Origin of the sequence: Luteitalea sp. (assembly GCA_009377605.1) — a bacterium.
In the GTDB taxonomy this organism is placed as follows: domain Bacteria; phylum Acidobacteriota; class Vicinamibacteria; order Vicinamibacterales; family Vicinamibacteraceae; genus WHTT01.
In genome coordinates, this window is sequence record WHTT01000003.1 from 1 (window position 1) to 57,671 (window position 57,671).

The 57,671-nt window shown below is 64.7% G+C and carries 39 protein-coding genes; 20 read left to right on the forward strand and 19 right to left on the reverse strand.

The window, feature by feature from the left end; all coding sequences use genetic code 11:
- The 4 genes from GEV06_01535 to GEV06_01550 all read left to right on the forward strand — a co-directional run.
- Nucleotides 1-1,263, forward strand: a 1,263-nt coding sequence (locus GEV06_01535) for a sulfatase-like hydrolase/transferase (protein ID MPZ16585.1), incomplete at its 5' end; no start/stop codon positions are given.
- Between the two features lie 500 nt (nucleotides 1,264-1,763).
- Nucleotides 1,764-2,105 (forward strand): PadR family transcriptional regulator, encoded by a 342-nt coding sequence (locus GEV06_01540; GenBank protein MPZ16586.1) that lies wholly within the window; start codon nucleotides 1,764-1,766, stop codon nucleotides 2,103-2,105.
- 4 nt (nucleotides 2,106-2,109) lie between these two features.
- Entirely contained in the window at nucleotides 2,110-4,836 is a 2,727-nt protein-coding gene (locus GEV06_01545; protein MPZ16587.1) for an FtsX-like permease family protein, read from the forward strand.
- The gene (locus GEV06_01550; protein ID MPZ16588.1) at nucleotides 4,836-7,619 is read left to right on the forward strand and encodes an FtsX-like permease family protein; all 2,784 of its coding nucleotides are present in this window, start codon (nucleotides 4,836-4,838) and stop codon (nucleotides 7,617-7,619) included. The genes GEV06_01545 and GEV06_01550 overlap by 1 nt, the downstream gene beginning before the upstream one ends.
- Nucleotides 7,620-7,681: 62 nt before the next feature.
- Here GEV06_01550 and GEV06_01555 read toward each other — a convergent pair whose 3' ends face one another.
- Both GEV06_01555 and GEV06_01560 read right to left on the reverse strand, forming a co-directional pair.
- A complete protein-coding gene (locus GEV06_01555) occupies nucleotides 7,682-8,038 on the reverse strand; it encodes a PadR family transcriptional regulator (GenBank protein ID MPZ16589.1) in 357 nt (118 codons plus the stop codon).
- Between the two features lie 39 nt (nucleotides 8,039-8,077).
- Nucleotides 8,078-8,962, reverse strand: a complete 885-nt coding sequence (locus GEV06_01560; GenBank protein MPZ16590.1) for a hypothetical protein — start codon at nucleotides 8,960-8,962, stop codon at nucleotides 8,078-8,080.
- A 129-nt stretch (nucleotides 8,963-9,091) separates the two neighbouring features.
- Between GEV06_01560 and polA the strand changes: the two genes are divergently transcribed.
- The gene (gene polA, locus GEV06_01565; GenBank protein ID MPZ16591.1) at nucleotides 9,092-11,785 is read left to right on the forward strand and encodes a DNA polymerase I; all 2,694 of its coding nucleotides are present in this window, start codon (nucleotides 9,092-9,094) and stop codon (nucleotides 11,783-11,785) included.
- A 10-nt stretch (nucleotides 11,786-11,795) separates the two neighbouring features.
- A complete protein-coding gene (locus GEV06_01570) occupies nucleotides 11,796-12,212 on the forward strand; it encodes a YjbQ family protein (protein ID MPZ16592.1) in 417 nt (138 codons plus the stop codon).
- A gap of 50 nt (nucleotides 12,213-12,262) precedes the next feature.
- Here the strand turns inward: GEV06_01570 and GEV06_01575 are convergent, their stop codons facing one another.
- Complete coding sequence (locus GEV06_01575) at nucleotides 12,263-13,111, reverse strand: hypothetical protein (GenBank protein MPZ16593.1); 849 nt, start codon at nucleotides 13,109-13,111, stop codon at nucleotides 12,263-12,265.
- Between the two features lie 54 nt (nucleotides 13,112-13,165).
- Between GEV06_01575 and pcnB the strand changes: the two genes are divergently transcribed.
- Entirely contained in the window at nucleotides 13,166-14,503 is a 1,338-nt protein-coding gene (gene pcnB, locus GEV06_01580) for a polynucleotide adenylyltransferase PcnB (protein ID MPZ16594.1), read from the forward strand.
- 174 nt (nucleotides 14,504-14,677) lie between these two features.
- Here pcnB and serC read toward each other — a convergent pair whose 3' ends face one another.
- From serC to GEV06_01600, 4 genes are all read right to left on the reverse strand, one after another.
- Nucleotides 14,678-15,778, reverse strand: coding sequence for a 3-phosphoserine/phosphohydroxythreonine transaminase (gene serC / locus GEV06_01585; GenBank protein MPZ16595.1), 1,101 nt, complete (start codon nucleotides 15,776-15,778; stop codon nucleotides 14,678-14,680).
- Between the two features lie 117 nt (nucleotides 15,779-15,895).
- A complete protein-coding gene (locus tag GEV06_01590) occupies nucleotides 15,896-17,146 on the reverse strand; it encodes an ACT domain-containing protein (protein MPZ16596.1) in 1,251 nt (416 codons plus the stop codon).
- 43 nt (nucleotides 17,147-17,189) lie between these two features.
- The gene (locus GEV06_01595) at nucleotides 17,190-18,407 is read right to left on the reverse strand and encodes a DUF1015 family protein (protein MPZ16597.1); all 1,218 of its coding nucleotides are present in this window, start codon (nucleotides 18,405-18,407) and stop codon (nucleotides 17,190-17,192) included.
- A 320-nt stretch (nucleotides 18,408-18,727) separates the two neighbouring features.
- A complete protein-coding gene (locus GEV06_01600; protein ID MPZ16598.1) occupies nucleotides 18,728-20,023 on the reverse strand; it encodes a peptidoglycan DD-metalloendopeptidase family protein in 1,296 nt (431 codons plus the stop codon).
- A gap of 155 nt (nucleotides 20,024-20,178) precedes the next feature.
- Between GEV06_01600 and GEV06_01605 the strand changes: the two genes are divergently transcribed.
- Nucleotides 20,179-21,843 carry a M20/M25/M40 family metallo-hydrolase gene (locus GEV06_01605; GenBank protein MPZ16599.1) on the forward strand — a complete coding sequence of 555 codons (1,665 nt, stop codon included), beginning with the start codon at nucleotides 20,179-20,181 and terminating at the stop codon, nucleotides 21,841-21,843.
- A gap of 237 nt (nucleotides 21,844-22,080) precedes the next feature.
- On the opposite strand, the gene GEV06_01610 is transcribed toward GEV06_01605, so the two are convergent.
- Entirely contained in the window at nucleotides 22,081-23,313 is a 1,233-nt protein-coding gene (locus GEV06_01610) for a DUF1343 domain-containing protein (GenBank protein MPZ16600.1), read from the reverse strand.
- Nucleotides 23,249-24,331: a branched-chain amino acid aminotransferase gene (locus GEV06_01615; protein ID MPZ16601.1), complete on the reverse strand. Its 1,083-nt coding sequence runs from the start codon at nucleotides 24,329-24,331 to the stop codon at nucleotides 23,249-23,251. Before GEV06_01615 ends, GEV06_01610 begins: the two co-directional genes overlap by 65 nt.
- Before the next feature lie 195 nt (nucleotides 24,332-24,526).
- On the opposite strand from GEV06_01615, the gene GEV06_01620 reads away from it, so the two are divergent.
- The 5 genes from GEV06_01620 to GEV06_01640 all read left to right on the forward strand — a co-directional run bounded on the left by GEV06_01620 (nucleotide 24,527) and on the right by GEV06_01640 (nucleotide 30,720).
- Nucleotides 24,527-25,555, forward strand: coding sequence for an RluA family pseudouridine synthase (locus GEV06_01620; protein MPZ16602.1), 1,029 nt, complete (start codon nucleotides 24,527-24,529; stop codon nucleotides 25,553-25,555).
- Between the two features lie 132 nt (nucleotides 25,556-25,687).
- Nucleotides 25,688-27,019: a twin-arginine translocation signal domain-containing protein gene (locus GEV06_01625; GenBank protein MPZ16603.1), complete on the forward strand. Its 1,332-nt coding sequence runs from the start codon at nucleotides 25,688-25,690 to the stop codon at nucleotides 27,017-27,019.
- A 28-nt stretch (nucleotides 27,020-27,047) separates the two neighbouring features.
- Nucleotides 27,048-27,533: a hypothetical protein gene (locus GEV06_01630; GenBank protein MPZ16604.1), complete on the forward strand. Its 486-nt coding sequence runs from the start codon at nucleotides 27,048-27,050 to the stop codon at nucleotides 27,531-27,533.
- Between the two features lie 60 nt (nucleotides 27,534-27,593).
- A complete protein-coding gene (locus GEV06_01635; GenBank protein ID MPZ16605.1) occupies nucleotides 27,594-29,312 on the forward strand; it encodes a hypothetical protein in 1,719 nt (572 codons plus the stop codon).
- Between the two features lie 190 nt (nucleotides 29,313-29,502).
- Nucleotides 29,503-30,720: a hypothetical protein gene (locus GEV06_01640; protein MPZ16606.1), complete on the forward strand. Its 1,218-nt coding sequence runs from the start codon at nucleotides 29,503-29,505 to the stop codon at nucleotides 30,718-30,720.
- A 14-nt stretch (nucleotides 30,721-30,734) separates the two neighbouring features.
- Here the strand turns inward: GEV06_01640 and GEV06_01645 are convergent, their stop codons facing one another.
- Complete coding sequence (locus GEV06_01645; protein ID MPZ16607.1) at nucleotides 30,735-31,193, reverse strand: NUDIX domain-containing protein; 459 nt, start codon at nucleotides 31,191-31,193, stop codon at nucleotides 30,735-30,737.
- A gap of 202 nt (nucleotides 31,194-31,395) precedes the next feature.
- Here GEV06_01645 and GEV06_01650 point away from each other — a divergent pair, with 202 nt between their 5' ends.
- Together GEV06_01650 and GEV06_01655 are read left to right on the forward strand one after the other, a co-directional pair.
- On the forward strand, nucleotides 31,396-31,878 hold the full coding sequence (locus GEV06_01650) for a redoxin family protein (protein ID MPZ16608.1): 483 nt from the start codon (nucleotides 31,396-31,398) through the stop codon (nucleotides 31,876-31,878).
- 16 nt (nucleotides 31,879-31,894) lie between these two features.
- Entirely contained in the window at nucleotides 31,895-32,575 is a 681-nt protein-coding gene (locus GEV06_01655; protein MPZ16609.1) for an SAM-dependent methyltransferase, read from the forward strand.
- Here the strand turns inward: GEV06_01655 and GEV06_01660 are convergent.
- The 5 genes from GEV06_01660 to GEV06_01680 all read right to left on the reverse strand — a co-directional run bounded on the left by GEV06_01660 (nucleotide 32,560) and on the right by GEV06_01680 (nucleotide 40,935).
- Complete coding sequence (locus tag GEV06_01660; GenBank protein ID MPZ16610.1) at nucleotides 32,560-33,795, reverse strand: lytic murein transglycosylase; 1,236 nt, start codon at nucleotides 33,793-33,795, stop codon at nucleotides 32,560-32,562. The two genes, GEV06_01655 and GEV06_01660, sit on opposite strands and share 16 nt — an antisense overlap.
- On the reverse strand, nucleotides 33,722-34,591 hold the full coding sequence (locus tag GEV06_01665; GenBank protein MPZ16611.1) for an NAD-binding protein: 870 nt from the start codon (nucleotides 34,589-34,591) through the stop codon (nucleotides 33,722-33,724). Before GEV06_01665 ends, GEV06_01660 begins: the two co-directional genes overlap by 74 nt.
- Nucleotides 34,592-34,768: 177 nt before the next feature.
- Nucleotides 34,769-39,055: a hypothetical protein gene (locus GEV06_01670; GenBank protein MPZ16612.1), complete on the reverse strand. Its 4,287-nt coding sequence runs from the start codon at nucleotides 39,053-39,055 to the stop codon at nucleotides 34,769-34,771.
- 190 nt (nucleotides 39,056-39,245) lie between these two features.
- Nucleotides 39,246-40,652, reverse strand: coding sequence for an NAD synthetase (locus GEV06_01675; protein ID MPZ16613.1), 1,407 nt, complete (start codon nucleotides 40,650-40,652; stop codon nucleotides 39,246-39,248).
- Nucleotides 40,653-40,656: 4 nt separating this feature from the next.
- A complete protein-coding gene (locus tag GEV06_01680) occupies nucleotides 40,657-40,935 on the reverse strand; it encodes an NAD(P) transhydrogenase subunit alpha (protein MPZ16614.1) in 279 nt (92 codons plus the stop codon).
- A gap of 136 nt (nucleotides 40,936-41,071) precedes the next feature.
- Between GEV06_01680 and GEV06_01685 the strand changes: the two genes are divergently transcribed.
- From GEV06_01685 to GEV06_01695, 3 genes are all read left to right on the forward strand, one after another.
- Nucleotides 41,072-43,924 carry a DUF1080 domain-containing protein gene (locus tag GEV06_01685; GenBank protein MPZ16615.1) on the forward strand — a complete coding sequence of 951 codons (2,853 nt, stop codon included), beginning with the start codon at nucleotides 41,072-41,074 and terminating at the stop codon, nucleotides 43,922-43,924.
- Between the two features lie 64 nt (nucleotides 43,925-43,988).
- Nucleotides 43,989-45,638: an amidohydrolase family protein gene (locus tag GEV06_01690; GenBank protein MPZ16616.1), complete on the forward strand. Its 1,650-nt coding sequence runs from the start codon at nucleotides 43,989-43,991 to the stop codon at nucleotides 45,636-45,638.
- A gap of 234 nt (nucleotides 45,639-45,872) precedes the next feature.
- The gene (locus tag GEV06_01695) at nucleotides 45,873-49,031 is read left to right on the forward strand and encodes a hypothetical protein (protein ID MPZ16617.1); all 3,159 of its coding nucleotides are present in this window, start codon (nucleotides 45,873-45,875) and stop codon (nucleotides 49,029-49,031) included.
- Nucleotides 49,032-49,567: 536 nt separating this feature from the next.
- On the opposite strand, the gene GEV06_01700 is transcribed toward GEV06_01695, so the two are convergent.
- The 3 genes from GEV06_01700 to GEV06_01710 all read right to left on the reverse strand — a co-directional run bounded on the left by GEV06_01700 (nucleotide 49,568) and on the right by GEV06_01710 (nucleotide 53,118).
- Nucleotides 49,568-52,219, reverse strand: a complete 2,652-nt coding sequence (locus GEV06_01700; GenBank protein MPZ16618.1) for an FtsX-like permease family protein — start codon at nucleotides 52,217-52,219, stop codon at nucleotides 49,568-49,570.
- A 9-nt stretch (nucleotides 52,220-52,228) separates the two neighbouring features.
- Nucleotides 52,229-52,570: a PadR family transcriptional regulator gene (locus tag GEV06_01705; GenBank protein ID MPZ16619.1), complete on the reverse strand. Its 342-nt coding sequence runs from the start codon at nucleotides 52,568-52,570 to the stop codon at nucleotides 52,229-52,231.
- A 65-nt stretch (nucleotides 52,571-52,635) separates the two neighbouring features.
- A complete protein-coding gene (locus GEV06_01710) occupies nucleotides 52,636-53,118 on the reverse strand; it encodes a hypothetical protein (GenBank protein ID MPZ16620.1) in 483 nt (160 codons plus the stop codon).
- A 284-nt stretch (nucleotides 53,119-53,402) separates the two neighbouring features.
- Here GEV06_01710 and GEV06_01715 point away from each other — a divergent pair, with 284 nt between their 5' ends.
- Nucleotides 53,403-54,473 (forward strand): hypothetical protein, encoded by a 1,071-nt coding sequence (locus GEV06_01715; protein ID MPZ16621.1) that lies wholly within the window; start codon nucleotides 53,403-53,405, stop codon nucleotides 54,471-54,473.
- A 104-nt stretch (nucleotides 54,474-54,577) separates the two neighbouring features.
- A complete protein-coding gene (locus tag GEV06_01720) occupies nucleotides 54,578-55,858 on the forward strand; it encodes an MFS transporter (GenBank protein MPZ16622.1) in 1,281 nt (426 codons plus the stop codon).
- Between the two features lie 63 nt (nucleotides 55,859-55,921).
- On the opposite strand, the gene GEV06_01725 is transcribed toward GEV06_01720, so the two are convergent.
- The gene (locus GEV06_01725; GenBank protein MPZ16623.1) at nucleotides 55,922-57,508 is read right to left on the reverse strand and encodes an aldehyde dehydrogenase family protein; all 1,587 of its coding nucleotides are present in this window, start codon (nucleotides 57,506-57,508) and stop codon (nucleotides 55,922-55,924) included.
- Nucleotides 57,509-57,671: the final 163 nt, after the last annotated feature.

A 57,671-nucleotide genomic window follows, 5' to 3' on the forward strand; every position in this document is an offset into this window, starting at 1 on the left:
TTCGAAACGCCCAACATCGATCGCCTGGCCAAAGAGGGCACGCGCTTCACGCAGTATTACGCGGGCAGCACCGTGTGCGCCCCGTCGCGCTACAGTCTGATGACGGGCTTCCACACCGGGCACGCGTGGGTGCGCGGCAACGGTGAGATTCCGCTGCGCCCGGAGGACGTGACGATTGCCGAGGTCTTGCGAGAGCGCGGCTACCGCACGGCGGTCATTGGCAAGTGGGGACTCGGCCGGACCGGCACACCTGGCCTGCCCCCACTTCAAGGCTTCGACGAATCCTTTGGCTATCTCGACCATCGTCATGCCCACCGGCAATATACGGACTATCTCTACCGGGACGGCAAGCGGATCGACGTGGACCCGTCGAAGTATGCCAATGACCTGGTGACCGAGGAGGCACAGTCGTTCATCAGCCGGACCGCGGAACGCGACCAGCCGTTCTTCTTGTATTTGAACTACTCGATGCCCCACGCCGAGCTGCTCGTCCCCAAGGATTCGATGGCGCCGTTTGCTGGACGCTTTCCTGAAACGCCGTTTGAAAACAAGAAGGCGGATGCGAATCCATCGCCGAAACCGGGTCCCTCGGGTGGCTATCGGTCGCAGCCGACCCCGTATGCCGCGTTCGCGGGCATGGTGACGCGCATCGATCGCTACGTCGGCGAGCTGGTGTCGCTGCTCGAGCGGGAGGGACTAGACGATTCGACCCTGGTGCTCTTCACGAGCGACAACGGCCCGCACAAAGAGGGCGGGGCGAATCCGGAGTTCTTCCGTAGTGCTGGTCCGCTCCGTGGCATCAAGCGGGACTTGTACGAAGGCGGGATACGGGTACCGATGATCGCGCGGTGGCCTGGCACGGTGCCCGCTGGGCGCGTCAGCGATCATCCCTGGGCGCACTGGGATCTGATGCCGACATTCGCGGAGCTTGCGGGCGCAGACACACCGGACAGCATCGATGGGATGTCCATGGCTCGCGCGCTGCGCGGCGAGCCCCAGCCCACACACGAGTTCTTCTACTGGGAGTTCCACGAGCGCGGCTTCGACCAGGCGGTGCGGCACGGCAACTGGAAGGCGGTGCGCCATGGCCTGGACCAGACGCTGGAGCTCTACGATCTCGCGAGCGACGTCGGCGAGGAACGCGATGTTGCCGCGAAGCATCCAGAGGTCGTCAAAGAAATTGAAGAATATCTGCACGGCGCCCGGACCGAATCCGAGCGCTGGCCTGTCAAAGACAAGCCCAAGACGGCAAGCGACAGGTAGGGTCTACGATCCGGACACGCGCGCACTGGGTTATGTATGAACGCGGGGCACAATCCACCGTTTCTCATACGCAGCGCAGCGGGCCAGGCACCTACCCACGTGCGCCTCGAAGCAGGTGAACCAGTCATCGGCCTCTTGCCCAACGTGTCATACATGACTCTATTGATTATGAAGCTCGATTGACGCTAGCGGCCAGACGCGGGCACAGCTCCTGTGCGCAACATCGATGCCGAACTGTCCCCGGGGCGAGCCCGGCGCGAGACTTGTGCCAATCAATCAAGCAAATACCAATCGCCGTTAACCATGAATGTCATCGATCGACAACAAATATAGATGTCATCGATCGGCGACATGGCCGGCAAGGTGTGCCGACACCATCTCATTCCTGCCATAGAACGCCTCCGGGAGGCGACCATTCCCGACCTCGATTCCTCGTCATTCTCTCCTTGACAGCTTAGGAAAGAAGCGACATCATCCTCCTAACACACTTAGGAGACGCCATGCCACCACGCGCCGATTTGCTGCCAGGAACACTCGACCTGTTGATCCTGAAGTCGGTTTCCCTTGGCACGCTGCACGGCTACGGTGTGCTGCTTCGCATCGAACAGATCACGGGCGGCGCGCTGCTGGTTGAGCAAGGTGCGCTCTATCCCGCGCTGTTCCGTCTCGAGCACCGGGGCCTCCTCCAGAGCGAGTGGGGAGTGTCGGAGAACAACCGGCGCGCGAAGTATTACCGGCTCACAGCGGCGGGGCGCCGGGCGCTCCGTGCCGAGACGGAGAGCTGGAATCGTCTGACGGCAGCCATGGCGGCCGCCCTTCGGACGCGCACGGGAGAGGTGTAACGCGATGTGGGTGCGACTTCGCTCGTTCGTTGGCGGTCTGGCGCGACGCGCACGGGTCGAGCGCGACCTGGCGGACGAAATCGAGTTCCACGTGCGGGCGCGGGCGGAACATTGGGAGCGGCAGGGACTCTTGCCACCGGAGGCTGCACGCAAGGCACGGCTCGAGTTCGGCGCAGTGGAAGGCTACAAAGAGAGGTGCCGCGAGGCACGGGGTCTGAGACTGATCGACGAGCTGCGCGGCGACCTGGGCTACGGGCTGCGGCAGATGCGCGCAGCGCCGATGTTCACCGCTATCGCCGTGGGGATCCTTGCCATCGCCGTCGGCGCGAATACCGCCGTCTTCAGCGTGATCGAGGCCGCGCTATGGCGCATGCTGCCGGTGGAGCGCCCCGAGGAGCTGCGAGAGCTCGCGTGGACCGCGCGCCAGGACGGCTTCTCGGGATGGTACAACGGCTCGATGCGCCCGTATCCGGGAGGGGGCTTGATTGCCACGTCCTTTGCCTATCCGGTCTACGCGCACGTACGCGACAACTCGACAGCCTTTGCCGATCTCTTCCTGTTCGACAGAAACGACCGGATCAATATCGGCGTGGCTGGACAGGCACATGTGGTGCCCGGGCTCCTCGTCTCTGGCAGCTTCTTCCGCGGCCTCGGCGTCGAGATGGCGATCGGCCGGCCGATCGTACCGGAGGACGATCGCGCGGGCACACCCCCGGTGGCCGTCCTGAGCTACCGCTGCTGGCAGCGGCTGTTTGGAGGCAATCCGAGCGCACTCGGCCAGACCATCACCGTCAACAGCGCGCCGGCCGTCGTCATAGGTGTGACGCCACCCGGGTTCTACGGCGTCGAGCCGGGCCGGCCGATCGATCTCGTGGTGCCGATCACCGCGATCCTGCCCGCCTTTTACGACGACATGCCTGACATTCTCAGGAGCTCGCGTCACTGGGGCTTCCGCGTCATGGGCCGACTGAAGCCGGGCGTCACAGACGAGGAGGCGCAGACGGAGACGGAGGCGCTCGTGCGACAAGCGCTTCCTGTCAATCCGGGTCAGGACGAGCGCTACGATCTGACAGATGTTCTCGTCAATGCGGGCGGGCAGGGGCTCGACGCGTTGCGGCGGAATTATGCGCGTCCGCTCTGGCTGTTGATGGGAATCGCTGGCGCCATTCTCCTCATTGCCTGTGCCAACATTGCTGGCTTGCTCCTGACGCGAGCGACGTCGCGCCAGCGTGAAATCTCGATTCGTCTTGCGGTCGGTGCCGGACGCGCACGGCTCGTGCGGCAGCTCCTCACCGAAAGCTTCCTGCTTGCCTGCGTCGGCGGAGGGCTCGGGATTGGCCTGGCGTTCGTCGTTCGAGATCGGCTCCTTCCTTTACTGAATCTAGTGCAGGAACCGCTCGAGGTCACCCTCGGGCTGAACCTTTGGCTGCTGGCCTTCTCGATCGGTCTGTGCCTTGCGGTCGGCGTCCTGTGCGGGATTCTGCCCGCACTGCGGGCAACGCGGGCGAATGTTGCTCCAATGCTTGCCCGGGCCATGCCTAGTGGCTCTGCCAGCGGATCACGCCTCTTCGCCGGAAAGACCTTGATTGCCCTCCAGGTAGCGCTCTCAGTCGTATTGCTCGTTGGCGCAGGCCTGTTCGTGGGGACGCTCGTCAACCTCCGGTCGGAGGCGCTCGGCTTCCGGCCCGAGCATGTACTCCTGTTCGACATGGATGCCGCGTTGAGCGGATACGAGGGTACGCGGCTCCACGACTTCTACGAGCGAGCGCTGGAACGGGTGTCCGCGGCACCTGGTGTCCGTGCTGCATCGATGTCGCAGTATGGCCTCCTGGAAGGCGGTGGGAGGACTGAGGACATCGTCGTGTCGGGCGCACCTCGAGGGCGGGCGAAGATGCACGTCCACGTGCTCTTCGTCGCACCGCGCTTCTTCGAGACGATGGGCATTCCGCTGCTGGTGGGCCGGGACTTCACATCAAGCGATCGGGAAGCGGCGCCGCGTGTCGCGCTGGGAAACCAAACGTTAGCGCGACGGCTCCCTGGCGGCCGCTCACCGGTAGGGCGTCGTATCCGCTACGGCGAGCCACCGGACGGCGACACTGAGATCATCGGAATGGTGGCGGATGCGAGGTTTGCCACGTTACGCGAACCGTCACCGCCAATCTTGTATTTGCCCTACCGCCAGCATCAGCATCACCGCATGACCTTCGCTATGCGGGCGGCGGGTGCGCCGGCGGCGCTTGCGTCAGCGATCCGTCAGACGCTCGCCGAGCTCGACCCCAACGTTCCCCTGCTCAACGTCATGACGCAGAACGAACAGATCAACCGATCCGTCCAACAGGAGCGAACCTTTGCCCAGCTCGTGTCAGGCTTTGCCGCGCTCGCCGTCTTGCTTGCATGCTTGGGCATCTACGGGACGCTCGCATATTCGGTCGCACGGCGGACATCCGAGATCGGTCTCCGCATGGCGCTCGGCGCACGCCCGTGGAACATCGTCCAGCTGGTGCTGCGAGAGTCGCTCATCCCCGTTGTGATGGGGGCCGTGCTCGGCCTAGCCGGCGCCATCGCGAGCACGCGGCTCGTCGAGAGCATGCTCTTCGGCCTGACGCCGCACGACGCCCCAACATTTCTCATCGCCACGCTTGCGCTCGTGGGCAGTGCGCTCCTTGCAGCCTGGCTGCCCTCGCGCCGCGCCGCGCGTGTCGACCCGATGTCCGCGCTCCGCTGCGAGTGATGGAGCAGGGAGAGGTAAACACGATGTGGGCTCGATTTCGTTCCTTCGCTCGTGGCCTGGTCCGGCGCACACGGGTTGAAGGCGCCCTGGCGGAGGAGCTCGATTTCCATCTGCAGGCTCGAGCGGAGCACTGGAGGCACCAGGGGCTGCCACCCGCTGAAGCCGTGCGCCGCGCCCGGCTGGAGTTCGGTGCCGTCGAAGGCTACAAGGAACGCTGCCGCGAGGCGCGTGGCCTGCGATTTGTCGACGAGCTCCGGTCGGACGTCTGGTACGCGATACGACAGTTGAGACGAGCCCCGACCTTCACGCTCGTGGCCACTGGGACGCTGGCCATTGGGATTGGAGCCAACGCGGCGATCTTCAGCCTCATCAACGCCGTGCTACTGAAGACGTTGCCTGTCGAACGGCCGCACGAGCTGCGGCTGCTCGAGTGGACCGCGCGCCGCGCGGGCTTCTCGACTTGGTACACCTGGGCACCCAGCATTGACGGCATAAATACGAGGGCGGGATCAGCGGCAGCGCAACGAAACGCGGCTGGCGAGGACTTTGGAACCTCGTTCGCCTACCCGGTGTACACACACGTGCGGGACCACGCTGCCAGCTTCGCCGAGCTCTTCGCCTTCGGACAGCCAAAACGGGTGAACGTCATCGTTGGCGATCGGGCCGAGCTCGCCGCGGGACTACTCGTGTCTGGGAACTTCTTCCGCGGCCTCGGCGTCCCGGCGCTGATTGGGCGCGCTATCGAGGCCACCGATGACCAGGCAGGATCGCCGGCGGTGGCGGTCCTGGGCTACCGGTTCTGGCAGCGCGTCTTCCGCAGCGATGAGCGCGTCGTCGGCCAGACGATCGGCGTGAACGGCACACCGGTCGTCATTGTCGGCATCGCGCCGCCGACGTTCGATGGCGTCAGTCCGGGCCGCCGCACGGATGTCATGGTGCCCATCACCACGATGCTGCCGGCCATTCACGACATCCCCGACATGCTCCAGAGCGCGCGTCATTGGGCGTTCAACGTGATGGGCCGCGTGAAGGGAGAGGTCACCGAGGAACAGGCGCGCGCAGAAGCTGAGTCGCTCGTGCAGCGGGCTATCCTGGACAACCCGCCTGCAGGCGAAGAGTACGACTTGCCACGGGTGGCGCTCAATCCCGGCGGTCGGGGGTTGGACATGTTGCGGCGAGAGGTCTCGAGTGCCCTTCGTATTCTCATGGCCATTGTGGGCACGGTGCTGCTCATTGCGTGCGCCAACATCGCCGGTCTGCTGTTGATGCGCGGTGCGGCGCGTCGGCGCGAGATCGGGACGCGGCTATCGCTGGGCGCACCACGCGGGCGCGTGGTGCGCCAGCTCCTGACCGAGAGCCTCTTGCTCGCCGGTCTCGGCGGATCCGTGGGGATCGTCTTGGCGTTCGCGCTGCGTGGCCTGCTACCCCACCTTCTGAATTGGCAGGGACGAGAGACGATCGCGATCGACATGGCGCCGGACGTTGGGATGCTGGCGTTCGCTCTGGCGACCTGTCTCGTGACAGGGCTCGTGTGCGGGCTCGCCCCAGCGTTGCGTGCAACCCGCGTCGACTTGGTTCCTGCGTTGGCACGCGCAGTTCCCGGCGCGGCGGATCGCTCGTCGCGGTTATGGGCAGGCAAAACGCTCGTGATCACCCAAGTGGCGCTATCGTTTCTGCTTCTCGTGGGAGCTGGCCTGTTCGTCCGAACCCTCGTCAGCTTACAGTCCGAGGCGCTCGGATTCCGGCCCGAGCAGCTTCTCCTGTTTAAGCTGAACGCAGGACTAAGCGGCTACGAGGACTCGCGGCTCAGCGACTTCTTCGAACGGGTGACGAAGCGGGCAGCCGCTATTCCGGGCGTGCGCGCGGTCTCGCTTTCGCGATATGGGCTCATTGGTGACGGGAGAAACAGGGGCGACATCGCCGTGCCGGCCGGCAAGGGCCAGGCACTCGTCCATAAGCACTACGTGGGGCCACGCTATTTCGAGACCATGGGCATCCCCCTGCTCCGGGGCCGCGACATTGCCTGGACCGATCGCGAAGGGACGCCGGTTGTCGCCATCGTGAACCAAGCGCTCGCAAAGCAGCTCCCCAATGGCGTTGCTCCCATCGGTGAGCGAATAGGCTACGACTCCGAGGCAACCGACCTGGCCGAGATCATCGGGGTCGCTGCGGACGCAAGGTTCGACAGCCTGCGCGAGGCTGCACCGCCAACCCTCTACCTCCCTTACCGCCAGCATCCACAGTCCTCGATGACGTTCGCGGTCCGCCTCGCGGGATCGCCGGACGCAGTCCGTGGCTCGATTCGCCGAGCCGTCGAGGAGATCGACCCGAATGTGCCCATGTTCGGCATTCGGACGCAGGAGGCGCAAATCAGCGTCGCGATGGGGCCGGAACGCCTGTTGGCGCAGCTCGTGTCAGGGTTTGCGCTGCTCGCGCTTCTACTGGCCTGCCTGGGCATTTATGGAACCCTCGCCTATTCCGTGGCACGGCGGACGTCGGAGATCGGTCTCCGCATGGCGCTCGGCGCAGACCGATGGGATGTCGTCCGAATGGTGCTGCGCGAATCAGTCGTTCCGGTCGTGCTAGGAGTGGCCCTTGGTCTCGGGGCCGCCGCGGTAGCCACGCGAGTCATCGAGAGCATGTTGTTCGGCGTGACACCGCACGATGCGCCAACGCTCCTCGCCGCCGCGCTCATACTCACGGGTAGCGCCCTGCTCGCAGCCTGGTTGCCCTCGCGCCGCGCCGCCCGGGTCGACCCTATGTCGGCACTACGTTGCGAATAATGGCGGCCAGTCGTTTCACATACTTTGTGTTCCGCATAATGAGGCTGCTCGAGAGTCGGGCGTCAGGCCCCTGCTTCTTCGGGACCGAGCAGCCGCCCGATCGCGCCGACGAGCCTTCGCCATTGGCTGACCTCCCGCGCCAACTGCTTGCGGCCAGCCTTCGTGAGTGTGTAGAAGCGCGCCTTGCGGTTGTTCTCGGAGGTACCCCACTCGGCGGTAATCCAACCCCGGGATTCGAGCCGCTGCAATGCTGGGTACAGCGATCCGTGATCGACGAGCAGGACTTTGTCGGTCTGGGTCTGGATGGCCCGGGCGATGCCCTGACCGTGCTGGCGGCCGAACACCAGCGTCCTCAAGATCAGCAGGTCGAGTGTGCCCTGGAGCAGCGCGATGCGATCCTTCTCGTCTTTGGTTGACATTCGACCCAAGTATGACCTGCGCTCAGGTCGGGTGTCAACCTAAGCGCGGGGCCCAGTCGCGTTGTCGGCGTCACGGTAGGGCGGCCCTTTCGGGCCACCGCGCTCGACGGCGCTAGAGCGACCGGCAGGGCTGCCTTCGACTTCGCTCAGGCCAGGAAGGCCCCGCCCTACCTCGCCACGAGCAGCCTCCCGCAGACGTTGTCCCTTCCGCCTCATCCACCACACGAGCCACACCATCAGCGCGACCGCAGTGGCGAGCGCAACCCCGAAGATGATGAGCGTGCGGTAGAGAATCGTCTGGGGGTGGAGCCGGATCTCGATGTCGACAGGGTCGCCGGCAAAGCGCGCCGCGAGCGGCTGCTCCCACGTGACGATGTTGCCGCGCTCGACTTCTCGTGTTGGTGAGTTGTGGAACAGCACCTTGCTCGGCAGGTGCAAACGGAACGCAACCAGCTCGTCGCCGGTCCAGGAGCCCGCGCCAGACGGTTTGGCGATCGGCGCACCCACGCGCTGACGGTACACATGCTCGGCGCCACGGCGCGTCAACCCGTAGCGCGACCAGCGAAACGGGGCGGCGTCGCTCAGGCGCTCGATGTTGGGGGTCTGAAGCTCCACCCTGACATACGCCCGGCCATACCGGCGCCACGGCCGCGAGACGTAGACATCCCGTGTCACCGCAGACTCGAACAACTTGCCAATGGCCTCGCGATCGATCGGCGCGGCAGGATCGGTCGGAACATCGAAGCCATGCAGCGCCCGCAGCGCCGGGAGCGAGCTGCTGACGACGATTCTCGCCGATCCATCGAGGTTGACGAACGTCTCTTCGTCGTACTCGTATTCGCGAAACCACCCGCCGCCGCCACAGGCACCTACGCCCAGCAGGGCAACGAGCACCGCCCAGCTCACCAGTCGACCGACACGCATACGGAGTGATCATACTGAATAGGCCGTCGTAGCGCAGGCCTTTAGGCCTGCCCGCGCCCGGACGGCGTGACATCCCAGTTGGCAGGCCTAAAGGCCTGCGCTACAGGCAAGGTATCCTTATGAGTACGTATGGCTGAACGTCCCGTTTTGTTTCTGATCGACGGCAGCTCGCAGATGTATCGCGCCTACCACGCCATTCGCGGGCTTTCCGGCCCGGACGGGCGATCGACGAACGCCGTGTACGGCTTCGTCACGATGCTTCGCAAGCTGATGCAAGACCATGCGCCGACGTTCATTGCGGCGGCCTTCGATCTCGCCGGCCCGACCTTTCGCTCCGACCTGGCCGCCGACTACAAGGCCAACCGGGCACCCATGCCATCCGATCTCGCTGACCAAGTCCCCTGGGTCCACGAAGCGTGCGCGGCGCTCGGCGTGCCGATCATCACCTATGAGCGTTACGAAGCGGACGATGTGATGGGAACGCTGGCCAGACACGCCGTCGATCAGGGCTTCGACGTCGCATTGGTGACCGGTGACAAGGATTTCTTTCAGCTCGTCGATGAGCATGTCCGGGTGTTCAATCCGCGGGACGAGGGTACCTGGTACAACCGAGGTGCGGTTATCGAGAAGTTTGGCGTGCCTCCGGAGCGCGTGGTCGACGTAGTGGCGCTCATGGGAGATGCCATCGACAACATCAAAGGGGTCCCCGGGATCGGCGAGAAAGGCGCACGAGACCTCATTGCGCAGCACGGATCGCTCGACGAGTTGCTCTCACGCGCCAGCGAAGTGTCGCAGAAGCGGTATCGGCAGGCACTCGAAACGCATCGCGAGCAGGCCCTCCAGAGCCGAGAGCTGGCGCGCATTCATACAGATGTGCCGGTGGACGTCGACCTCGACGGCATGCGCTATCGCGGTCCGTCGCAGCCCGCGGCGTTCGATCTGTTCTCACGTCTCGGTTTCCGATCGCTCGTCTTCGAGTACGCGCCATCGGCCACCGACATCGAGCGTGATTACCGCGCCTTGACGTCGCTCGACGAGGTGCGCGCGTTGGCGGCGGACCTCGAGCGCGCTGACCGCTTCGCCGTGTACGTGGCGAGCGACGGGTTGGCGCCCATGCTCGGCACGATGGTGGGCATGGCCATTGCCACTGGGCCGCGCTGGGCCCGCTATTTGCCCTTCGGTCACACGACGTTGGACGCAACGAGCAATCTCAGTGCCGCCGCCCTGGAGATCCTGAAGCCGGTTCTCGAAGATCCGAAGAGGAGCAAGGTCGCGCACGACTTGAAGACCACCGCCGTGCTCCTCGCGCGGTACGGCATCGTGCTGCAGGGTCTCGAAGGGGACGCGATGCTCGCGAGCTATGTGCTCGACGCGACCCAGTCCAGCCACGCCATAGAGCCGCTGGCGCTGGAGCGGCTCGGCTACCGCGCCACGAGCGTGGAAGAGGTCTGCGGCCGCGGCGCCAAGGCGGTTCCCTTGGCGCGTGTGCCTGTCGATGCGGCGGTCGTCTTCGCGGGGGAGCGTGCCGACCTCGCGCTACAGCTGCGCGATGCCCTCACACCGGCACTCGAGCGGGAGGGCCTGGTCTCCGTGTATCGCGAGCTGGAGCTGCCGCTCGTGCCGGTGCTGGTGGACATGGAGCGCGCCGGTGTGCGGCTTGACATCGCGGTCCTCCGTGGATTGTCAGGCCAGATGGAGACGGAGCTGCAGCACCGCAGCAAGCGCATCTACGAGCTCGCGGGGATGGCGTTCAACATCAACTCACCCCGCCAGCTCGCGGAGGTGCTCTTCGACAAGCTGCAGCTCCCGACACTGAAGCGCACGGGGAAGACGCGTGCGGCGTCCACGGCGGTCGAAGTGCTGGAGGAGTTGGCGCTCGCGCACGAGCTGCCCCGGGAGATTCTCGAGTGGCGCGCGGTGCAAAAGCTCAAGAGCACGTACGTCGACGCGCTGCCGCAGCTCATCAACCGTGACACCGGGCGGGTCCACACGTCGTTCAACCAGGCCGTGGCAGCAACCGGGCGCCTGAGCAGCTCTGAGCCGAACCTTCAGAACATCCCAATCCGCACCGAGCTCGGCCGCGAGATTCGAGGCGCGTTCATCGCCGAGCCTGGCAATGTGATCATCTCGGCCGACTACTCGCAAATCGAGCTCCGCGTCCTGGCACACCTCGCTGGCGAAGAGGCGCTCATCGAGGCGTTCCGGCGTGGCGAGGATATTCACGATCGAACGGCGCTGCAGGTGTTTGGCGCCAACAGCGGCCTGAGCAAGCACGAGCTGCGGCGGCGAGCGAAGATCATCAACTACGCGCTGCTCTACGGCAAGACGGCATTCACCCTCGCCCGTGACATCGGTGTGACCCAACAGGCCGCACAGGAGTTCATCGACGCATACTTTCGCGGCTTCCCCGCTGTGCGGCGGTTCATCGACGACACGCTGGCGCGAACACGTGAGACGGGCGTGGTGACGACAATGTGTGGACGACGGCGGCTGGTGCCGGAGATCACGAATCGGAACGGCCAGATTCGTGCCGCCGCTGAGCGCGTGACGGTCAATCTCCCCATTCAGGGCAGCGCAGCCGACATCCTCAAACGCGCGATGATCAACCTGCACGCCGCGCTCATCGAGCTCACTGCACGCGGCGGACGCCGGCCGCTCATGATTCTCACCGTGCACGACGAGCTCCTCTTCGAAGCACCGCGTGAGGAAGCGGACGAGACGGCAGCACTCGTGCGCCATCACATGGAAGACGCGGCCGCGCTGACCGTACCGCTCACCGTCGACGTGGGCGTCGGCGAGAACTGGAAAGAAGCGAAAGGATGAGCGCGGGACGATGGTTCTGACCACGAGGCTGATCATCGACACGAAAGGACAGGGAGACGTGCGTGACGTCACGGCGGAGGTGAGGGAAGTCATTGCTGACGCGCCGCTGGAGTCTGGCACCGCCACCGTCTTCGTCGTTGGCTCCACGGCCGGCGTGACCACGCTGGAGTTCGAGCCGGGCGTGGTCGCCGATCTGGACCGCGCGTTCGAACAGATCGCACCACGCCAGGCGGCATACGAGCATCATCGCCGCTGGGGCGACGACAACGGATCGAGCCACGTCAGGGCCGCGATGCTCGGTCCTTCTCTGACCATCCCCTTCGAGCATCGTCGCCTCCTGCTCGGCACCTGGCAGCAGATCGTTGTCGCCGAGTTCGACACGGGCCCCCGCCGCCGCGAGATCGTCGTGCAGATCGCCGGCGAGTAGTCCATGTTCCTACTGCGGTTTCCCGAATCCTGATTCCTGAATCCTGATTCCTACTTCGTCCACTTCTGTTTGGTCAATTCCCACTCCGCCAGCATGCCTGCTCGCGCTGCGTCGACATCACTTATGTTGGCGAGTCGCTCGAGTCGCTGCGGGATGATGCCACTGATGACCAAGCGGTCGAGATCGCCGCGGAGATTACTCGCGTGATTGGGCTGAGCGAGCGAGGACTGCACCCATCCGGCGACCGCCAAGTCCCAAGCGAGATCGACTTCGCTGCGCGCAAGGGCGGCGGCTGCGCGCCAGTAGGCCGCTGTGGCGGAACCGGGCGTGCGCCTCAACTCGGTGACCATTCGCTCGCTGATGGCGGCATAAATGCGCGGGCGCTCGTCTCCTTCGCGCGTCTGCGCGAAACGATCCAAGGCGGTGGCCCACCAATCGAGAACCTGATCGCGATCTCGCGACGCGAGATTCGCACCATCGCCCAGCGCGGCATCGAAAAGCTCCGCAGCCGCTCGATACGAGGCGTCCAGGTAGAGCGCTTCTCCCAACCCCAGGATGAGCTCTGTTCGACTGCGGGCCGAAAGCCGTTCAGAATCGACCGCCCGCAGTGCTTCACGAGCCCTCATCAGGTCGGAAGGCTCGGCAGTCTCACGGAACTGTTCCAACGTCGCACGCCCAATCAGGAGCAACGCCTCACTCTGTCTGTCTGCAAGCTGGAGCGCCGGGGAGGCCGCGGCGATGGCGGCCGCCCAATCACCGCGGTTGTAAGAAGCACGGGCTTCGATCACTGGGTCGACCGTTTGTGCTCCCGCCACAACGCCAAGGAGGGCCCACACGGCGAGCGTGAGCCACAGGTCGAAGGCGCGCGTCACCCGCGCAGCGTGATCACGATAAGTCATTGATGATTAATACTTTGTATCGATCTCGCACCGCAATTTGCTATAATCGCGGCGATGGGGGAGCCGACTATCCTGCCTCGCAGCGAGCACGGGCTCTCGCGGCGAGACATCGATCCTGACGCCCTCAAGGTGCTGTATCGGCTCCATCGTCATGGCTTTACGGCGTACTTGGTCGGCGGAAGCGTCCGTGACCCGCTCCTTGGTCGCCGGCCGAAGGACTTCGACATCGGCACCTCAGCTCATCCTTATCAGGTCAAGCGACTCTTCCGCAACTGCTGGGTCATCGGCCGGCGCTTTCGCCTGGCGCACGTGCGCTTCGGGAACAAGACGATTGAGGTTGCTACCTTCCGGCGAACGCTGCCGGCCGGCACCGAGACGGAACCGCCGCTCGTGAGCCCGCATGCGGGGACGGCCGGCAGTGACAAGCCCGCGACAGCGGCTCCGAGACCGTCCGCGGCGCGCGATCTGGATCCGGCAAGCCGCATCGTCCGGCGCGACAACACGTTTGGCACGCCCGAGGAAGACGCCTTCCGACGTGACTTCACGATCAACGGTCTCTTCTACGACATCGCCACCTTCTCCATCATCGATTACGTTGGCGGTCTTCGTGACCTGGAAGCGCGCGCGGTTCGCTCGATCGGCAGTCCTGACGAGCGATTCCAGGAAGATCCCGTGCGTATGCTGCGCGCGGTCGTGCTGGCCTCGCGGCTCGACTTTATCCTCGATCCCGCAATTCCGGAAGCCATCCGCCGGCACGCACCACTCATCGCGCAGAGCGCGCCGGCACGCCTGCTCGATGAGTACTACAAGATCCTGCGCAGCGGTGCCGCACGGCTTTCCTTTGCGCGCTTGGCGGACAGCGGCTTGCTCTACCACCTCACGCCAGAGCTCTTGACGGGCGACCTCGCGAGCCTGGAGCGGTCGCTCGAAGTGCTGGACAGCTACCGAGCACGGTTTGCGCAAGCACCGGACACGCTCACGAACACAATCCTCATGGGCACGCTGCTCGTACCGCTCGGCCTGCTCGGAGCACGCAGCCGGAGCCCAGGTGATGCGGAGACATCGCCTCTCCGAACGCTGGGACTGCTGCCGGTGTCGCGCCGCGATCTCGAGCGGCTCGTTCAGGCCCTCGACTTGCAGGCGCGATTACTCCAAACGGACCGGCCGGTGCGAGCGCAGCGGGGCGTCCTGCACCGCAGCGCGCTCGGAGACGCGGTGACGTGGCTCGAGCTTCACGACAACCGCCCTGACGTGGTGGCGTATTGGCGCGACCTGCTGGCACAGCGCGGCCGCGCGCGGCCGGTCGATGGCTCTGACCCGGATGATCAGGACTTGCGCTCTCGCCGCCGACGCCGGCGCCGCCGCGGCGGTCGCCGTTCGCGACCAGGCTAGTGTCCTGTCTCAGTGATTCGCGACATAATTCCCGGGCGGGGCATCCCACCTGGCGTCGTTGCTCGTCGGTCACATACGGCCTGTATGCTCCCTCCTCGCGCCTCGCCAGCCGGGCGCCGCGCTCCGGGACTTATGCCACGAATCACTGAGACAGGACACTAGACACGGAAGTAATCAACCGTGCTTGCGCTCGAACTCTCGCATGAAGGCGGTGAGGGCATCGACGCCTTCCTCGGGAAACGCGTTGTAAATCGACGCGCGGATGCCGCCGACGGACCGGTGCCCCTTCAACCCGTCGAGACCGTTCGCCGTCGCGTCGGCGACAAACGCTTTCTCGAGCTCCTCGCTGGGAAGTCGGAACGTGACGTTCATGAGCGAACGGCTGTCGGGCTGGGCATGGCCCCGATAGAAGTCCGTGCGATCGATCGCGGCGTAGAGCTTCGCGGCCTTCCGCTCGTTTTGTGTGCCGACGGCTTGGAGGCCGCCTTCGGCACGCAGCCACTTGGCCACGAGGCCAACCATGTAGATGGCAAACACCGGCGGGGTGTTGTAGAGGGATCCGTTGTCGACATGCGTCGCGTAGCTCAGCATCGTCGGCAGGCTGGACGGCGACCGCCGGGCGATATCGTCGCGGATGATCACGAGCGTGACACCGGCCGGTCCGAGGTTCTTTTGCGCGCCCGCGTAGATGAGAGCGTGGCGCGAGACGTCAATCGGCCCGTTGAAGATGTCCGACGAAGCGTCCGAGACCAATGGTCTGTCGCCGACCTCGGGCAGCTCCCGCCATTGAGTTCCGTAAATCGTGTTGTTCGACGTCACGTGCACGTACGCACCGTCGGCAGAGAGCCGTATCTCGTCCTGACGCGGGATGCGCGCGAAGCCCTCTGATTCAGTGGAGGCCGCCACATGTACGGCTCCCACCCGCTTCGCCTCCTTGACGGCCTTCTGCGACCAGGCGCCGGTCACGATGTAGTCACCCGTACCGCCTGGCGGGACGAGGTTCATGGGAACCATGGAGAACTGCAGGCTGGCGCCGCCGTGTAGGAAGAGCACATGGTAGTTGTCGGGGATGCTGGCCAGTGCGCGCAGGTCGGCAACGGCCTCTTGAAGCCTCCGTTCGAAGGCTTTCGAACGGTGGCTGATCTCCAGCACCGACATGCCGACGCCCGGCAGCGAGACGAGGTCCCGCTGCGCTTCCTCGAGCACGGGAAGTGGAAGGATTGCTGGTCCGGCGCTGAAGTTGAAGATGCGGTGGACAGTAGTATTCGTGATCATCGGTTACTGTATTATCCCATGTCTCAAGGTAGGGCCGCCTCGCCGAGGCGGCCGTGACGGCGCGGGAGGCTGACGCGCCCTACCATCGCTATGCGATCGCACAGCGAGAACAAACATTCACGAAAGCGAGACGACCTGGAGGTCGAAGATGTTCGCGTTTCCGCGGCGGAGCGTATCGAGCAGTGCACCATCTGGCTCGCGTCCGAGGTTGACGCGGGCAACCGCCGCCTCGGCGCCCTCGAACACCACGTTCTCCGTTTCTTGTACATTGATGCCGCGGTCGCGCAGCACATCGAACACATGCGCGAGCACGCCCGGGCGATCGCGGTGGCGGATGACCAACATGTGAGTGGCCGGTGAGCGGCGCGCGAGGTTGACCACGTTGGGCACCTGTCCGGTGTCTCGATAGGCCAGCACGATACGCACGGTCTCGGCGGCAATGGCCTCTTGTGCCTGATTGGTCGATGCGCCAATGTGGTGCGTCCCATAGACGCCGCTGGAGATGAGCGCGGAGCTGAACGTTCCAGTGCCGCTGGACGGCTCACCGCAATACACATCCAGGCCTGCACGAATGCCATGCCTCTGCACGGCCTCCAACAGCGCGGCTTCATCCACGAGCTCGCCGCGTGAGGTGTTGACGAAGAGGGCGCCAGGCTTGAGTCGCGCGAGCACCGCCCCTCCGACTACCCCCCTGGTGTCCGGCGACAGTGCTAGATGGACCGTGAGCACGTCGCAGCGCTCTGCCACTGCCTTGGGGGAGGGTGCCAGAGAGATATGGACCTGACGCGCGGCGATCTCGAGATCGAGCGCAGCCAGCTCCTCGTCGGTCAACGGTCTGTCCTCACCGTTGAATCGCCGGCTCCACAAGACGATTGCCATACCGCACGCCGCGGCACGCTTGATCACCTCGCGCGCGATAGCGCCTGCGCCAAGCACGCCGAGCGTGCGGCCGAACAGCCCCGCGGCCTTCGCGTAATCCTTCTTGTTCCACGTGCCGGCGCGCAAATCGGCGACACCATCGGGAATCCTGCGGTCGAGGGCGAGGATGAGTCCCATGGTCAACTCGGCCACACTGATGCTGTTCTTGCCGGGACAATTCGACACATAGATGCCGCGCGTCGATGCAGCCGCCACGTCGATGGTGTTGTAGCCGGCGCCCGCCCGCACGACGAGCGCGAGTCGGCCAGCGTCCAGCATCGGCTCGGTGACCTGGGTGGAGCGCACGACCAGCACTTCCGCCTCGGTTCGACCAATCGCGTCAACGAGCGCCTCCTCTTTCAAGTCGGGCTCGTACACGACATCGCAGCTGGCGGCTTGCAACGCGCCGATTCCGGTCTGCTCGAACTTGTCCGCAATCAAGACTCTCATGGCGAAGAATCAGGCGGTACGTGCCGGATGGCCCGGAAGAGACTCAGATCAAATGCACCAACAGCCCGTCCCGGAGCTTTGGCTCGAACCAGGTCGACTTGGGCGGCATGATCGCGCCGGCGTCGGCAACGGCCATCAGCTCCGCGACGCTCACCGGGAACATCGAGAACGCTGCCGCTGCCTGGCCGTTCCGTACCAGGCGCTCGAGCTCGCCGGGGCCGCGGATGCCGCCAACGAAATCGATGCCCTTGTCCGTCCGGGGATCTCCGATCTTCAAGACAGGTCCGAGCACGGTCTCCTGCAGCACCGCGGCATCGAGCGCCGTCGTGGGATCGGCTGATCCGGTCAGGCTGGGTCGCAGCGTGAGGGCGTGCCAGCTCCCGCCCACGTAAACTGTACACTGTCCCCTGCGTGACGGCGACGGGCCGCCCGGCTCGAGCGTGCCGCACGCCGCCAGCGCCTCGAGAAACTGCGTCTCGCTCATGCCAGATAGGCTCTTGACCACGCGGTGGTACGGCAGGATCTGAACCTCATCGTCAGGAAAGGCAACCGCGAGGAACCAGGCGTGCTCACCCGCGGCCTCCGCCGTGGCTGCCATCGCTGTGTGCGCTCGCGCCGCACTCGCCGCGCGATGGTGACCATCGGCGATATAGAGCTCTGATACCTCATCGAACGCCGCGATGAGCGCCTCACAGGTGTCAGGCTCGGCGCGCCAGAGGGTATGCGCAACGCCGTCCTCCGCGATGAAATCATAGAGCGGCACCCCCGCGCAGACGCGTGCCCGCAGGACGTCGATTGACGGTTGGGGGCGATAGGTCAGAAGCACGGGGCCGGTCTGCGCGCGCAGGCAGCCCACATGCCGCGTGCGATCGTCCTCCTTGTCCGGCCGGGTCTTCTCGTGCTTCTTGACGAGACCCTGGTTGTACTCTTCGATCGAGTAGCAGGCGGCCAGGCCAGTTTGCTCGTGTGCGCCCATGCGGAGCCGGTAGAAATAGAGCTTCGGGAATGGCTCCTCGATGAGCGCCGTGGACCTCAGGCGGTCGAAGTTGGTACGGGCGCGCTCGTAGACTGCGTCGGAGTACGGGTCGGTCTCGAGCGGGAGATCGATCTCCGCGCGCGAGACATGAAGGAAGCTGAGCTCGCTGCCGCTGGCGAGCGCGCGCGCCTCCTCGACGTTCACGACGTCGTAGGGGACGGCGGCTACGCGCGGTGCCAGATCGGGGCGAGGGCGAAGCGCACGAAAGGGACGAATGACAGCCATGGCCGCGGGTATTCTACAGGCTCCACGGCGATGGTAGGGCGCGTCAGCCTCCCGCGCCGTCACGGCCGCCTCGCAGTAGCCGTGCGTGGACACGGGATGTGCACGTCACGTGAACTGACCGCGCTACGAGATCTTACCGATTCAGCGGTTATATGCGACTAGTGGGCTGTATCAGGCATTTGTGAAGTGGCTGGCGGAGCGCGGCGCCCGGCTGGCAAGGCACGAGGAGGGAGCATACAGGCGATATGTGACCGACGAGCAACGCCGCCAGCCGGGATGCCTCGCCCGCCAGGCGCTTTACAAATGCCTGATACAGCCCACTAGGAGCCACTCTGGGCTTCTTGGGGCCGCTTTTCTGGCGGGGCCCCCGCCTCAGCGACGACGGCGGCAGGGCTCACGAAGCGCGTCGCGGTCTGCTGCTGGAACGTCGTGAACCGCGCGCGGTACTTGGCTGGAATCGGGTCACCTGGCGGCAGCTTGCGGTGCTCGACGAGCGGGTTGCGATGCCGACCGTTGCGGAGCAACTCGTAGTGGAGGTGTGGGCCCGTGGCGAGGCCTGTCGAGCCGACGCGCCCAATCATCTGTCCCTGTGCAACGCGCCGTCCGGCTCGAACTCCCTTGGCGAACGACGACAGATGCAGGTATCGAGTCTCGTACCCGCGATCGTGGCGGATTGCCACCGTGTTGCCACCACCACCCATCCGGCCTGCCTTGAGCACGACACCGCTCGCGACCGCGATGATGGGAGCGCCCCGCGACGCGCCGTAGTCGACGCCACGATGTGCGCGAACCCGACCAAGCACCGGATGAAGCCGACGATACGAGAACCGCGACGTGACGCGCGGCTCGAATTGCAGCGGCGTGGCCAGCATGAACCGTTTTACCGACCGTCCTTGGCGATCGTAGTAGCCTGGCTTGCCACCCGGCGGCGTGAAGCGAAAGGCTTCATAGCTACGCCCGCCAGTCGTGAGGCGCGCGGCGATCAAGTCGCCGTACCCAACGAACTCACCCTCGCGCACGACCTTCTCGAAGACCAGGTCGAACTCATCCCCCACGTGGAGGTCGTGATGGAAGTCGATGTCGCCGCCGAACACCTCCGCCATCTCGATGGCGAGCGGCTCCCGTTCGCCAGCTTTGCCGAGCGCGGCGATGAGCGACGGGTGCTCCTCCGAGATGGCGCCCTGCACCGAGACGAGCGCGCGTGACTTCTCGTACGGAACCACTTTCACATCGAACCGCGGCTCGCCGTCCGGCTCCTGCAAGCCCACGATGCGCAAGAAGCGATCGGCGTCGATCTCATAGGTGAACTCGCGAATCAGGCCATCGACCGTCCATTCGAGCCGATAGCTGTGATCGGCCCGCAGGTGGCGCGGATCGAAGGTCCGCCGCATCGATTCAATCAATGAGTAGACGATGTCCTCGCTCACCTCGTGGGCCCGCAGCAGGCTCGCGAAGGTCGCGTTGCGCGGCACGCGCGCCTCGATCACCTGCGCCGCCTCTCGTGCGAGGACGATGTCGCGGCTCACCCTAGTGGACACCCGTTGCGCCGCCGGTTGCGAGCAACCGACCAAGAGCATGACGGCCGCCACCGCCAGGATTTGTCGAACGCTCCTCATCGTTCCCGTTTCCTAGTCGAATGTCCTGAGCGAGCGAAGCGAGTCGAAGGGTGAATCCTGATTCCTGACCAGATGCCCGACATAGTAACCTATAACACGTCAGTTTCCGAAGAAAAGCCGCCTGGCACCCCAATTTTCAGCACGAGGAGACGCTCATGGCGATGCCGCCTTCTAGCGGGCCGGAGAAGGGTCCCCGGTCCCTTCTTCCCGCTCTCACGGTCTTGGCCGTTGCCGCGCTGACCGTTACGCTCGCCGCGCAGGGCGAGGAGCGCGTCGATTACGATGCGCTCTACGAGATCAAGCACGAGGCGCAGCACAACTCCAAGGTGATGGAGACCCTCAGCTACCTCACCGACGTGTATGGCCCCCGGCTGACCAACTCCCCGAGCATGCGCCAAGCGGCAGAGTGGGCCAAGGCCAGGCTCGTCGAATGGGACCTGAGCAACGTCCACTTCGAGCCGTGGGGGCCCTTTGGACGCGGATGGACCAATGAGCGCTTCACGGCAACCCTGGTGAGCCCTCAGCCCTTCGTGCTCGACGGCCATCCCAAGGCGTGGACGCCAGGCACCGATGGTCGCGTCACCGCCGAGGTGGTAAAGACGACGCTCGACACCGAAACCGATCTCAACGAGCACCGCGGCAAACTGAAGGGGAAGATCGTGCTGCTCGCGCCGCGTAGCGCCCAGGAGCGCGCTACCGGATCCGGCAACTCCGCTGACGCGGATCCCTCCTTCGAGCCGCTGATCCGCCGCTACACCGACGACGAGCTCCGCCAGATCCAAGAAGAGCGCATTCGCGCAGAGACGTCGAGGCGCCGCGGAGGTCCCGGCAGTGGATCCCAAGGAGAGGAGTTTCGGCGGAAGCGGATGCAATTTCTCGTGAGCGAGGGTGCGCTCGCGACCCTAGAACGCTCGCGCGGCGAAGGAAACGGGGTGATCGGCGTGCAAGGTGCCCGGTCTGGCGAGGATATGCGCCAACCGAAGAGCCCGCCCGTGCTGCCGCAGGTCATCCTCGCGGTGGAGCACTATGGGCGTCTCTCCCGCATTCTCGACAAGCAAATTCCCGTGAAGATCGACCTGGAGATCGACAACAGGTTTACCGACGACGATCTCAACAGCTTCAACGTCGTCGCCGAGCTGCCAGGGACGGACAAGAAAGATGAAGTGGTGATGATCGGTGCGCACTTCGATGCGTGGCACGCTGCTACGGGCGCAACCGACAACGGCGCGAGCTCGGCGGTGGTCATGGAGGTCTTGCGCATTTTGAAGAGCACGGGCCTGACCCCACGACGCACGATTCGCATGGGGTTGTGGACGGGCGAGGAACAGGGGCTGCTCGGCTCGCGGGCGTACGTCAAACAGCACTTCGCGAACCCGGACACCATGGCGCTCGAGCCTGCACACGAGAAGCTCTCCGTCTACTTGAACATGGACAACGGCGGCGGCGCCTTCCGCGGCGTCTACCTGCAGGGCAACGTCGCCGCCAAGCCGATCTTCGAGGCCTGGACGGCGCCGTTCGAGGATATGGGCATGACGACGCTCACCATGAGAAACACGGGTGGCACTGACCACTTGGCGTTCGATGCGGTCGGCCTACCGGGGTTTCAGTTCATCCAGGATCCGCTGGACTACGATACGCGCACGCACCATACGAACCTGGATTTCTACGAGCGTGTCTTCGAGGAAGATCTGATCAAGAACGCCATCGTCTTGGCGACCTTCGCCTACCAGGCAGCGTCGCGAGAAGCGCTGCTTCCGAGGAAGCCGCTACCCGCGCCACGCAAGGAGGAGGGGCGGCCGACGCCGACGTCGACACGGTGACAGGGTCACGGGGTGAGGGGGTGACAGGGTGAGGGGGTGAGGGGGTAACTTGCTGCAACGGGGGTGCAGGTCGTGCATTGTTGCCCGGGCTCTGACGTGGCACGACCTTGGAACTGCACCCCGACCGCTTGAGTCACCCCCTCACCCTGTCACCGCCTCACCCCCTCACCTTGTCACCCCCTCACCTTGTCACCCCCTCACCCTGTCACCCCCTCACCCTTATTCGCCCTTTTACTTTCATTGATATCTGAGAAATTCCTGTCTGAGCTCTGCGAACGAGGCGAGACCTGGTTGCCAACTGCCGGCAATGGCATCGAGGCTGGTGTCGGCATCGATCTGCCGTCGGAGTGTGTCCGAGCCGGAGAGGATGTCGATGGGCATCTTGTGGTGCTCGTATTCGTATGGGGGCTTCCGCCACTCGAAGCGACCGGGATCGGCCCGACGGCAGGCGCCCAGCAGCGCCACAGCGGTTCTGACCGGTTGGAAGGCGCGACGATCGGTCACATGAACCTGACACCCGCCGCACATCAGGTCCGCGTGCTTCTGGAAGGTTGGCTCGAACCACGCTGGGCGTACCTTCACGCCGGGTAGCCCCAGGGCCTCGAGCGACGCGGCGAACAGCTCAGCATCGATCCACGGTGCGCCAATGAGCTCGAACGGGCGCGTCGTGCCGCGTCCTTCGGAGACCATCGTTCCCTCGAACAGCACCGTGCCCGGATACGCGAGCGCCGTGTCCAGTGTCGGCACGTTGGGCGAGGGCATGACCCACGGGACCTTTGTGTCGTCGAAGTACATCGCGCGCCGCCAGCCGCTGAGCTCGCTCACTTCGAGACGCGCGCCGAGATCGAATGCTTCGTTGAACAGCGTCGCGAGCTCGCCAATCGTCAACCCGTGTCGCAGCGCGATGGGGAAGAGTCCGACGAACGATTCGAAGCCTGGCTCGATGACGGGACCTTCGACAAACTCGCCGCCGATCGGGTTGGGGCGGTCGCACACGATGACGGGAAGGCCGGATCGCGCGGCCGCCTTCAGGCAATTCGCCATGGTGTAGGCGTAGGTATACACGCGCGTGCCGACGTCTTGCAGGTCGATCACCAGCACGTCGAGACCGTCGAGCATCGCCGGCGTTGGCTCACGCGTGTCGCTGTAGAGCGAATAGATCGGGACGCCGTGGTGCAGGTGGATCGCATGCGGCGTCTCGATCATGTTGTCCTGCACGGTGGAGTGAAAGCCGTGCTGCGGCCCGAATAGCGCTGCCAGGGTGACCTGGGGCGCTCGGCGCAGGCGCTCCGCCACGTGTTGCAGAGAGGCGTCGACCGAAGAAGGATTGGCGACCAGACCGACCTTGAGACCCTTCAACCGGTCGGAGGCCAGCAGGCGCTCGATGCCGAGGATCACCAAGGACCTATACGATCGTGCGCCAGCCGTGCGGATCGGGATCTTCGCCGTACTGCAGGCGCGTGATGGCATCGTAGAGACGCTCGGCGAGCGCACCGGTCCGGCCGCCGCCGATGACGAGCTCACCGCCGTCGTGCACGAGCGTGCCCACGGACTGGATCACGGCCGCGGTGCCGGTGCCGAAGACTTCTTTGAGGAGGCCCTGCCGATCGGCGGCCTCTAGCTCGTCGAGTGCCACGGGTCGCTCGGCAACCGTCAGGCCCCAGTCGCGCGCCAGCGTGATCACCGCATCCCGCGTGACCCCGGCGAGGATGCTGCCCTCGAGCGGCGGTGTGATGAGCTCATCGCCAATCGCGACGAACAGGTTCATCGTGCCGACTTCCTCGACGAAGCGTCGCTCCACGGCGTCCAGCCAGAGCACTTGATCGCAGCCTTTCTCGCGCGCCTGCTCGGCAACCAGAAGGCTTCCCGCATAGTTGCCTGCCGCCTTCACCCCCCCCATTCCACCCCGGACCGCACGCACCCGCTCCCGCTCGACCCAGATGCGCACCGGTTTGAGGCCACCCGCATAGTACCCGCCGACCGGTGACGAGATGACGAACAGGAGATACGTCTCCGACGGTCTGACGCCGAGCATCGGTTGTGTGGCAATCAGCGTGGGACGCACGTAGAGTGCCGTGCCGCGTGAGGCCGGCACCCACTCACGGTCAGTGGCCACCAGCGTCATGATGGCGGATTGGAGGAAGTCCGGGTCCGGCGGCGGTATCGACAACCAGGGCGCGCCCGCCGCCATGCGCTGGCAGTGCCGGTCCACCCGGAACAGTGCCACCTGCCCATCGCGTTGCCGATACGCTTTCAGCCCCTCGAACATCGCCTGGCCGTAGTGAAAGACCATGGCTGCCGGCTCGAGCGAGAACGAGGCGTACGGCACGACGCGTGCCGACGTCCAGCCCTCACCAGTCACGTACTCCGCGACGAACATGTGGTCGGCGAAGTGCCGGCCAAAGCCAAGCTCTGTCTCCTTCGGCTTCGGACGCGGGGTCTTCGTGCGCTCGACCTGAATGGACGGCGTGGCAACCGTTCCCGTCATAATGGCCTCCAGCCCCTCTGGGCGGTCCGGGTCCGCCCGCACTGATCAGGGCCACTGAGACTGTACTACGATCCTCGTTATGTCAGAACCCTTGAGAACCCGGAACTTGACGCATTGTGTCGAGTTTCGGGTTCTCAAGTGAGCGTCGGGGAGCGCGGCCCTGGCCGCGGTCCGCAAGAAAGAAAATCACCAGCGATGACCATCTCGCAGGACGGGGCCTCGCCCGAAGGGCTCGAGCGACGGACGTTTCGCGCCGATCGCGGCGACGTTGGCGTGCGCTTGGATCGGGTCATCCTGCGGCGCCTGGCCGATCGACATGACATCGCGCGCCCGGACGTGCAGCGCTGGATTGGCGCGGATCGGATCTTTGTCGACGGCGTGCCCATCACGCGTGGAGGCCGGCGCGTCTCGCTGGGTGAGGAGATTGCCGTGCTCGTGCCAGCAGCACCGGCCCGGCGTGAGCATCTCCCAGAGGCGCGACCCCTCGACGTCCTCTTCGAGGACGAGCATCTGCTAGCGGTCAACAAGGCGCCCGGCACGGTCGTCCATCCGACCAAAGGGCATTGGAGCGGCACACTGTTCAACGCGCTGCTCTGGCATGCCAAGCAGTGGGGACCGCGCGGTGGCCGGCCCGGCCTCGTGCACCGGCTCGACAAGGACACCTCCGGCATCCTGCTGGTGGCCAAGGATCCGGAGGTGCTGGCGCGCCTTGCCCGGGCGTTGCAGCGCCGCACGTTTACAAAGCAGTACGTGGCGCTCGTCTACGGGCATCCTCCGCAGGAGGCTGGGCGGGTCCAGCTCAATCTCGAGCGGGACGCAGAGCATTGGTATCGCATGCGGGTCGCGGAGAACGGTGGCCGCGAAAGCGTGACGGAGTACGAATGCGTTGCGACCAGCGGGACGCCGCGCGCCGGGCTATCGCTCGTGCGCTGCCGGCTCGTCACGGGGCGCATGCACCAGATCCGCCTCCACCTTCGCGCACTTGGGGTGCCCATCGTCGGCGACCGTCTGTACGGTCAACCGCGTTGGCAGGGGATCAGCGACGAGGCGCTGGCCGCGGCGGCACAGGCGTTTCCTCGTCAAGCCCTCCACGCGTGGCGCCTCGGGTTCACGCATCCCATGACCGGTGAGCGGCTGCAGATCACTGCGCCGCTTCCGGACGATATCCGAGCGCTCGTCGCGCTCGCCAAGTTACCGTTATCGGCGCTCGATGCCGGAGCCTGACCGGGCCCCCAGCGGTAGTGGTCGCGCTGGGGTGACTTTAGGGCCGCCGCTATCGGGTATCATCTTCCCACTGCAGACGTTGCGCAACTAGTTCCACTAGACAGAACGCGCCTTTGGCATGGAGGATTTGCGATGAGATCAATCACTCGCCGTCGATTCGTCAAAGCTGCCGGTGCCGCCGGTGTTGGGCTCGCGGTGGTCGATCGCCGCGCCGCGTGGACGCTCATGGCGCCGAGTGACCGCGTGCGTGTGGCGGTGATGGGCGTCAACAGCCGGGGCCATCAGCTGGCCCGTGTGTTCGCGCAGCAACCGGGCGCCGAGGTTGCCGTGATCTGCGACGTGGACGGGCGCGCGATGAGCAAGACCATCGATCACGTGCGCGATCTGACGAGCGTGGCGCCAAAGGGGGAAGCCGATGTGCGCCGTGTGATCGAGGACCCCTCGATCGACGCGGTCGTTGTCGCCGCGCCGGACCATTGGCACGCGCCTGCGGCGATCATGGCGGTCGCCGCCGGGAAGCACGTGTATCTCGAGAAGCCGGCGAGCCACAACCCCAACGAAGGTGAGCTGCTGGTGGCTGCGGCCAATCGATCCAAGCGTCTGGTGCAACTCGGCACGCAGCGTCGCTCATGGAGCAATGTGGTCCGGGCAATGGAGCAGCTCGAAACAGGCGTTATTGGCCGTCCCTACTACGCCGCGACGTGGTACGCCAACAACCGGCCGTCGATCGGGCGCGGGCGCGAGACGGCCGTGCCCGACTGGCTCGACTATGAGCTGTGGCAAGGACCCGCACCTCGCCGGTCCTATAAGGACAATTTCATCCATTACGAGTGGCACTGGTTCTGGCATTGGGGTACAGGCGAGGTGGGCAACAACGGCACTCACCTGTTGGACATGGCGCGATGGGGCTTGGGCGTCGGCCTGCCCACGCGCGTGACCGCCGCCGGCGGGCGCTACAGGTATGACGACGACTGGGAGTGTCCGGACACGGAAATGACGACCTGGGAGTTTGCGGACAACAAGATGATTACCTGGGAGGGGCGGAGCTGTGCGCCGCATCGGCTCGATGCGAGCGGCGCTGGTATCACGTTCCACGGTGAACAAGGAACGCTCGTCATCGATCGCAACGGGTATCGCGTGTACGACCTGAAAGACGAGCTGGTCACCGAGGTCGACGATACCGCGGCCTCCTCGGACCAGGGCACCGTTGGACCTGGTGCTACGCTCGACGCCGTGCACATCGCGAATTTTCTCGATGCGATTCGCGGCGAGGCGACCCTCAACGCTCCAATAGACGAGGGGCACAAGAGCACGATGCTGGCCCATCTCGGGAATATTGCATCTCGAACGGGGCATGTGCTGCACTGCGATCCAGAGACGGGCCACGTGAAAGACGATCCAGAAGCGGCGAAGCTGTGGGGGCGAGAATACGAGAAGGGATGGGAACCCACGGTGACCGAGTAGTCTGCATTGGAGAAAAGGGAGGTAGGCGATGAGGAGGTCTTCTGTTCGGCCCAGTCAGATCACGGTGTGGGGAACCGTGGTTGGCATCGTGCTTCTGGCGCGTGCGGATGTCACGCTGCAGGAGCCCAGCGCTGGTGTGAGGTTCCTGCCGGGGCGTGAGGTCACAGCCGCGTTCGAGAAGGGCGGTACCATTCTTGAAGATGCCGCGTACAAGGTTCTGGCAGGCCATCGCGACGAACCGGGTGAGGCGGAGGTCCACGAGCGCGACACCGACATCTTTTACGTCCTCTCAGGCACGGCCACCATTGTCACCGGCGGTGCGGTCGTGGACGGCAAGACCACCGAAGCGGGTGAGATTCGCGGGCCGAGCATCGACGGCGGCGACACGCGCCCGCTGGCGAAGGACGACATGCTCGTGGTGCCGCATGGCACGCCGCACCAGTTCACCGAGGTCAGCACCCCGTTCCTCTACTACATCATCAAGGTCACCGCACCGGAGAAGGCGGGCGGGTAAGCTCTTTCATCACGAGCTCGACGTGAGCGGTATAATCGCGTACGCTTCCCGAGACTTACCATGGCAGAACGCGAGCCGCCCGTCCGGTCCGGTGTTACTGACGTCAAAGCGAGCTACGCCGAGGCGCTCCGTCTCATCGGCACTCAGGATCAGCACGGTAACCACATTGGCATCGTGAGCGTGTCATGGGTCGGCCTGCGGCTCGTGGGGCTCGCATTGCGCCTCCTCGGCCTTGTCGTCGTCGTTGGCCTTGTCTTCGCTCGCCAGCCGCTCAATTGGCTGCCCATCAGCGATGGCGCACCAGCGATGTTCGTCCAGTTGAGGGACTGGACCCTGCTCTCCACGGGCACGTGGCTGCTGGCGCTCTTCTGGTACCTCCTCTACTTCGCGGTGGCGCAGTTCAAGAGCAGCGTGTTCGTCGGACAGTCCGGGGCCGAAATCCATCTGGCGCGTCACAAGAAGATCGTGGACACCGTCCGCTACGGCGAGCTCCGCGTCGTCCTCGACCCGCGCGTCTATCCTCTGGCCGTCGTCTCCACCAAGTACTTCCTGCTCCCCGCGGCACGCGTGGACGCAACGACGAAGGACAACATCACGCTGTCGCACACCGGCGCGTTCTTCCTCCGCGTGAAAGACAGCTTCAGGCTCCTCGTGAAGGGAGGGTTCCCGCGCTTCCTGCAGCAGTTGGAGAAGCTGCACGCATCGGCCATTCAGGAGGAAGCGCTGAGGATCCCCGCGACCGAGTTCAATCGGTTTCTCGTCGATCCGGTGTCGATACCTAGCCGCCAGGCTGGCGAGAGCATCACCGAGCGGCTGGGCGCCTTGGAGCAATCCGACCTGTCCGTGGACTCGCTGACCGAGATGTCGGAGATCGACGCGATGGACGTCTCGAGCTTCGATCTCTCCGAGCCCATGAGCCCGAAGCGGCGCGCCATCCTGCCACGCCTTCAGCAGCTGGCGGAGGACTACGGCATTGAGATCGTGGACTATCTGCCGATGAAGAACACGGTTCCCAATGAGTTCCTCGAGACCTTGGCTGTGCCGCTCATCTCGTCGCTCACCCGTCTCGATCAGGCCACCGAGGCGTTGAAGGAGATTATCGGCGAGGAGATCGAAGAGGAGATCGTCGCGAAGGTCTCGGCCAAGCAGCTCGCACTGCTCGAAATCCGGAAGATCATCCAGGAGATCAAAGCCGTCAACGGCACCCTGGCAGACGAGGACAATCGTCAAGCAATTGTCTATGCGCGGACGACCGCGATGAAGAACCTGGCGGAAGGCATCCTCGCCACCGTCCTCGCGAAAATCGAGGGTCTGCGCTTGACGATTCGCGCCAAGCACATCGACACGGCCGGTCTCGAGCGCTACTTCACGGAAATGGACGACCTGCTGTCGCATTTCGAAGCGAACGTCGGACGCTATGTGCCTGCGCTCGGGACGGTGCTGATCGATAACATCTCGGCCGACCAGCTCGTGCCAGCGGTCGACATCTTCGAGCGTGTCATCGGAGAGACCGGCACGAGAGCGGCCCTCGAAATCCTCAAGCGCGAGGGCGAGGTCGACCCGGGGGCCTTGAAGACCGCGACAGAGACCATCGAGCGGGAGACGGAGGCCATCCAGATCGACGAGTTCATGGAGCGCATCCGGGGGTCGCTCGACGAGGTCCGCATCGATTCCGGCGTCTCGACGGTGGCGTATCAGCCCGACAAAGTGATGGCGCGTATCACCGAGATCGAGAAGGATGCCGGGGTGACGGAGGTGGAGCCCGTCGGCACTGTCTGACAGGCGCAAGACCGTCTTCAGCCCGAGCCACGAAGGAACGTACACAATGGCCACGGTTCGCAAGGTCGTAGAGCGACATCTTTCGGGAGTCGTCGACGAGAGCCTCGGCAGCGGCCGCACGGCCGTTTCGGGCGCCATGACTGCCGGCGCCGAGCGCGCCGCAGAAGCGGTGCAGGAGCGTCTGACGCGCATCGTTGGCGTGGTCGAGAAAGCGACCGCCGGCGACATCCGACAGTTTGCCGGCGTCAACGAGAGCGAGATCCTGAGCTACGTGCCGGACCGCCGGAGCATCTCCGGAATTGCCGCCATGTCGCTCGGGTTCTTCTTCCTGACCGTCCTGCCCTCGAGCTGGAAGCTGCTCTCGATTCTCTTCTTCCTGGCCGGCGTTGGGTACTTTCTCGTCGGTTACGTACTGAATGCCAAGATCGACGTGCCCGAGGGCTATGAGGGCGTCGTGTGCCGCTATGGCAAGCCGATTCCAGAGCGCAAGGCGCGGCGCGGACGAAACTGGCACCTCTGGTACCCTTACTTCATCCCGTTCCTGGTCTCGCAGCGCGACCAGGTGGTGGACACCACGAACGCGGGCTACACCGGCGATTTCGCGTCCATCTCGCTTCGAAACCAGATCACGCTGCGGGTCACCGACTCATCCACGTTCATCACCAACACCTCGCCTGCCTCGCTCATGAAGATTGTGAACTTCTACGCGTCCTACGTCGTGCTCCGGATGATCGTGTCGGTCACCGACTCGCGGGTGAAGTTCATGGGGCGCGACCGGCTCGACAATCTCGGGCACGCGCTGAACCGCTACCTCAGCGACTCTTGTGGCGTGAGCACGGTGCGCGCAACGATGCCGGACGCCGAGAACCCGATCCTCGACGACCTCGAGGAGGTCCGCACCGGTTTGAAGAGCATCTCCGCTATGACGGAAAAGAAGCAGGTGCGGCTGGAGGCGGAGGTGAAGGTCGTGGAGTCGTCCATCCGCCGCGAGCGGAAGGCGGCTCGCAACGAAGCCCTACAGCTCCAACAGCAGCGGATTACGCTCGAGACCCACATCACCGAAGAGGTGAACACACGACGACAAGAGCTGCTCATCAACGCCAGACAGCGCCTCGAGGAAAGCTTGTCGAAGGTCCGGGAAGAGGTTGCCACCTGGAAAGCGAAGGTCGAAAAGGCGCTTGCCTTGAAAGCCTCTCGGGAAATGCTGGAGCGAGATCTCGATCTCCGCATTGCCCGTATCAAGCGCGCATTCATCGAGCGTCTCATCCCCGAGCAAGTGCAGGTGCTCGGTGTCGAGGGTATCGGCACCGGCTTCGGTCTGAGTCTTGGCAACTCCCTGCTGCGAAAGCTGACGCTGCCCGCAACCGATCTGCCATCGACCTCTCGACGCGATGACGACGACCAGTGAGTCGGCTCACGAGTCTAGACCAGGAGGCGTGTCAGCTCGTCGAGGAGAGCCTCCTGCGCTGCATTGATCTTCTGCCGCGCGATGTCGAGCGGGTAGAACGCCGCGTAATCAATCTCCGGGAACTCCCGCATGCGGCCGGATCGCGGCGGCCACTCCAGCGTAAAGCGGTTCGGCTTGATGGCGAACGGGTTGCAGTCACCGCGCACGCCCCAGGCGTGCACGACCTTGCCTCCCTTTTGCTTCACCGGCGTGAGCGGGAGAAACGGGCCCTCGGGTGCGACGCCGATCTCCTCCTGAAACTCGCGGCAGGCGGCGTCGAGTAGATCCTCACCCTCGTCTGGCTCACCCTTCGGAATCGTCCAGGCGCCGGCGTCCTTGTTCCTGAAGAAGGGTCCGCCCGGGTGAACGAGCAACACCTCGAGCTGCCCGTCATGCTCCCGAAACATCAGCAGTCCAGCGCTCAGCTTGGGCATCTTGATAGGGCCACCCGCGCTCGTAGGTGCGGTTAAGGGCGCGCCAATCACCGCCAATCAGGGTACACAAGCGACGCCGTGCCCGTGTCAGATATGATCACAGGTTGCCGCACCTGCTGCTGCCTCGACTGATACGGCGCGGCTGGCGGGCGCGATAGGACACCGCGGGGTCTCCCCGCACGACAGAATCAAGGAGCATTCGATGATCAAAATTGGTGACAAGCTGCCTGAGGGCACGTTCAAGACGCTGACGACAGAAGGACCAAAGGACAGCTCGGTCCAAGAGCTCTTCGGCGGCAAGAAAGTGGTACTGTTCGGTGTGCCTGGCGCATTCACGGGCGTCTGCACGAAGCAACATCTGCCGACCTACGTGCAACAGTACGATGCGATCAAGGCGAAAGGGGTAGACACGGTGGCCTGCCTGGCGGTCAACGACGTCTTCGTGCTCGACGGGTGGAGCAAGGCGGGCGGGGCGGACGACAAGGTTCTCATGCTCTCCGACTGGAACGCTGACTACGTGAAGAAGTTGGGTGCCGACTTCGATGGCTCCGGCTTCGGTCTCGGGATCCGTAGCAAGCGCTTCTCCATGGTCGTGGACAACGGGCAGGTCAAGAGCCTGAACGTGGAAGAGGCGCCGGGCCAGTGCACCATTACCAGAGCGGACGAGATTCTGGGCCAACTGTGACGGTGATGGGCTCCTGATGGCCAGCCGAACCCTCGACCTGGACGAAGCGCTCTACGCCTACTTGCAGCGTGTGTCGCTGCGTGAGCCGCCGCTTCTTCGGCGCCTTCGCGACGAGACGAACGTGCTGGCGCACGATCGAGCGCGGATGCAGGTCTCACCGGAGCAGGGCCAGCTCATGGCCCTGCTGGTCCGGCTAGTGGGCGCGAGCAGAACGCTGGAGATCGGCGTCTTCACCGGCTACAGCACGTTGGCGGTCGGGCTCGCGCTCCCAGCCGACGGGTGCATTGTCGCGTGCGACATCAGTAAGGAGTGGACCGACGTCGCGCGCCGATACTGGGAAGAGGCAGGAGTGGCACGGAAGATCGAGCTGCGGTTGGGCCCAGCTCTGAGCACGCTAGACGACCTGCTGGCTGCGGGTGGGGCCGGTACTTTCGACTTCGCGTTCATCGATGCCGACAAGAAGAGCTACCAAACCTACTACGAGCGCGCCCTCGCGCTCATCAGGCCGGGCGGCCTCATCGCGATCGACAACGTGCTCTGGAGCGGCAAGGTAGCGGATCTCACCGTGCAGGACGAAGACACGCGAGCGCTCCGCGCGCTGAACGAGAAGCTCCACACCGACGAGCGTGTTGACCTGAGCCTGATCCCGATCGGCGATGGGCTGACGCTGGCGCGCAAACGTCATCCTGTGGCGTAGTCAGCGAGCAAAGCGACGCTCAGCGCATAGCCGTGCGCGCAGTTGTATTGGAGCAGTGCCTCGTAGTTCGGATAGACGAGGTAAGCGGTCCTTGGGTTGGTGCGCACCAGCGACGCCGCGACGTCCACTTGGGGCAGTCGGGTGCCATTGGCGCGGCGAACGCCTAGCTCGTCCCACGCGCTGAGGGGCAACGGGCGTGACATTTCCTGCATCGCACGGCACCCTTCGTCGCGCGGTGGTGCGGCCTCGGCAATGGCAGCACGTCTGGCGTTGGGCACCCGCACAGGGCGTCCCCATGTGCGATCGGACGACCACTCGTGGCTCTTCAGGTAGTACGCAATCGACGCGAACACGTCAGCAGGCGTGGCCCAGATATCCGCCCGGCCGTCCCGGTCGAAATCCTGCGCGAACGTCAGGTAACTGCTCGGCATGAATTGGGGCTGCCCCATCGCACCCGCCCAAGATCCGCGCATCTCGGCAAGCTCGATGTCGCCGCGGTCGAGGATCTCGAGCGCGGCGAAGAGCTCCTGCCGGAAGAAGCCGGTGCGCCGAGGGTCGTAGGCGAGCGTGGCCAACGTGGGGATCATGGGCTGGCGCCCACCGAGCTGACCAAAGCTCGACTCGAGTCCCCAGATGGCCACGACGAAGCGGCGCTGGACCCCGTAGGTATCCTCGATTTGCTCGAGCACACTGCGGTGCGTCGCGAGCTGCCTACGCGCGGCGCGCACCATTGCAGGGGTCAGTCGGCGTTTGATGTACGCTTCTCTGTCACCGGTTCCTGTCGCTTGGGCACGGTCGCGCCGGAGGATCCGGGCGACCGGTTCTATGCCTTCGAGCGCTTCCCGCACGGTTTCCGGTCGGATGCCGCGAACGAGGGCCTCCTCGCGAATGCCTTGCAGCCACATGGCAAACGGCGCCGCCCTGTCGGTGGTGCTCGTCAGCCCCTCTTCGGCGAGCGACGCGCGTGCCGCAACCGGTGCGCCGTTCACGGGTTGCTGCAGCGCCTGGCCGGAGCGCGTAGCTCCGACGAGCACGCCTGCGGCAAGGAGGAGCCCCATGCTTGATCGGAGCCCAACGGACGGAGGTGTCCCGCGCTTGGCACACCCCGTCCTCCTGTGATGCATAGCAGCAGTATACAGCGAACCTCTACGATTGCTCGAGTCGAGCGATGAGGCTCGATGTGTCCCAGCGGCTTCCGCCTCTCGCCTCGATCTCGGCATAGAACTGATCCACGAGCGCCGCCACTGGAAGCCGGCTGCCGTTGTGGCGAGCCTCATCGAGACAGATACCCAGGTCCTTCCGCATCCACTGCACCGCAAACCCGAAATCAAAGCGTCCCTCGAGCATCGTCTTGGCCCGGTTGTCCATCTGCCAGGACTGTGCGGCGCCGCGTGACACAACGGACAAGACCTGCTCCGTGTCGATGCCTGCCTGCTTGACGAAATGAAGCGCCTCCGCCAGTCCTTGGATGAGGCCGGCGAGACAGATCTGATTGACCATCTTGGTGAGCTGTCCAGATCCGGCCGGACCAACCAGCACCAGAGCCTTCGCGTACGCCTCGAGAGCCGGCTCCGCCTTACTGAACGTCTCCGGCTCGCCGCCGGTCATGACGCTCAACTGACCACGCTCGGCACCAGCCTGGCCGCCCGAGACTGGCCCATCCAGGAACCCTAGACCGCGCCCGCGGGCCTCGGCGTCGAGCTCCCGCGCGAGGCGTGCGGACGCCGTGGTGTGATCGATGAAGATGGCGCCCGACTTCATACCGGCAAACGCCCCCGTCTCTCCCAGCGTCACCGCGCGCACGTCCGCGTCGTTGCCGACGCAGGCCATGACGAAGTCCGCGTCGCGCGCGGCTTCGCGTGGCGTGGGTGCGCTGCGACCGCGGTGCTGTTTCACCCACGCATCCGCCTTTGCGGCCGTGCGGTTGTACACAACGACGTCATGACCAGCGGCCGCCAAGTGACCAGCCATCGGGTACCCCATGACGCCCAGACCGATGAATGTAATGTTCGACATGGAGAAATTCTTGGGGACGTCGAGCGGAAATGCAAGGTTCGAGGTTCGAGGTTCGAGGTTCAAGGTTCGAGGTGGGGGTGTTTGGACGTCTCGGGGTCGAGGTCAAACGTAGGAGGTTGGAGGGTTCGCGGTTCAGGTTGGAGGTTCGGGATTGGAGTCGCACCTTGAGGGCCGGCGTCAGCCGCCCGAGAGGGCGGAGCCTGCACGTTGAACCTTGAACCTCGCACCTCGCACCTCGAACCTCTCAAGAACGCCGGCCTCGATCCGTTCCTCGATCTCGAGCAGCTTCGCGAGCTCGTCGTCGAGCGAAAGACCAGACTCGAGCAGTTGTTGGCGTGCTGTGTCGGCATCCAGCTCGCGATCCACTTCGAGGTACGCGGCGACGATCTGCCCCATATCGGCGCCGGTTGTTCTCGCGATCCGTGGTAGGAACGAGACGCCTGCGTGGTTGACGAGGTGGTTGGCTGCCATCGTTGCAACGATCTCGCGTCTGAGCGGGTGCGTCGGGAAGTGCTCGCGGAAGCTTTCGCGAAGACGTCGAGGAAAGTAGCGCTCGAGAAGCGGGAGGGCGACGTCCGTGTCCACCCATTCGGCCTCCAGAACCTCGGTAAACGCCCAGATCTTCGTGTAGCCCAGGAGAACTGCGCGAATCGGTCGAGGGATACCCCGGTCACGTGTCGGGCTGGCCAGGAGCTCGTCGCGGCTGGGCAGGTCCTCGTTCTCACGGCTCAGCACCTGCAGGCTGACGAGGTGATCGATGGCATCGAGGAACTCTTCGTAGTGTTGCGCGCTCCGCAGCCCGTCGAGCGTGATGGCCACCGCCTGATGCCGATTGTCGGCCAGCACGAGCTCCGAGACCTCGTCGGTCATCTCCTCGAGCGTGCGATTGCGCTCCTTGCGACTGCCGATGACGCCACGCCGGGTGAGCAGGTTGAGGAGAATCTTGATGTTGACCTCGTGATCCGACATGTCGACGCCGCCGGAGTTGTCGATCGCATCCGTGTTACACAGCCCTTCGCCCATCCAGTACTCGATCCGTCCCTTCTGCGTGACACCGACGTTGCCCCCTTCGCCGAGGACACGCGCCTGGACCTCCCCGCCGTCCACGCGCACCGGGTCGTTGGCGCGATCTCCTACCTCCACGTCGTCTTCCGCCGAGGCCTTGATGTAGGTGCCGATGCCGCCGTTGTAGAGCAAATCGACCTTCGCCTTGAGAATGTGGCGAATGACCTCCTCGCCGCTGGCCTCGCTGGCCGTGATCCCGAGCAACGCCTGCATCTGCGGGCTGATGGGAATGGACTTCGCCGAACGGTCGAAGATGCCGCCGCCCTCGCTGATGAGGCTGGCGTCATAGTCGGTCCACGTCGAGCGCGGCAGCCCGAACAATCGGTCACGCTCCGCAAAGCTCTTCTCGGGATCCGGGTCGGGATCGATGAAGACGTGCCGGTGGTTGAACGCCGCGACGAGCTTCATCGCGCGGCTCAAGCGCATCGCGTTGCCAAACACGTCCCCCGACATGTCACCGATGCCGGCGCAGGTGAACGGCTGCTCCTGGATGTCGTGCCCCAGATTGCGGAAATGATGCCGGATGCACTCCCACGCGCCGCGTGCGGTGATCCCTTCCTTCTTGTGGTCGTAGCCGTGGCTACCGCCAGACGCGAACGCGTCACCGAGCCAGAAGCCGTACTGCGCTGAGACCTCGTTGGCCGTGTCCGAGAGATGGGCCGTGCCCTTGTCGGCGGCCACGACCAGGTACGGATCATCGTCATCGTGCCGCACGACGTCGGGTGGATGCATCACGTCGCCATCGACGATGTTGTCGGTGACATCGAGGAGGCCGGAGATGAACTGGCGATAGCGGTTGGTGAGATAAGCGTCGAGGGCCGGGCGCTGCGGCACGCTGCCCTTGAGGACGAAGCCGCCCTTGGACCCCACCGGCACGATGATCGAGTTCTTGAGCATCTGCGTCTTCATCAAACCGAGGATCTCGGTCCTGAAGTCGTCATGCCGGTCGCTCCAGCGGATGCCTCCGCGCGCCACTTTTCCACCGCGCAGGTGGATGCCTTCCAGCAAGGGCGAGTGCACGTAGATTTCATACACTGGCCGCGGCGAGGGCATCCCCTCGACCCTCGCACTTTCCATCTTGATCGAGATAACGGGCCGCTCCGGTGTTTGGTAGAAGTTCGTGCGGACCGCCGCGCGGATCAGATTGTCGAACGCCCGCAGAATCTCGTCCTCGCGCAGGCTGGCGACCTTGCCCAAAACATGAGCGACATCCGCCTGACGCTGTTCCATCGCCTCTTCACGCTGCAGCCGCAGCGCCGGGTCGAAGCGCGCCGCGAACTCACGGAAGAGTGCTGCGGCCACCCTACTGTTCCGTAGGAGCACACTGTTGATCGTGTCGGCGTTGTAGTGCGGGCGGATCTGGAGCAGGTGATTCCGGAGCGTGCGCAAGAGGTCCACCTGCCGCCACCTGAGCCCTTCGAGCAGGATGAGGCCGTTGAGCGGGCAGTCAGTGGCGCGCCCCTCGTGGAGTGCACGAAGCGCGTCCAGCAGTCCCTCTTCGTTCTCCAGGACTGCCGTGGCGATCTTCGGCGGCACCTCGATCTTGAACCGCTCCATGAAGCCCTTGCGGCCCTCGGGCAAGACGAGTGGCATGCCGAGCTCGTCGACGACTTTGAGACCGAGGTGCTGGAGCGTGCGCAGCGTTTCCGTGAGGCCGAGCGGCGTCGGCGAGAAGAGCTTGAGGCACACGCGCTCCGGCGACTCCCGGAGCACGTTCATCTCGAGCCGTGCTTCGAGCGACTCGAGCCGCCGGACGTCTTCAGGCACCTCCCACGGCTGCGCCGTCTCGCGGTAGAGGCCGCTCCGGCTCTCCGTGCGCAGATACTTTCGCAGCAACTGGCGCCCCTCGAGCGGGCCGAACGCGACGTCCATCTCATGGGCGACGAGGTCCTCCCAGCTCGTGATGGTGCGCGCCGCGATCTCCCTTGCCTTTTCGGCGTCGAGCGGGTGCTCGAGTGTGGCCGCGTCGAAGTAGAACGCCAGCACCACGTTGTTGCCGCAGTCGGCCCACGTGTTGAACGAAATGGGCCCGAACCGATCGGCGAGCGCGAGCTTCAGGTCTTCCTCGGTCTTGTGCGAGTAACGGAGATCGGAAAAGGCAACCAGCGCCGCGGCGTAGCCAGCGCCTTGCCGCGTCGTCACGATGATCTCGTCGTCGCTGGCCATGTGCACCATCTGGTCGATGACCCGCTTGATGTCTGCCGTGCTCGCGTAGAAGAGCTCGCGCTTCGGGAAATGGTTGAAGATCGCGCGCGTCTCGCGAAACGCGTGGGAGTTGGGGCGTGCTCCCAAGAGAGCCAGCAATGTTGCCAGCTTCTCCTTCAACATCGGGATGTCTTGCGCGCGCTCGGCCAGCGCTCCCTTGGCGAGGCGGCCGAATAGCACGGTTGCTCCGACGAGGTCGCCGTTGGGCCCCCATTCGCGGACCACGACGTCATCGATCGGTTCCAGGTGGTGAATGGCATACGCCCGCACCGAGTAGTCGATGTCTACGACCCGGTCGTCACCATTCTGCGGAAGCAGGGTGGCCTGCGCCTGCTCGACCAGACCTGGGAAGACCACGGGTAGCAGCGCCGGGTCCTTGAACGCGCCGAGCGCGGTTTCCTGGTCCGCATGCGGCCGTCCGTCTTCACCGACGCGGTACCGAAGCATGCCGAACAGCACGTAGTTCTCGTCGAGAAGCCACTCGATGAAGGCGCGCGCTCCCTCGAGCTCTTGCGTGTCGCCGCGCCGCGCCGCCAGCCGCGGCGTGAGCTCGCGAAGCGTGCCCTTCATATCGGGAAAATCCTCGACGGCGAGGAACACGCTCTTGAGCAGCGAAAACACCTGGTGCTCGATGTGGTGCAGCTTCTCCTTCTTCTCGACCCGCTCGATGCGGAACTCGCAGAGCAGCTCCCGTGCGCCGTCGTCGTTGGCGCTGCCAATCCGCACAATGCGCTCCCATTGGCGGTGCACCGTGAAAATCGGATGGATCGCCGAGAAGACACGCACGCCCTTGCGCTGGAAGTAGTTCTTGAGGCTTTCGAACAGGAACGGGGCATCCGGCGTGTGAATGTCGACAATCGTGACGTCGTGGCGGCCGCCGTCCACATCAGTCATGCCGATGCCCGTGGCATCCGCCTCGCCTGGGTTGCGCACCATGACGTGAATGCCGGGCAGGCCACGATAGAGCTGCGTTTCTGGCGGGATCGTCCGGGCGACGAAGGCGAAGTAATGCTGCAGCCGGGCGGCTAGAGCCGCCGCTGGCAAGCGAAGCGCCAAGAGGTCTGGCATCTCCGCGAAAATGATGGGGGCAAAGCTGCACAGCAGCTCACGATCGTCCGCGGCCGCCTCCCGGCCGAGGATGTCGAGCACCTCGTTCAGCACCGCGGCGCGTCGCTGCGGGTCGGCTGTTATCATGAGTACACCTTATCATCTTTATAAGTAAACGAGATGATACCGCAGGCCGAACGGGTAGGCGAAGATGCCACACGACAGGGCCTCCGAAAGAATTCTTTCGGAGCGCAGGCCTTTAGGCCTGCCAACGTTCGGCCGAACAAAGGGCGCCGCTTTGTGGGCAGGCCAGGCCTGCCCTACGGATATGCGGTGTTCACGCTGCTGCTTCCTTGACCGCAGCTACCAATTCTGTCAGCGCCTTTTTGGCGTCGTCAAACAGCATCAGCGTGTTGTCGGCGGCGAAGAGGGGGTTGGGGATCCCGGCGAAGCCAGGGCTGAGGCTGCGCTTGACGACCACGACCGTGCGCGCCTTGTCCACATCCAGAATGGGCATGCCGGCGATGGGGCTCTTCGGGTCCGTGCGGGCGAGCGGATTGACGACATCGTTCGCGCCGACCACGACGACGACGTCGGTCTGCTCGAAGCTGGGATTGATCTCGTCCATCTCTCTCAGCTTGTCGTACGAGATGTCGGCTTCGGCGAGCAGCACGTTCATGTGCCCTGGCATACGGCCGGCGACGGGGTGGATGGCAAACTCCACTTCGATGCCGCGGGCTTCGAGCAGCGCCGCCAGGTCGCGCACGGCGTGTTGAGCCTGTGACACGGCGAGACCGTAGCCCGGCACGAAGACGACGCGGCGCGCCGTGTCGAAGAGCATCGCCACCTCTTCCGCTGACGTCGATTTCACGCGGCCGCCGTACACATCATCGGCGCTGGCCGCGGTGCCGGCAGCGATCGCGCCGGTCAACACATTGGCAAGCGAGCGGTTCATCGCACGACACATGATCTGCGTGAGGATGAAGCCGGAGGCGCCGACCAGCGTGCCCGCGATGATGAGGACGTTATTGTTCAGCACGAACCCGGTCGCTGCGCCCGCGAGGCCGGAGTAAGAGTTGAGCAGGGCGATGGCAACCGGCATGTCCGCGCCGCCGATGGGAAGAGTCACCGTCACGCCCAGCACGGAGGCCACGACCACGAGCGCGACGTAGGCCCACGTCGCCTGGGGATCCTGCACGAGGAGGCCGCCGAGCGCCAAGGCCACGACCAGCAGTACCGCGCTCGTGATCTGCCTGCCTGGAACCTGGACTGGCCGGCCCGGCAGGAGCCATTCCTGCAGCTTGTCGAACGCGACGAGGCTGCCCCAGAAGGTCACGGCGCCGATGATGCCCGAGGCGGCCGTGGCAGATGCGACTTGCACGGTGACCAACGCCGGGTCCGTGTCGAGGAATGCGGCGCCCGCCACGAGCACCGAGGCGCCGCCGCCGAAGCCGTTCAGCAACGCCACCATCTGCGGCATGGCCGTCATCTGCACCCTGAGCGCCAAGGTCGCGCCGATCGCCGCGCCGACGCTGAGACCGACGGCGAGCATCATCCAGCTCTGCGGCTCTGCCGTGAGGATCTCGCGATCGAACAGGGTCACGATGATCGCGATGAGCATGCCGAGGGCGCCGAGCCGATTGCCCCGAACGGCAGTCCGCGGGTGCGTGAGTCCTTTGATGCCGAGGATGAAGAGCGCCGAGGCGACGAGGTAGCCGAGGTTGATGAGCGCGCGGTCGGGCACGGCGTCAATCCTTCTTCTTGAACATGCTGAGCATGCGGTTGGTGACGAGGAAGCCGCCCACAACGTTCGTCGTTGCGAACACCAGTGCCACCAGGCCGAGGATCGTCGTGACCGGATTGGGCGTGGCCACCGAGATGAGCGCCCCGACGATGGTGATGCCAGAGATGGCATTGGCCCCAGACATCAACGGCGTGTGGAGCAGCGGTGGCACCTTCGAGATCAGCTCGAAGCCCAGGAACGCGGCGAGGACGAAGATCGTGAGAATCGGGAGAAACGAATCCATGGGGTTCAATTCTAAGCGGGAAACGGGGACAGCCCCCGTTTTCCCGCGTATATACTGTGCCCGTGGACATCCGATGGTTCAGGTTCTTGCCGCCGGCGCCGGGTGTCGGAACCGCCCAGCGTGCTGAAGAAGGGTGATGAGAAAACACCGGTGTATCCCGTACATGATCGCGGTCGCGTTGTGCGCGACCACGACCGTGGCATTGAGCCGCGCGACGACCGACAACGGCGTCGACGTGGGCTGGCCCGTCTATCGAGGCGATCCCAAGGGCAACCAATACGCCCCGCTTGCCCAAATCCACGCGGCGAACGTCCACAAGCTCCGGCCCGTGTGGGAATACCGTACGCGTGATGCGAACGAGCGCTCGACGATGCACGTCAACCCGATCGTCGTGAACGGCGTGATGTATGTGACGACGCCGAGCTTGAAAGCGGGGGCCTTGGATGCGGCGACAGGTCGGGAGCGCTGGGTGTTCGATCCGGCCAAGTACAACGACGGCAAGATTGTCAGGCTGCGCAATCGCGGTGTCACCTATTGGAAAGGCGCTGAGGGCGAGCGAATCTTCCATTTCGTCCGAGACCGCGTCTACGCCATCGACGCGACATCGGGCGCCCTGATGACGTCGTTCGGACGGGGCGGCTTCATCGACCTCAGGCAGGACCTCGGCGTCGACCCGACGACGGCAGTCATCGAGATGACGTCGCCTGGCGCCGTGTTCGAGAACCTGCTGATCATCGCGTCACGCGTCAACGAGAGCTACGATGCCTCGCCGGGACACATCCGCGCTTACGACACGGTGTCGGGAGATCTCGAATGGATCTTTCACACCATCCCGCGCGACGGTCAGCCGGGACACGAGACCTGGGAGTGGGTCGAGGGAGAAAGCTACGGCGGCGCCAATGCGTGGGGCGGCTTGACGATCGATGAGAAGCGAGGGTGGCTGTTTGCGGCGACCGGTTCTGCGACCGAAGATTTCTACGGCGGCTTTCGCAAGGGCGACAATCTGTTTGCCAACTGCGTGCTGGCGATCGATGCGGCCACCGGCGAGCTGCAGTGGCACTATCAGACCGTTCACCACGACCTCTGGGACTATGACAACCCGCCAGCGCCGATCCTGGTAACGCTCAGGACTGAAGACACCCCCCGAGACGCGGTCGTCCAGCTCACGAAGATGGGCTTCACCTTCGTGCTCGACCGAGATACCAGCAAGCCGTTGTTCCCGGTCGACGAGGTTCCCGTTCCACGTTCAACCGTTCCTGGGGAAGAGGCATCCCCGACTCAGCCCATCCCGCGCATACCGCGACCACTGGTGAGACAGTCACTCACCGAGGCAGACCTGACCGACATCACGCCGGAGGCGCGCGTCCACGCGCTGAAAACCTTTCGAAGGTACCTGTCGGGGCCGATCTACACACCACCCAGCCTGCAGGGCACGATCACGACGCCAGGTCATCTGGGCGGCGCCGAATGGCACGGCGCGAGCTTCGATCCGATGTTGAACCTGCTCTACGTCAACGTGAACGAGGTGCCGACGATCAACCGGCTCAGAGCGGTCCATGAGCTGCCTGGCGATGTCGAAGCAACTCCAGCGCAGTTGGGTCGCCAGATCTATGACCGAACCTGTGCCGCGTGCCACGGCGCCGAGAGACAAGGCGTGCCGCCGCAGACGCCCGCCCTTCTGGATATGAAGAAGACACCTGAGGAGATCGAGACGGTGATCAAGCAAGGGCGCAATGCGATGCCTGCCTTCCGACAGTTCGGTCCGCGCGAGTTGAGCGCGCTGTCAGCCTACTTGACGATGCCACCGGGCGAGGTCGAGAGCATCGTCAACCCCGAGAGCATTCCCGACCGCTACACGCTCGATGGCTATCCGCTGTTCCTCGATCCACACGGCGTGCCGGCAATCTCGCCGCCGTGGGGAACGCTCAACGCCATCGATCTCATCACGGGAGAGATCAACTGGACGGTACCGCTCGGTGAGTATCCTCGGCTGGCGGCGAAGGGCATCCGCCATACGGGCACGCTGAACTTCGGCGGGGCCGTGGCGACGGCGGGAGGCGTGATCTTCATTGCTGCGACTGCTGACGAGAAGATTCGCGCGTTCGAGAAGCACTCGGGCAGGATGCTCTGGGAGCATCAACTGCCGGCCGGCGGCTACGCGACACCGAGCGTGTACATGATCGACGGCAGACAGTACCTCGCGATCGCCGCCGGCGGAAGCGGAAAGAATGCCACCAAGTCTGGCGACTCCATTATCGCCTTCGCGCTGCCCGAGCCCAGCGACGAATCTCAGCAGACGAGCCAGAGCTCGCCTCCGATAGGGAGCTCCGAGTGGATCGAGTTGTTCGACGGCTCCAGCTTGGATGGCTGGGTTCACATGAACGGTGCACACAACTTCACGGTGGAAGACGGCGCCATCGTGGGCAGGACCGTGGAAGGAAGCGCAGCCATGAACTCCTTCTTGTGCTCGCTGCGGGAGTTCGACGATTTCGAGCTCGAGCTCGAGACTGCTATCGATAGGATCACCAATTCGGGCATCCAGATCCGGACCCAGGTCCGCCCCATCAAGGGGACAGGCCGAGCCTTTGAGTCCGCCGCCGGCCGAGTCAATGGTCCGCAAGTCGAAATCAGGCGATTCTACGAAGGGCAGCCGGCAACCGGCCTTCTGTACGGCGAGGCGCTGGGCACCGACTGGCTATCGTCACAGGAGAAGATCGACCAAGGCCATCCTCATTTCATCGACGACGGTTGGAACAAGCTGCGCATTGTTGCGAGAGGGCCGCGGATTCAGACGTGGGTCAATGGCCACCAGATCGAAGACATCGTCAATCATGAGGTCTACAAGACACACCGCCGCGGATTCATCGGGCTGCAGGTCCACGGCGTGAGCAACCGCGAGCTCGACCTGCCGATCCACGCGGGCTCCGGCGTGACGAAGAGTCAGCCGCTGGTCGTGAAATGGCGGAACATCCGAGTGCGGCCACTATAGACCACGTAGCACGCCACAACGTACCGAAACAGTTGGTCCGGCAATCTCAGATACTCCAGGTAGAATGATGCGCGTGCGCCTCGAACGATATGTGCTTCCACTGATCTTGTTGCTCGCGCAGGGCGGGCTCTTGGACATCACGCGCGTTGCTGCGGCGCAACGTCAGGCAGCGCAGAGTGATGCGTCGGTCGACATATTGATCCGCGGTGGGCTCGTCGTGGACGGCACGGGTAGAGCACCATTTACCGGCGACGTGGCCGTGAAAGATGGACGCATCACGGAAGTGGGGCAGCTCGATGCGACGTCAGCGGAGACCATCATCGACGCGCAGGGCCTGGTGGTGGCACCCGGCTTCATCGATGTGCACACGCACGCCGACCGCGTTGCTCGAACGCCGGACGCGGAGAACTTCACGCGGATGGGCGTCACGACCATTGTCGCGGGCAACTGCGGCTCGTCAGTCGTGGATGTCGGCGAGGCGCTTCGTGAGATCGAGCGCACGAAAGTCGCCCTGAACGTCGCGACGCTCGTTGGCCACAATACGGTGCGCGCGACGGTGATGGGCCGCGCGCGTCGGCCGCCTACCGACCGTGAGCTCGAGCGCATGCGCGCCATGGTCGCTCAGGCCATGCGTGACGGTGCGATCGGCCTATCGACGGGACTGGAATACGTTCCGGGAACGTATGCGGAGACACCCGAGATCGTGGCGCTTGCGGAAGAGGCGTGCCGGTCGGGTGGGCTCTACACGACGCACATGCGCAACGAGGGGACCGCCGTCGAGCGCGCCGTAACGGAAGCCATCGAGGTGGGGCGCCAGGCCAGCTGCCCCGTCCAGATCTCGCACCTGAAGATCGATAGCCCAAGCCGATGGGGCCGCAGCACACAGCTGTTGCAGGCAATCCAGGACGCCCAGCAAGCAGGCGTCGACGTGCGCGCTGATCAGTACGCCTACGCCGCGTCCAGCTCCTCACTCAGCATACGGTTTCCATCGTGGGTGCTCGAAGGTGGAGCGGCCGCCATCGAGAAGCGACTGGCAGACACGGAGACGTGGCAGCGTATTCAAAAGGAAATACGCGCCACGCTGACGGAGCGCGGCTTCAAGGATTTCGCCTTTGCCATCGTCGCCTCCCACGAGGCCGATCCGTCGGTCAACGGTCTCTCGATTGCCGACATCGCCGAGAAACGCCACGGCTCGCGAAGTCTTGAACATCAGCTCGAGGTTGCGCGTGCTCTGATGCGCGCCGGCGGCGCACGGATGGTCTATCACGTGATGTCGGAGGAGGACGTGCGTCGGATCATGCGTGATCCGTCAGTGGCCGTGGCATCCGATGCCAGCGTGCTCGAGCTCGGCGACGGCGTCCCTCACCCACGCGGCTATGGCAACACCGCCCGGCTGTTGGCCCACTACGTTCGCGAGACGCAGACGCTGCAGTTGGAGGAGGCTGTGCGTAAGATGACCTCCCTGCCTGCGTCGCATTTCGGCTTTCGAGATCGCGGCGTGATCGAAGCTGGCGCTCGAGCCGACCTCGTCTTGTTCGACCAGAAGCAGGTCGACGCACCATCCACCTTCGAAAAGCCACATGCCTACGCGACCGGTATCCCCCACGTCCTCGTCAATGGGGTCTTCGTCATCCGCGATGACAAGCCGACAGGGGCGAGACCTGGCATGGTGCTGAAGGGCGGAAGCGACGTGGGTGACAAGGTGACCAGGTGACAAGGTGAAGGGCGATTCGCTGCGCAGCGGCCGCTGGGAGCGGAGCGATGTTGGGCCGAACCGGCTCACCCCTCACCCCCTCACCCTCTGAGCCGGCCCAGCTTGCGCCCAGAGACCCTACGGGAGTAGTCTTCATCCCCAACCGGCGCCGGTGGCGCTCGCATGGACCATAGCCACTGAGACTGGTCTTTTGGACCTTTCGTTTCCATTGCTTGCCAAACTGGGGAGCGCGCGATGAGCAAGGCCGTCCGATGGTCTGGATTGGGGGTGGTCCTTCTCGTCATCGGGACGCTTGGTTCGCCTGGCGGCACCGGTACGGTTGCGAGAGCCCAGGGAGAATCCGCTTCGCTTCGACCCACGAAAGTCGCGGGCGCGGTGCGGTCAGGTGTAACGCGTCCGGTGCGCGATCTGCGGCCGGAGCCGTTGAAAGCGAGCGAGCGGGACCCGGGCCGAGTCGAGGGGAAGGAGCCGCGAGAGATTCGCAATCGGCCCTTGCCCAAGGGTGAGGGGGCCGAGCAGGCGCTTGCCCCAGCAACGACCGGCGACGCGGCTGCCCAGCGCGTTGCCCCCCAGCCAGCCATCCCATCTCCGCTCCTGTCATTCGAGGGCGTCAGTAACCAGGACAACGTCGACCAGTTCGGGTTTGGCGTGTTGCCTCCCGACACCGTCGGAGACGTCGGGCCGAACCACTACGTCCAGGCCGTCAACATCGTCTACCGCGTGTTCGACAAGCAGGGGGAGCCGCTGACGCCAGCGTTCAAGATGAGTCAGCTCTTCCAGAACATCGGCGGTGTGTGCGCCACGCACGACGATGGGGATCCGATCGTGCTGTACGACCATCTCGCGAACCGCTGGCTGCTCACGCAGCTCGCGGCCGCCGCACCCATTTCGCATCAGTGCATCGCCATCTCCAAGACAGGCGACCCCACGGGCGGGTACTTCGCGTACGACTTCGAAATGCCGAACGAGAAGTTCAACGACTACCCGAAGTTCGGCGTGTGGCCCGATGCCTATTACATGACGGACAACCAGTTCACGACCTCATTCGTGGGCGGCGGGGCGTTTGCCTTCGATCGCGTACGGATGCTGCAGGGCGACCCGGACGCAAGCTTCATCTACTTCGACCTCGAGGCACTCGATCCGACCATTGGCGGCATGCTGCCCACGGACCTGGACGGTGCGCCTCCCCCCCAGGGCACGCCGAATTATTTCGTGTACTTCACGGCGACCGAGTTCGGTGATGAGAGTGACGCGCTGCGCATCTTCGAGCTCCGCGCGAAGTTCGACGAGCCGGAGGCCTCCACGTTCAGCGAGCGCGCCGATAGCCCACTGGTCGTGGCAGATTTCGATCCGCTCACGCCGCCTGACGCCGACGACGTCGAGCAACCAGCGCCCGCGGATGTCGAGACGGAGTCGCTCGATGCAATCTCCGATCGGCTGATGCACCGTCTCGTCTATCGGAAGTTTGGCAATCACGAGTCTCTCGTGGTCAATCACACGGTGAACGTTGGGACCGGGACGACAATCGACACGCACCAAGCTGGCGTCCGCTACTACGAGCTGCGACGTCCACTGCCGGACGGCGCATTCGCAGTGCACGAGCAGGCGAGCTTCGCGCCGGATGAAGACAACCGCTGGATGGGGAGCGCGGCGATTGACAACCGCGGCAACCTGGCCGTCGGCTACAGTGTGTCGAGCCTCGAGACGTTCCCATCGATCCGTTACGCGGGGCGCTTGGCGTCCGATCCGCCCGGAGGCTTGACGCAGGGCGAGACGGAGCTGCAGGCGGGAAGCTTCGTCCAGCGCGATACGAGGTCGCGCTGGGGGGACTACAGCTCGCTCAATGTCGATCCGGTCGACGAGTGCACATTCTGGTACACGAACCAGTATTACGCGGTCGACGACCCCAACAGCGTGGCCGAATGGCAGACGCGTGTGGGTGCCTTTACATTCGCCGAGTGCACGCCGCCGAAGCGAGGCACGCTGTCAGGCACGGTAACCAATTGCACCGGCGGTGGCAACGTCGCCAATGCCCTTGTCCAGGTCGGAGCGTACTCACGGGTAACCGGTGGGGACGGACGATACTCGATGAGCCTGCCGCCCGGCACGAAGACGTTGACCGTGACGCCGCCCGCCGGGTATGCGGTGCCGCCGCCGGAAAAGGTGACCGTCGAAGCAGATGGCACGCTGACCGTGGACGTCTGTCTGACTGGTATACCGCTCATCGAGTTGGCTGACACCGCGCTCGTGGGCGAGGGATGTGCACCGGAGAACGGTGCTGTCGACCCAGGTGAGTTCGTGATCTTCGACGTCACACTTCGCAACACCGGCTTCGCGCCGACAACGGATCTCAAAGGGACGCTGCTGAAGAACGCCACGGTCAAGAAGCCGAGTGGAGCAAGGGTGTACGGAGCCATCCCGCCGGGTGGTGAGGCGACGCAGCGGTACACATGGCGCGCGAACGGTCTCTGTGGGGAGCCGTACTTCCTCCAACTGCTGGTACAGGATGGTTCGACGAGCTTCGGGACGCTCGAAGCCACCGAGAAGCTTGGCGCCATCACCGACCACGCATTCGCCAACGGGACTCCCATCGAGTTTGCCCCGGACCCGCCCGCCGCAGGTCCGGCGGCACCGTATCCATCGACAGTCGACGTGTCGGGCATTACCGAGCCAGTGAGCAAGATCACGGTGACGCTGCACGGTCTCGCGCACACGTTCCCGGACGACATCGATCTACTGCTCGTGGGCCCACAGGGACAGAGTGTGCTGCTCATGTCCGATGTGGGTGGTCCAGACGACATTAGCGGCGTCGACCTCACGTTCGATGACGAGGCATCGACGCCCGTACCCGCGCCCATTATCAGCGGCACGTTCCAACCAACGAACATCGGGACGGACGACACATTCGATGAGCCAGCGCCGCCGGGGCCCTACGGTGCCGCGCTCTCGGTCTTCAAGGTCCCCGACCCGAACGGAACGTGGAGCCTGTACGCGATCGACGATGTCGAGACGGATGCCGGCGTGATTGCAGGTGGTTGGACGCTGACGGTCACGACTCTCTCCTGCACCGTGCAGTGCGGCAACGTTCAGCCGACGCTACGCGTCGATGCCACACTGCGTCGTGCGTCATCGACCGCTGTGATGGCCGAGATCCTGGTGAACAACTCTGGGAACGGCGTGGCGCAGGCGGTCCAGATCACCAACGTGACGCTCGATTCCGAAGCTGGCTCACCGCTGCCCCAGCGTTTGGGGGATATCCTCCCTGGGCAAACGGGAACGGCGCACATCGCGTTCGATCCATCGCCACCGCAAGGCGAACGCGTGCAGCTGCGTGTCGAAGGCTCCTCGCTCGAGGGCCCATTCGAGGCGACGCTGCGGCGCGTCGTGCCCTAGTCGGGACAGAAACCCGCGGCGCGATACGGGGCCGTCTCTGCTGGGGTCGTCGTTTCCCGTCCTGGCCGCGCTCAAAACCGATTCGGACCCATGAATTCTTCCCAGTCGAGAGGTGACGCTTCTTCGTACTCCCGCCAGTTGGCGATCCTGCCGCTCACGATGCGCACCATCACCGCCCCGTGCCTGCACCGACGCTCCTTCAAGCTTCGACGTGCGTCTCCGGCATCGAAATAGCACGTCTCCCGGAATCTTCACAGTGGGACCAAACTGGAACAGCGACTGCGGCACGAGCGCGTGCAACCCCGCCGACTTCTGCTTGGTCACTACCGCGGGATTCCAGCGCCGAGAGGTGCCCCTGGAACACGAAATCAGGGCCGGCCGGCTGTACCATTTCTTCGTGAGGTTGACGCGCGAAAGCGCAGACGACGCATCGCCGGCTTTCGCGGGGATCGAATTCACCCCTTGAGCAGCGCTGGTTCTCAACCGCAATTCGTCACGTGCGGGATCGGTAATTCACCGGTCCCGCACTCAAGAATCTACTCGTCCTGCATGGCGATTCGTGGCGCTGTTCGGGATGCGCGCCACGCGGGCAGCCACGCAGCGACGAACGCCACGACCGTCAAGAGCAGCGCGGTGACGATGAACACAAGGGGGTCCGACGGATTGGTCTCGAAGAGCAGCGCCGAGAGTGCCCGCCCCAGCGCTATGGCGCCGGCGGTTCCGGCGACGAGCCCAATCGCGACAACCGCGGCTGCTTGCCGCAGCACCAGCGCACGTACGTGAGCGGCGGTCGCACCGAGCGCCATTCGAATCCCGATCTCTGGCGTGCGCTGGCGCACCGTGTAGGCGAGGACGCCGTAAAGGCCGAGGGCCGCGAGCATCAGCGCCACCGCGGCAAAGGCTCCCATCAGCACCATCGCGAACCGCTCGCGACTGACGCCACGCCCAACGACGTCCGTCATCGGTGCCACGTGGTGCACCGCCAGCTGTGGGTCCAGAGCGGCGACCTCGGCCCGGACCAGCCCAAGGATGCGTTCCGGTGCAACCTCCGTGGCCACAACCTGCGAGAGCGCCCAGTTCCGGTCGCCGGCGTACTGGCGGTGCGCCTGATAGACCACGGGGTTGGCCGTGCCGTAAGGGTCCAGCGTCACGTCGCCCACCACACCGATGATCTCGCGTTGCTCACGGACCGGCGCAATGCGCTGTCCGACCACTCTCTCCAACGGCATGCCCGGAAAGGCCTTCCTTGCGAAGGCCGCACTGACCACCGCGCGAGAGGGAGCACTAGCATCGTCCCGCGCGTCGAAAATGCGGCCCGCGAGCGTGGGTATCTCCAACGCCGTGAAGAAGTCTCCGCTGACGATGCGCTGGTCGGCATTGACCTCGGACTCCTCCGTGCCGGCGAGTGGTCCGCTCTCGATTAAAATGCCCCAGTGGTGATACTTGCCGGTGGCCGGAAGACGGGATGTGCCGCCCGCGGCCGTCACGCCTGGGATGGTCCTTATCCGGCGAGCCAGCTCCTCTTGAAAGATGGCTCGACGTTGCGCGTCGTAACGGGCCGCTGGCAAGCTCACGTCGAAGGTCAGGACCCGCTCGACGCGGAAGCCGAGCTCCACCTGTCGCAGCCGATGGAAGCTGGCCATCAGCACGACAGCGCCAACGAGGAGCGTCAAGGCGAGGGCAAGTTGGGTGCTGGCCAGGGCGCTCCGCAGTCGCGCGTGCCCGCGCGTGCCTGTCGCGGAACGTGACTGCTCGCGCAGCGCCCAGCCCGGATGGACGCGGGCGAACCGCACGGCCGGCGCCATGCCGAAGGCAATCCCTGTGGTGAGCGTCACCAGGGCGGCAAATGCCAGCACCACGGGATCGAATCCAACCTCGTCGAGCCGCGAGATTGCGTCGCGCCCAAGTACTCGCAGAACGTTACTCCCCAGCACGGCGAGCACGAGTCCAAGCAGGCCACCAAGGGCGGCAAGGAGCACGCTCTCGACCAAGAGTTGTCGGGCAATCCGAAAGCCGCCGGAGCCCAGCGCCGCGCGAATCGCGAGCTCGCGGCCACGGCCCGTGGCGCGCACGAGCGCGAGATTGGCCACGTTCACGCACGCGACCAGCAGCACCAGTCCTACGGCGATGAACAGCAGCTGCAGCGGGCCGCGCGACCTGCCCACCAGATCCTCCTTCAGCGGCAGCAGCGCGACGCCATCCGTATCGGGCCAGCGCTCGGCCATCGACCGATTCAGGCCGGCGAGCTCCGCCTGCGCCTGCTCGATGCTCACCCCAGACCGCAACCGGCCGATCGCGCTCAGGAAGTGGTTGCTCGGGCCGTTGGCTGTCGCCAGGTCGAGGGGGAGCCACGCGTCCACCACGCCCACGATCGGATCCTCGAACTCCTTCGGCGCGATGCCTGTCACGACATAGGGCTCGGCGCTCAGGTGCACGGTCGCGCCGATGATGGCCGGGTCGCCGCCAAAGCGCTTCCGCCACAGCGCATCGCTCAACACGACGTGGGAGGCACCGGTCTCATCCCGACGATCGAACGCGCGCCCGCGCAGTGGGCCGGAGCGAAGCGCACGGAAGTAATCGCTACTCACTCGCAGGATACGAAGCCGCCGGGCTTGCCCGCCCTCAACGAGGTCGAGCCCCGTCTCGTCGTACGTGAAGAGCACGGCCACGTCCTCGAACGACGCGGCGTGATCACGAACTTCCTTGACGTGTGGACCAGTCAGATATCCACCAGGCTCGGCAGGTGAAGATCCCTGGTAGAAGCGCACGAGTTGCCCCGGCTCTGCGTAGGGCAAGGGCGCTAACAGCACCGTTTGCACGACACTGAACACCGCGGTGGTACCGCCCATCCCTAGTGCAAGCGTGGCGACGACAACCGCGACGAACCCGGGACTCTTCCGGAGCGTACGCACGGCGAAGCGCAGATCTTGGGTCAGCGATTCCCACCAGTGAGCGCGCCGCTCTCGCTGCCGCCGGCGGTGGCCGATCGCCTGTAGCTCGCGGCGAACCCGCTCGACACTGCCGAACTCGCGGGCCGCTCGATCACGCGCCTCGACGTCGGAGAGTCCTTGTGCAATGAGGTCCTCCACGCGCCTCGCGAAATGGAACGCGAGCTCCTCGTCTACGTCGACCGCGATGTTGCTCCGCAGGAGGCGCATGTACCGTCGCCAGATGGGTGTCTCCCGCATGTCTGCCTCCTACCTGGCAGGACTCGCGTCGATCACGCGGTTGACAGCCATCGTGAACCGCTGCCAGCTCGCCGTACGCGCCGCCAACTCTCGCCGTCCCCTGGCCGTGAGGCGGTAGAACTTCGCGCGGCGATTGTTCTCGCTCGAGCCCCACTCGGCCGCGATCCAGCCTTTGTCCTCCAAGCGATGCAAGGCGGGATAAAGGGTGCCCTCCTCGATTTGCAACTCTTCTCCGGAGAAGTCGAAGATCCACCGGGCGATGGCATACCCGTGCATCTCGCCACCCGAGAGCGTCTTCAAGATCAAGAAGTCGAGCGTTCCCTGGACCGAATCGATGATGTTCCTCGGCATGTTCCCCTTGCTTCGTCAGGGTAAGAATACGCGCTGTCCCATGACTTGGCAAGGGGAGTGCAAGACTAGCGACACTTGACCAAACGAACGGCCTTGCCGTGCTCCAGCGAAAACGTCCCGAGCTTCGTGCCGCTTTCCGTGAGCTCGACCGTCAACGTCATGTGGTCGTTGCGCACGCGCCCGGCGTATCGCGCGGCGAGCTTCCGATCGGCCGCACCTTCCCGCAGGGCCCCTCCTTGCTCCTGTACGTGCCATCCGGACACCTCGAACCGACTTTGCGCGTCGAGTGAGATCGGCTGCTCGATCCTGCCATGTCCGCAGTCGTACTCGACCGTCGCGCCGTCCGCCGTGACGGTGAGCCGTACGCGCTCGCCACCCCAGAGGCCGTTCTGGATTGATTGTGCAGGCGGGTCAGGCATTGTCGCCACGTTGCCGCGAGACGAGGCGAGCGCGCCCGTCGCGAGCAAGCCGAGAGCGATGCTGAGCGCCGTTCGCGTCACGCGTCGCAGCCTCCAATAGTAGGAAGTACCCTCGATTTTACCCGGCATGTGTCCCTCTATCTTCTCGACCTCCACTGAGGCATTCTTAGATCAGTGGGAGTCAGAGTTCGTCCTCCAGGAGGAATCCCATGACGCGCGAAGCTGAGCTAGCTGAACAGGTTGAGCATGCGCCGTCCAACCGCTGGAGGTGCCCCAACCTGTGAGGCCAGACGCCCTGGGCCCGCCAGGCCGCAAAGTATAGACCCACGGTAAGATCGAGCGACACGGCTCGTCGGCCACTCGATCTTGACCGAGCGGGTGCGCTAAACTGTTTGACCGATTCACGCGTGCGCATGGAGACATCGCCTACTGAGGTTACGCTAGAGGTTAGCCCGCGAGCACGGTTCGACGTCATCGACGTCCGCCGTCGCCTGACGCGTGAGCACGGTGATCTCGTTGAAGCCTATTCACGCGCCCTCTACTGTTCGTTCCATACAACCGCCGGATATCTGGAACAGAGCCTCGCGTCGCGGCTCGAGCATCGCCGCGACCGCGTCGCACCTTACGTCGAGCTCTTCCGGACGTTGTTTCCGCCAGGCGCAGACTACGAGCACGACAAGCTGCACCTGCGGCGCGAGCTCACCGACGAGCAGCGACGTGTCGAGCCCCGCAACGCCGACTCGCACCTCGCGTTCATCGGCGCCGGACTGTCACCGGTCGTCACCTATCTCAATCGTCCAGGAAAACCGGTCTACTTCGTGGACCTGGATGGGCTCAACGGCGCGCAACCACGGCGTCGGCAGACGACAGTGCTCGGGTTCAACGAAGAGGAGGTCGTCACGCGTGAGCGCCTCGTCGTGCCCGTCTCGGCGCATCCGGTCGATTCAATCAACCTGAAGAGTCCGAGGCTCGGCGTCTACGAGCAACTTCAGGAGCTCGTGGCGCGGCATGGAGTCCAGAAGGGCCGTGTTCACCTCTCGCTTGCCTCCGGCGAGCGACAGGCCGGCCTGACGATCAACGAGTACGAGACCCTGCTGATGCGCCACGATCTCGCGGAGGTGTTGCACAATCCGGTGCGCTTCGTCGCTGAGAAGAGCCGCAGCATGCTCGCGCACCCACGTGCGATTCCCAACAAGACCATCGACTACGCGAAATATGATCTAGTACGGGTCTTCAACGGGATCTTCGACGCCCTCGGCCTGCGAGAGTCCTTCGTCGAGCAGGTCGTCTCGCGTGTAATTGCGTTGCCCGCCTCCCGATTCTTGAGGATGAAACGTGCCGTCAGCCTGCTCGTTTCCGACCGTGATCGGATGGGCTGCGGGACCCTCGTGCAGGGCCAATACCAGAGCCCGATCCTGGTGCAGTGGCACAAGGCGCCGCGGGGTCAAAGGCACGTCGACGTCATGCTCACCCGCTTCCGGTAAAGAACGGTCCTTAGTGCTTGGTCCTTGGTGCGCCTGGTACGCTTCGGTGTTTCGGTACGCCAAGGCGCACCAAGCACTAAGAACCAAGGACCAAGCACTTCTCAATGCCCCTTCCTCGTGCGCTACGCTCTCTTCGCCACCAGAATTTCCGGCTGTTCCTGTCGGGGCAGCTCATCTCGCTCATTGGCACCTGGATGCAGATGGTTGCCCAGGCCTGGCTCGTCTACCGCCTCACGGGCTCGTCGGTACAGCTCGGCCTCATTGGCTTCGCCGGGCAGATTCCGGTCTTCGTGTTCGCGCCGCTCGGCGGTGCCGTCGCCGATCGTCTCAGCCGCCACCGTGTCGTGATCGCCGCACAGGCGACGATGATGGCGCTGGCGCTGCTGCTGGGCACGTTGACATTGCTGGACGTCGTGCGGCTTTCCCATCTCTACATCCTCGCGACCCTGCTCGGCGTTGCGAACGCGTTCGACATGCCGGCGCGGCAGGCCTTCGTCTTCGAGATGGTCGGTCGCGCGGACCTTCAGAACGCCATCGCGCTCAACTCTTCCATGGTGAACGCCGCAAGGGTAGCCGGCCCTGCGATTGCCGGAGTCACCGTGGCCGTGGTCGGTGAGGGCTGGTGCTTCCTCATCAACGGGCTCAGCTACATCGCGGTCATTGCTGGCTTGCTCGCGATGCGAGTCGCGTCTCGGCCTCACGTGCACGCCTCTGTTCCGGCGTGGGCCAGCATCCTCGAGGGGCTTGGCTTCGTCGCGCGCACCGAGCCGGTGCGTGCACTGCTCCTCCTCCTTGGCCTCGTGAGCCTGATGGGTGTGCCCTACACGGTGCTCATGCCGATCTTCGCCGATCAAATGCTTGGCGGCGGCGTCTGGGGATACGGCACGCTGCTCGCGTCTGCTGGCGTCGGCGCGCTCGCCGGGGCCGTGACATTGACGATGCGGCGAGACCTCAAGGGGCTGGGGAAGTGGGTGGCCATCGCGTGCGCAAGCTTCGGTGGAGGGCTCGTGCTCTTCTCACTGTCACGAGACTTCTGGCTCTCGGCGCTGATCCTCCTACCGACCGGCTATTTCATGATGTTCCAAATGGCCGCGTCGAATACGCTCATCCAGTCGATGGTGCCGGACGCGCTGCGCGGCCGCGTGATGTCGGTCTACTCCATGATGTTCATGGGCATGGCGCCGTTTGGCGCGCTCCTGGCGGGCGCGCTGGCCGACGCGATTGGTCCGCCACTGACTGTTGCGATCGGCGGCGCCGCCTGCGTGGGCGGAGCGAGCCTCTTTGCGTATCGCTTACCGGCGATGCGCGGTCCGGCTCGCAAGCTCATCATCGCCCAGCAAGCGGCCGCCGGCGACCCACCGGAAAGCGCGACCGGAAGCAGGTAGAAAAGGGGACAGGCCTCTTTTTCGAGAACTGGCGCAGACGAAAAAGGGGCCTGTCCCCTTTTTTCACTTCTTCGTCAGCTCGCCATCGACTAGCCGCCAGATGCCGCGCGGGTTCTCGTCGTGCAGCTCCGGCGGAAGGAGCCCTTGCGGTGCGTTCTGGTAGCAGACTGGCCTGGCAAATCGCAGAATCGCCGCGGTTCCCACGGACGTGAAGCGTGCATCCGTGGTTGCCGGCCACGGCCCGCCGTGGTGCATGGCGTGACACACCTCCACGCCCGTTGGATAGCCATTGAAGACAACACGGCCAGCCTTGTCCGTGAGGATCTCGATGAGCCGTCCGGCGGCGGCCAAGTCGGCATCGGTCCCGTGAACCGTTGCCGTGAGCTGGCCTTCGAGCGCGCGAGCGACCTGTTCCATTTGTGTGAGGCTGGTTGCTCGCACGATCAGCGCGAACGGCCCGAACAGCTCGTGCGTCAGTGAATCCTGCGCAAGCACGGTCTCCGCGCTCGTCATGAAGACGTTCGCTGTCGCCTCCGTACGAGAGCGATCAGCCGGCGCGCCCGCCGCCGCCAGCTTCGATACACCAGGCGTGGCCGCCACAGCCGACAGGCCGCTCTCGAAGCGCTCGCAAATGCCTGCGTAGAGCAGTGAGCCGGGCTGGACGGCTTGGACGTGGCCGGCGACTGCCTCGAAGAACGGGTCGTCGTCGGTAGAGCCGGACGTGAAGAGGAGGCCGGGCTTGGTGCAGAATTGTCCGACCCCCAGTGTCATCGATCGAACGAACCCCTCGGCAATTGCTGCGCCCCGCGTCTCGAGTGCTTCCGGCAAGACGAAGATAGGGTTGAGGCTTCCCATCTCGGCAAACACCGGAATCGGATCCGGTCGAGCTGCCGCCGCCTGGGCGAGCGCACGCCCTGCCCCGAGCGAGCCCGTGAAGCCAACCGCGCATGTCCGGGGATGTTGAACGAGTGGACCGCCAATCACTGGGCCCCGCCCATGCAGGAGCGAGAAGACGCCGGCCGGCAGGCCGCAACGCTCGGCGGCCTGGGCGACGGCGGACGCGACGAGCTCGGATGTGCCGGGGTGTGCCTCGTGTGCCTTGACCACGACCGGGTTCCCGGCAGCGAGAGCGGACGCCGTGTCGCCCCCCGCGACGGAAAACGCCAAGGGAAAATTACTGGCACCAAAGACGACGACCGGGCCAATCGGCACGAGCAGCCGGCGGATGTCCGGTTTCGGCAGCGGCTGGCGATCGGGGTTGCCATTGTCGATGCGCGCATCCACCCAGGATCCATCACGCACTACGGCAGCAAAGAGCTGGAGCTGGCTGCACGTGCGCGCGCGCTCGCCGATGAGACGATCCTGTGAAAGCGCGGTCTCGCTGTGAGCCCGTTCGATGAGCGCATCGCCGAGCGATATGATCTCTTCGGCGATGGCATCCAGGAAGCGGGCGCGCGTGTCTGGGGTCGTCGCGCGGTACACGGCAAAGGCCGACGCCGCTCCCTCCAGGGCCCCGTTGACATCATCGAGCGACGCTTCGTGAAACGCCGGCTCGAGGCTCGTGGCGCGTTGCGGATTGATTGCACGGAAGACGTGGCCCGAGCCCTGGCTCAGATGTCCCGCAATGAAGGATTGTCCGTGAAGAGACATATGGCGATTTTGCCTTGGTAATCGTGCGTTGACAAGAACCCTTGAGGCACCGGCAACGTGACTCGTTGGGTCACGTGTCGATGCGTCGAGTGAGCGTCGAGGAGCGCGGCCGGAGGCCGCGGTCCGCAAGAACCCTTGAGGCACCGGAAAACTCGACTCGTTG

What these genes read in the sequence shown, in the direction of transcription:
- GEV06_01540 (MPZ16586.1), top strand. Translation starts at nt 1,764, where the DNA reads ATGCCACCACGCGCCGATTTGCTGCCAGGAACACTCGACCTGTTGATC.
- GEV06_01545 (MPZ16587.1), top strand. Translation starts at nt 2,110, where the DNA reads ATGTGGGTGCGACTTCGCTCGTTCGTTGGCGGTCTGGCGCGACGCGCA.
- GEV06_01550 (MPZ16588.1), top strand. Translation starts at nt 4,836, where the DNA reads ATGGAGCAGGGAGAGGTAAACACGATGTGGGCTCGATTTCGTTCCTTC.
- GEV06_01555 (MPZ16589.1), bottom strand. Translation starts at nt 8,038, where the DNA reads ATGTCAACCAAAGACGAGAAGGATCGCATCGCGCTGCTCCAGGGCACA.
- GEV06_01560 (MPZ16590.1), bottom strand. Translation starts at nt 8,962, where the DNA reads ATGCGTGTCGGTCGACTGGTGAGCTGGGCGGTGCTCGTTGCCCTGCTG.
- polA (MPZ16591.1), top strand. Translation starts at nt 9,092, where the DNA reads ATGGCTGAACGTCCCGTTTTGTTTCTGATCGACGGCAGCTCGCAGATG.
- GEV06_01570 (MPZ16592.1), top strand. Translation starts at nt 11,796, where the DNA reads ATGGTTCTGACCACGAGGCTGATCATCGACACGAAAGGACAGGGAGAC.
- GEV06_01575 (MPZ16593.1), bottom strand. Translation starts at nt 13,111, where the DNA reads ATGACTTATCGTGATCACGCTGCGCGGGTGACGCGCGCCTTCGACCTG.
- pcnB (MPZ16594.1), top strand. Translation starts at nt 13,166, where the DNA reads ATGGGGGAGCCGACTATCCTGCCTCGCAGCGAGCACGGGCTCTCGCGG.
- serC (MPZ16595.1), bottom strand. Translation starts at nt 15,778, where the DNA reads ATGATCACGAATACTACTGTCCACCGCATCTTCAACTTCAGCGCCGGA.
- GEV06_01590 (MPZ16596.1), bottom strand. Translation starts at nt 17,146, where the DNA reads ATGAGAGTCTTGATTGCGGACAAGTTCGAGCAGACCGGAATCGGCGCG.
- GEV06_01595 (MPZ16597.1), bottom strand. Translation starts at nt 18,407, where the DNA reads ATGGCTGTCATTCGTCCCTTTCGTGCGCTTCGCCCTCGCCCCGATCTG.
- GEV06_01600 (MPZ16598.1), bottom strand. Translation starts at nt 20,023, where the DNA reads ATGAGGAGCGTTCGACAAATCCTGGCGGTGGCGGCCGTCATGCTCTTG.
- GEV06_01605 (MPZ16599.1), top strand. Translation starts at nt 20,179, where the DNA reads ATGGCGATGCCGCCTTCTAGCGGGCCGGAGAAGGGTCCCCGGTCCCTT.
- GEV06_01610 (MPZ16600.1), bottom strand. Translation starts at nt 23,313, where the DNA reads ATGCCATCACGCGCCTGCAGTACGGCGAAGATCCCGATCCGCACGGCT.
- GEV06_01615 (MPZ16601.1), bottom strand. Translation starts at nt 24,331, where the DNA reads ATGACGGGAACGGTTGCCACGCCGTCCATTCAGGTCGAGCGCACGAAG.
- GEV06_01620 (MPZ16602.1), top strand. Translation starts at nt 24,527, where the DNA reads ATGACCATCTCGCAGGACGGGGCCTCGCCCGAAGGGCTCGAGCGACGG.
- GEV06_01625 (MPZ16603.1), top strand. Translation starts at nt 25,688, where the DNA reads ATGAGATCAATCACTCGCCGTCGATTCGTCAAAGCTGCCGGTGCCGCC.
- GEV06_01630 (MPZ16604.1), top strand. Translation starts at nt 27,048, where the DNA reads ATGAGGAGGTCTTCTGTTCGGCCCAGTCAGATCACGGTGTGGGGAACC.
- GEV06_01635 (MPZ16605.1), top strand. Translation starts at nt 27,594, where the DNA reads ATGGCAGAACGCGAGCCGCCCGTCCGGTCCGGTGTTACTGACGTCAAA.
- GEV06_01645 (MPZ16607.1), bottom strand. Translation starts at nt 31,193, where the DNA reads ATGCCCAAGCTGAGCGCTGGACTGCTGATGTTTCGGGAGCATGACGGG.
- GEV06_01650 (MPZ16608.1), top strand. Translation starts at nt 31,396, where the DNA reads ATGATCAAAATTGGTGACAAGCTGCCTGAGGGCACGTTCAAGACGCTG.
- GEV06_01655 (MPZ16609.1), top strand. Translation starts at nt 31,895, where the DNA reads ATGGCCAGCCGAACCCTCGACCTGGACGAAGCGCTCTACGCCTACTTG.
- GEV06_01660 (MPZ16610.1), bottom strand. Translation starts at nt 33,795, where the DNA reads ATGCCGAGATCGAGGCGAGAGGCGGAAGCCGCTGGGACACATCGAGCC.
- GEV06_01665 (MPZ16611.1), bottom strand. Translation starts at nt 34,591, where the DNA reads ATGTCGAACATTACATTCATCGGTCTGGGCGTCATGGGGTACCCGATG.
- GEV06_01670 (MPZ16612.1), bottom strand. Translation starts at nt 39,055, where the DNA reads ATGATAACAGCCGACCCGCAGCGACGCGCCGCGGTGCTGAACGAGGTG.
- GEV06_01680 (MPZ16614.1), bottom strand. Translation starts at nt 40,935, where the DNA reads ATGGATTCGTTTCTCCCGATTCTCACGATCTTCGTCCTCGCCGCGTTC.
- GEV06_01685 (MPZ16615.1), top strand. Translation starts at nt 41,072, where the DNA reads ATGAGAAAACACCGGTGTATCCCGTACATGATCGCGGTCGCGTTGTGC.
- GEV06_01690 (MPZ16616.1), top strand. Translation starts at nt 43,989, where the DNA reads ATGATGCGCGTGCGCCTCGAACGATATGTGCTTCCACTGATCTTGTTG.
- GEV06_01695 (MPZ16617.1), top strand. Translation starts at nt 45,873, where the DNA reads ATGAGCAAGGCCGTCCGATGGTCTGGATTGGGGGTGGTCCTTCTCGTC.
- GEV06_01700 (MPZ16618.1), bottom strand. Translation starts at nt 52,219, where the DNA reads ATGCGGGAGACACCCATCTGGCGACGGTACATGCGCCTCCTGCGGAGC.
- GEV06_01705 (MPZ16619.1), bottom strand. Translation starts at nt 52,570, where the DNA reads ATGCCGAGGAACATCATCGATTCGGTCCAGGGAACGCTCGACTTCTTG.
- GEV06_01710 (MPZ16620.1), bottom strand. Translation starts at nt 53,118, where the DNA reads ATGCCGGGTAAAATCGAGGGTACTTCCTACTATTGGAGGCTGCGACGC.
- GEV06_01715 (MPZ16621.1), top strand. Translation starts at nt 53,403, where the DNA reads ATGGAGACATCGCCTACTGAGGTTACGCTAGAGGTTAGCCCGCGAGCA.
- GEV06_01720 (MPZ16622.1), top strand. Translation starts at nt 54,578, where the DNA reads ATGCCCCTTCCTCGTGCGCTACGCTCTCTTCGCCACCAGAATTTCCGG.
- GEV06_01725 (MPZ16623.1), bottom strand. Translation starts at nt 57,508, where the DNA reads ATGTCTCTTCACGGACAATCCTTCATTGCGGGACATCTGAGCCAGGGC.